The sequence below is a fragment of the Magnetospirillum sp. WYHS-4 genome (genome assembly GCA_039908345.1).
Classification (GTDB): Bacteria; Pseudomonadota; Alphaproteobacteria; order Rhodospirillales; family GLO-3; genus JAMOBD01.
Genome location: JAMOBD010000042.1, coordinates 1 through 50599 on the forward strand (window position 1 = coordinate 1; position 50599 = coordinate 50599).

Below are 50599 nucleotides of genomic sequence, written 5' to 3' on the forward strand. Positions count from 1 at the left end.
GGAGTATGTGTCATGAGTCTTTTCTGGAGCGACGACGTGGATAACAACGGGAACGGCGGCTTGGGCTTGGGAGAAGACGACGATGACGATACGTTCTTCAGCCGCGCCCGCCCCGCCAGTTGGAAGTCTTCGTTTTCTGGCAGTACCAACCGGCAGAGAGCAAGTTCAAGGCGGACACTACAGGCAAAAAACGTCTCCAAGGCGCACCTCGGCGTAACGGGATTGCCAATGCACCGGCTGGTCGTGATGGCGGGGTCCCAGGAAACCACATGCCACTTGTCCGGCGGGTCGGGCTTGAAATCCTTGGACGACGGCCCGGCAGCCCGCACTTGGCCTCCGGCCAGAAATCCGGAAAGAAGGAGAGAAACAAGAACCGCTCGCCGTAAATGCATGGGAGAATTATGCTTGCGTGCCTGGCGACGGGCAAGGGCTGTGCGCGGAAATCGGGGGACACAATACGTATTCGCCGCCTGCTCAGCGCGGGTTCCGTCCCGCCTAGAAGAAATCAGTATGATTTGTGACGTCAGGCATCAGTCCTCTCCCTTAGAGAACTGTCCCTTTTTTTACTGTCTCATTCCAGGGGGCATTCCAGCAGTATCAACCAGATTTTCAAGGAAGCGGGACATCCCTATCCCTACACTCCCAGCCGCGATTTCCCGGCGGCGGCCGAAGGGGGCAGGATTCCCTTCCGCGAGGTCAAGCCCGACGAGCGCCGGCCCGGCGACGTGGTCGTCTACGACAAGGCCGGCCACATGGCCGTGTACGCCGGCAACGGAGACGTGTATTCTGCGCGTAGGGAGGGACGGCCGTTCGGCAGATTGCCTGCGGATGAATTCGGAGGCCGTCCCCGCTACTACCGATATCAGGAACATGATACGGATGGTTGATTCGTCGCCGCGGAATGCGTCAGGGTGGGGCTGTGCGGAGAGGCGGAAGGCGTTTCATCCGGTCACCGATCCGCTGATCGTCGTTGCGCACTGGGCAATCCGGAAGCATGTCCAGGAAGAGCATGACAATATATGCGCAACTTTACGATAGCAATTCCAGCGGCCCCGGCGCGAACTTCCAGGGCAATCGGGCGGGTGTTTCATCGCTGGTCAAGTCCGCCAAAGTATGTTACGTACGGGCCGGAATTCGCGTGCGGCCTTTATGTGCCGAAGCCTAAGCCATTCTGTAGCAACGAAACTTCGAATCGAGGAAACCGACCATGAGCGACGTCGCCGAGCGCGTTAAGAAGATCGTCATCGAGCACCTGGGCGTCGACGAGGCCAAGGTCGTCGAGAACGCCAACTTCATCGACGATCTGGGCGCCGACAGCCTGGATACCGTGGAGCTGGTCATGGCCTTCGAGGAAGAGTTCGGTTGCGAGATCCCGGACGACGCCGCCGAAAAGATCCTGACCATCAAGGATGCGATCGACTACATCAGCAAGCACGCTTCCTGATCGCGTTCCGGTCGCTGGGATGAATTGGGGGACGGCGGCCGGGCGGCTGCCGTCCCCCCTGCGTTAAGCCACCTGGAAAAGATGCGCGAGGTATCATGCGGAGAGTTGTGGTCACCGGTCTCGGTCTCGTGACGCCCCTTGGCTGCGGCGTCGAACCCACATGGAAGCGGGTGCTGGAATCCCAGTCGGGCATCAGGCCGATCGCCCATTTCGACGTTTCCGACATCCCGGCCAAGATCGCCGGCACGGTGGCCGAAGGACCGACGGCGGAAGGCCTGTTCCATGCTGACGACTGGGTGTCGCCCAAGGACCGGCGCCGCATGGACCGCTTCATCGTCTACGGCTTGGCCGCCGCCCAGCAGGCGGTCGAGGATTCGGGCTGGAAGCCCACGGTCGACGAGGACCAGTGGCGCTCCGGCGTGCTGATCGGCTCCGGCATCGGCGGCCTGCCCGAGATCGAGAAGGGGTCGCTGACCGTCAACACCGAGGGCGTGCGGCGCCTCAGCCCCTTCTTCATCCCGGCCAGCCTGATTAACCTGGTGTCGGGCCATGTTTCCATCAAGTACGGCTTCAAGGGCCCCAACCACGCGGTGGTGACCGCCTGTTCGACCGGCGCGCATGCCATCGGCGACGCGGCCCGCATGATTATGCTGGACGATGCCGACGTGATGGTGGCGGGGGGAGCGGAGGCCGCCTGCTGCCGGGTCGGCATGGCGGGATTCGCCCAGGCCCGCGCCCTCAGCACCAACTTCAACGATACGCCCAGCAAGGGCTCGCGCCCCTGGGACAAGGATCGCGACGGCTTCGTCATGGGCGAGGGCGCCGGGGTGGTGGTGCTGGAGGAATACGAGCACGCCAAGAAGCGTGGCGCCAAGATCTACGCCGAGGTGGTGGGCTACGGCATGTCGGGCGATGCCTATCACATCACCGCGCCTTCCGAGACCGGCGACGGCGCCTTCCGTTGCATGACCATGGCGCTCAAGCGCGCCGGCATGAAGCCGGAAGACATCGACTACATCAACGCCCACGGCACTTCGACCCCGTTGGGCGACGAAATCGAGTTGGGGGCCATCAAGCGCCTGTTCGGTGACCATGCCTACAAGCTTTCCATGTCCTCCACCAAGTCCTCCATCGGCCATCTGCTGGGGGCGGCGGGCGCGGTGGAAGCCATCTTCTCCATCCTCGCCATCCGCGACCAGGTGGCGCCGCCGACCCTCAACCTGGACAATCCTTCCGACGGCTGCGACATCGACCTGGTGCCCCATGTGGCGAAGAAGCGGACCATCCGGGCCGCCCTGTCCAATTCGTTCGGCTTCGGCGGCACCAACGCCTCGCTGATCGTCAAGGCGGTCTGATCCGGTGGTCGGCGAGCAGGGCGTCGGCGCCGGGCGGCTGGCGCTCCGGTTTCTGTTCGTTCTGCTGGTTCTGGCCCTGGCGGGACTGGCGGCGGTCGGCTGGGTCTATTCCCGCTTCATCGCGCCCGGGCCCCTGGACATGCCACGCGTCGTGGTGGTTCCCAAGGGGGCCGGCCTGATCGGCGTCGGCGAGACCTTGATGCGCCACGGAGTCATCGACAATGCCGATATCTTCAAGCTGGGTGTGCGGGCCCTCAAGCTCGGCCATCGCCTGAAGGCGGGCGAGTACCAGTTTCCCGCCCGCATCAGCCCCCGCGACGCGGCATGGATACTGGAATCCGGCAAGACCGTGGTGCGCCGCCTGACGGTGGCCGAAGGACTCACCACCCATCAGGTTCTCGGCCACGTCAACGCGGCGGAAGGCCTGGAAGGAGCCCTCGCAGTCTCGCCGGGGGAAGGGACTTTGCTGCCCGAGACCTACCATTTCTCCTACGGCGACGAACGGGCCGAGATCCTGCGCCGCATGAAGGACGCCATGGACAAGACTCTGGCCGAACTTTGGGCCAACCGGGCATCGGACCTGCCCTTCAAGACCCCGCAGGAGGCCCTGATCCTGGCATCCATCGTGGAAAAGGAAACTGGCCTGGCGGCGGAGCGTCCGCGCATCGCGGGCGTTTTCGTCAACCGGCTGCGGAAAGGCATGAAGCTGCAATCGGACCCCACGGTGATCTACGGTGTGAACAACGGAGCGGGGCCCATGGACCGGCAGATAAGCCGCGCCGACCTGAAGCAGCCGACGCCGTACAATACCTACGCGATCGATGGGCTGCCGCCGGGGCCGATCTGCAATCCGGGGCGCGACGCCATTGCCGCGGTGCTCCGGCCGTCGGCCACCGAGGAATTGTACTTCGTCGCCGACGGGACGGGCGGGCACGTCTTCGCTCGCAGCCTGGACGAGCACAACCGCAACGTGGCCCGCTGGCGCAAGATCGAGAAGGAGCGCCAGGAATGAGCGGCCTCTTGATCGTCGGTGTCGGCAACCGATTCCGCAGCGACGACGGAGCGGGGCCCCGGGTGGTCGACCTGCTGCTTGCCCAAGGAATCGAGGCGATGGAACTGGCGGGCGAGGGAGCGGAACTAATCGAATCCTGGGCGGGGGCGAGCGATGTGGTGGTTATCGATGCCGCCAAATCGGGGGCGAAGCCCGGCACGGTGTACCGCTTCGAGGCGGCGAGGAAGCCTCTGCCGGCGGGCTTCTTTCATTATTCCACCCATCAGTTCGGCGTTGCGGAAGCCATCGAGACGGCCCGTGCCTTGGGCCGTCTGCCCGCTTCCATGACCGTCTACGGCATCGAGGGCAGGTGCTTTTCCTTCGGCGAGGACCTTTCGCCGTCCGTCGCCGCCGCTTGCGAAGCCGTGGCGGCGGAAATCATTGCAGGCAGTCGCCGATAGCCCCGGCCAAGCCTTCCATCAGCTTCGGATAAAGACCGGGACCCGCTTCGAGAGCGGCGCCCAAAGGATCGAGCTGGCCCAGGCGGGCACCGGTGCCTTCCGCCAGGACCTCGCCCAGCTTGGGATCGAACTGGGGTTCCGAGAACAGGCAAGCAGCCTTCAGGGTCTTGATCTTGTCCCGCAGGGTGCTCAGGCGCTTGGCGCCCGGCTTGCGCTCCGGCGACACGGTCACGGAACCAACCGCCTTCAGTCCGTAGCGGGATTCCAGGTACTGGTACGCATCGTGGTAGACCACGAAGGGCCTTCCCGCCACCGGGGCCAGGCGGGTCTTGAGGGACTCGTCCAGGGCGCGCAAACGCTCGATGGCCTTGGTCCGGTTGGCCTCGTAGGCGAAGGCATTGGCCGGATCGGCCTGGGCGAGCCCGGCTGCGACGGCATCGGTCATGGCGATGGCGTTGGCCGGGTCCAGCCAGACATGGGGATCGAAGGCGGCATGGACGTGCTCGTGTTCGTCGCCATCCCAGGAGCCGCCTTCGCGGGCATCGAGGCGGCGGACGCCGGGCGCCTTGGCAAGGCGCACCACCCGGGCCTTGCCGGCCAGAGCCTTCAGCGGCTTGCGGAGAAAGCTCTCCAGGCTCTCGTCGATCAGGAAGACCAATTTCGCCTTGTCCAGGGACGAGGCATCCGACGGCTTTAGATTATAGGTGTGGGGCGACCCGCTGCCGCGCACCAGTTGGATTGGCATCCCGACGCCTTCCATCACCGCCGCGACCAGGGAATGCACCGGCGCGATGGACGCCACCACCGTCGGGACATCGCCCGCCCAGGCCTCGGGTCCGCAAAGGATCAGTGCCATCGTCAGGTATGCCCGTCGCCGCATGTTGCACCCTCCTTGAACCTATTATGTTATAACATATCATTTCGTGGACGGGATGCAAGTCGACGTTCGGCCTCCGGATGCGCTACCATGCCGGCAAGCCGATCACGGAAGGACCAAGCCATGGACCGTCGCAAGTTCCTACAGACCGCGGGCATCGGGGCTGCCACCGCCACCATTGCCGGGCCGGCGCTTGCCCAGGGCCAGCCCGAAATCAAGTGGCGCATGCCGTCCAGCTATCCCAAGAGCCTCGATACCCTGTTCGGCTCCGGGACCCTGGTGGCGCGCCGGGTAGCCGAATTGACGGACGGCAAGTTCCAGATCCGCCATTTCGCCGCCGGGGAACTGGTGCCCGGCCTTCAGGTCTTCGATGCCGTGAGGGACGGCACCGTGGAATGCGGCCAGTCGGTTTCCTACTATTACGTGGGCATGGACGAGACCTTCGCTTTCGAGACCGCGCTGCCATTCGGTCTCAACGCCCGCCAGCAGAACGCCTGGCTCTACCACGGCGGCGGGTTGGAGCTGCTGCGTGACTTCTACAAGGGCTACAACGTCATCAACTTCCCGGCCGGGAATACCGGTGCCCAGATGGGCGGCTGGTTCCGCAAGGAGATCAAGACGCCCGAGGACCTGAAAGGCCTCAAGATGCGCATCGCCGGCATGGCCGGGCGGGTGTTGCAGGAAATGGGCGCGGTGCCGCAGCAACTGGCCGGCCCCGATATCTATCCGGCCCTGGAAAAGGGAGCGCTGGATGCCGCCGAGTGGGTCGGCCCCTACGACGATGAGAAGCTGGGATTCCACAAGGTGGCGAAATACTACTACTACCCCGGATTCTGGGAGGGCGGGCCCACGGTGTCGCTCTACGTCAACCTGGACCAGTGGAACGCCCTGCCGAAGCTTTACCAATCCGCCTTCGAGGTCGCCTGCGCCGAGGCCAACCTCGACATGCAGGCCAAGTACGACGTCCTCAATATCGCCTCCCTCAAGCGCCTGGTAGGGGCGGGGGCGGAATTGCGTGCCTTCCCGCGTCCGGTAATGCAGCAGGCCCAGGCCATCGCCTTCCGGCTGTATGACGAGATCGCCGCCCGCAATCCCCGGTTTGCCAAGGTCTACGGGCCCTGGCGGGCCTTCCGCGACGACGTGCATCTCTGGTTCAAGGCCGCCGAATTCAACTTCGACGACTTCGTATTGCGCAATCCCGTCAGGAAATAGTTCAACCACTTGATTACGGGCGGTGGGCGATCATGTAAAATAGGGGGTGTTCTTTTTCGGAACTTGACCAACAGGGAGAAAGGGATACCTCGATGAAACGTCGCGAATTCCTGAAGACGGCGGGGCTTGGCGTGGCGGCTTCGGCCGTGGCGGCTCCGGCCATCGCCCAGAGCATGCCCGAGGTCAAATGGCGTTGCGCCTCCAGCTTCCCCAAGAGCCTGGATACGATCTACGGCGGGGCCGACACCATCTCCAAGCGGGTGGCGGCCGCCACCGACGGCAAGTTCCAGATCCGCCTGTTCGCGGCGGGCGAGATCGTGCCCGGCCTGCAGGTGCTGGATGCCGTGCAGAACGGCACCGTGGAATGCGGCCACAGCGCCAGCTACTACTACTTCGGCAAGGACCCGACATTCGCCTTCGATGCCGCGGTGCCCTTCGGCCTGAACGCCCGCCAGCACAATGCCTGGTTCATCCATGGCGGCGGGATGGAGCTGCTGCGCGAGTTCTTCAAGGCCTACAACATCGTCAACTTCCCGGCGGGCAACACCGGCACCCAGATGGGCGGCTGGTTCCGCAAGGAAATCAAGGCGGTGGATGACCTCAAGGGGCTCAAGATGCGGATCGGCGGCTTTGCCGGCAAGGTGCTGGAACGCCTGGGGCTGGTACCCCAGCAGTTGGCAGGCGGCGACATTTATCCAGCCCTGGAAAAGGGCACCATCGACGCCGCCGAGTGGGTCGGCCCCTACGACGACGAGAAGCTCGCCTTCTACAAGGTGGCCAAATACTACTACTACCCCGGCTGGTGGGAAGGCAGCACGACCTTGTCCTTCTACGCCAACGAGGCGGCCTTCAATGCCTTGCCCAAGGCCTACCAGGCGATCCTGGAATCCGCCTGTGCGGAAGCCAACCAGGACATGCAGGCGCGCTACGACGTGCAGAACCCGCAGGCGGTGAAGCGCCTGATCGCGGCCGGCACGCAGTTCCGGCCCTTCTCCAAGGAGATCATGACGGCGGCCTACAACATGACCCAGGAGGTCTATGCCGAGACATCCAAGGCCAATCCGAAGTTCGCCAAGGTTTACGAGCAGTGGAAAGGCTTCCTGGACGAAGAGCGCCAGTGGTGGCGGGTGGCCGAGTCCACCTACGACCAGTTCACCCTCTACGGGCTGCCGAAGAAGTAGCTTCCTCGATCCGGAAGGGCCGCCGCGGGTTTCCCTGCGGCGGCCTTTTCGTTGTGCCGGCCGGTATTACTTGGCGGGAGAGGAAGGGGGCTCGGAAGCGAAGGGCTCGACCGGTCCATAGTCCTCGTGGGGGACTTCGATGCGGATCTGGCTGGGATCGACCCTGCGGTCGCCGTCCAGCCCGCCGGTCACCAGGTCGGGGAAGGCGATCACGATCACCACCATGATGACCTGGATGACGACGAAGGGTACCGCGCCCCAATAGATATCCCCCGTGGTGACCTTGGGCATCAGGCGGCCGGTCACCTTGTCCAGGTAGTCGCTGCGCGGTGCCACGCTTCGCAGGTAGAATAGGGCGAAGCCGAAGGGGGGGTGCAGGAACGACGTCTGCAGGTTGACGCCCAGCAGGACGCCGAACCAGATCAGGTCGATTCCCAGCTTCTCGGCCACCGGCCCCAGCAAGGGCACCAGGATGAAGGCCAACTCGAAGAAGTCGAGGAAGAAGGCCAGGATGAACATCAAGGCGTTGACGAAAACGAGGAAGCCGAGCGGACCGCCGGGCAGGGCGGTCAGCAGATGCTCGACCCACAGATCGCCGTCGACGCCGCGGAACACCAGGGTGAAGACCGTGGACCCCACCAGGATGAAGATGACGAAGGTCGACAGCTTGGCCGTGGCGTCCAGGGCTTGGCGCAACAGGGACAAGTTGAGCTTCCGCTTGGCCAGCGCCAGGATCAGCGCGCCGGTGGCGCCCATGGCGCCGCCCTCGGTCGGGGTGGCGACGCCGATGAAGATGGTGCCCAGTACCAGGAAGATCAGAACCAGGGGTGGCATCAGCGAAAACACCACCCGGGCCAGCAGCTTCATCCCGTGCAAGCTGCGGGCCTCGCGCGGCAGGGCGGGGGCGGCGTTCGGCCGCACCAGGCTGATGATCAGGACATAGCCGGCATAGAGACCGGCCAGGGTCAGGCCGGGAATCATGGCCCCCTTGTACATGTCGCCGACCGACTTGCCCAACTGGTCGGCCATGATGATGAGCACCAGGCTGGGCGGTATGATCTGGGCCAGCGTGCCCGATGCGGCGATCACCCCGGTGGCCAATCGGCGGTCGTAGCCGTAGCGGAGCATGATGGGCAGGGAGATCAGGCCCATGGAAATCACCGAGGCGGCGACCACACCCGTGGTGGCGGCCAGAAGGGCGCCGACGAAGACCGCGGCGAAGGCCAGGCCGCCGCGCACTGGGCCGAACAACTGCCCCACGGTGTCCAGCAAGTCTTCGGCCATGCCGCTGCGTTCCAGGATCAGGCCCATGAAGGTGAAGAACGGAATGGCCAGCAGGGTGTCGTTGCGCATGATGCCGAACACCCGCTGCGGCAGAGCCTGGAGCAGTTCCGGCTTGAACAGGCCCAACTCGATGCCCAAGACGGCGAAGCCGATGCCGATGGCCGAAAGGGCGAAAGCCACCGGATAGCCGAGCAGCAGAAACACCACCAAGGAGGAGAACATCAAGGGAGCCATGTTGGCGACGATCAGGTCCACCACCGGCTCATTCCTTCTCGGCCAGCAGGTTGCCGTGGCCGCCCTGGGTGCCCGGATCGGGCAGGCGGCCGGCCAGGATGGCGACTTTCTTGATCAATTCCGACAGGCCCTGCAGGAGAAGCAGGGAAAATCCGACCGGAATCAGCAGCTTCACCGGCCAGCGCACCAAGCCGCCGGCATCGCCCGACATTTCCGCCCCGGTGAAGGATTCCGTGAACATGGGCCAGGACAGCACGGCGATGATGGCCGCCATGGGGAAGAGAAACAGCAAGGTGCCCACCACGTCGATCCAGAGCTGGACCCGGCGGGGAAAGCGCCCGGCCACCACGTCGATGCGGATATGCTCGTTACGCAGCAGGGTATAGCCGGCACAAAGCAGGTAGACGGCGGCGAACAGGTACCACTGCACTTCCAGCCATGCATTGGAACTCATGTTCAGGGAATAGCGGATGGTGGCGTTGCCGGCGCTGATCAGAACCATGACCAACACGAGCCAGTAGGCTCCATGGCCGACCCGTTCGTTCAGAATATCGATCCAGCGGCTGACGGCGAGCAACGCTTTCACGAACCGGTCTCCATTCCTCCGCGAGCCTCGTCCTCAGAGGGACGGCGAATCGGGGCCCAGCAGGCGCCAGCCCTCGGGCGTCAGATGCTCGACGGGCCGGAAACGACTTTTATACGACATCTTGCGGCAGTCCTTGATCCAGAATCCCAGATAGACGTACGGCAGGCCAATGGATCGCGCCTGTTCCACCAGCCAAAGAATCATGTAGCTGCCCAGACTGTGCCGATCCAGGGCCGGATCGGGATCGAAGAAGCTGTAGACGGCGGAAAGGCCGTCTTCGAGAAGGTCGGTCAGGCAGGCGGCGATCAGGCGGCCGTCGGCATCGCGGAATTCGGCGACCCGGGTGTTGATCGGGGTGTCCTCGATCAGGGCCCGGTAGTCGGCCATGTCCATGCGGTTCATGTCACCGTCGCCGTGGCGGGTCTTCTGGTAGCTGGCGAACAGGGAAAACTGTTCGTCGGTGGCGGTCGCCGACATGAAGGCCGCCGTCACGTCCGCGTTGGCGTTGTGCACGCGCCGCCACGTCCGGGACATGGCGAACCGGTCCGCCACGATCCGCACCGGAATGCAGGCAGAACAACCAGGACAGGCGGGGACATAGGCCACCCCATGGCTGCGGCGGAATCCGGCAAGGGAGAGAAGATCGTGGAACCGCCCCGCTTCGCGCCCGGTCAACTCGGTGACCACCCGACGTTCGAGACGGTCGGGAAAATAGGGGCAGGGCAGGGGCGTCGTAACGAAAAAGAACCGAGTGCGCTGGAGCGGTTCGTGCTTCATGAATCCTATCTTGGCTCAGCGGCCCGCCGGTTTCAACGGAATGATGATCTGCTGGGTCGCGCCGCCCGCTCCGGAGTTGGAATCACCGGGAGAGAATGTGGCCGGCGGAAGGGCGGGGGCCGGCGGCTGGGGAAGGGGTGTCGAAGGCGGCGGCTGCGCCACGCCTCCCGTGGCTTCGCGGGCCTTTTGCAGGCCAGGCAGGACCTCGGGCTTCGGTTTTGCGGCAGCCCCTTGGGGGCCGGACCCTCGCATCAGTACGATGGACAAGCGCCGATTGCTGGGATGGCCAGGGTCTTCCGGACGCAGGGGATCGGACTCGGCCTTGCCGACCACCCGGCTCAGACGATCGTCCCCGATCCCCAGGTGAACCAGGTAGCGGCGGGCGGCATTGGCGCGGTCTGCCGAAAGCTCCCAGTTCGTATAGGCCGCGTCGGGGGCGTACTTCGTAGCGTCGGTATGGCCGGAAACGGCGATCTTTTGCGGCATGGCCTGGATCACCTTGGCGACCAGTTCAAGTACTTTCTTGGTGTGCAGATACAGTTCGGCGCCGCCACGAGGGAACATGGCCAAGCCTTCCTGATCGACGATCTGGATGCGCAGGCCCTCGGCGGTATTGTCGATCAGCAGGCTTTTGGCGAGTTGTTTGAGATTGGGCTGGCTGTCGATGGCGTCCCGTAGTGTCTTTTCGGCGTCCTGGAACTGCTCCTCCTCCTTCTTCTTCAGGATCTCCTCGGCCTGTTCCTTGGAGACGTTCTCAGGAGCTTGGTCGGTCTGTTCCGAAGAGCCTTGGCCGGCCTTCGGCGGGGGCAGATCCATGGTCACCTTGGGGCGCGAGGCGACGGTTTCCAATGCACCCTGTTCGCCGGCCACCTTGCCGCCGCCGATATCGCCGCTGCCGCTTTGGGATTTTGAGGGCGCCACCGGGGCAAAGTAGTTGGAGATGCCTTCCAGCTGTTCCTGGGTAACCGCGTTCAGCAGCCACAACAGCAGGAAGAAGGCCATCATGGCGGTGACGAAGTCGGCGTAGGCGATTTTCCAGGCACCACCATGGGCGGCCCCGTGGCCGCCCTTCTTCTTCTTGATGATGATCGTCGCGCCGCCGCCGCCGCCCTTATCCGCCATCAGGCCCTCGCCGTCACGACGCCGCAGGCAGGCTGGAGACCATCTCCTCGACCTCGGCGAAGGTCGGACGTACGTTCGAACTCAGGGTCTTGCGCGCGAATTCCACCGAGACCTGCGGCGCATAGCCCTGCATATGGGCGATCACCGCCGCCTTGATGCATTTCATGTAGTGGTGGTCGGCGTTGAACACGGCTTCCAGGTTGCGCCCGATGGGAGCCACGAATCCGTACGAGATCAGGATGCCGCTGAAAGTTCCGACCAGGGCGCCGCCGATCAAGTGGCCCAGCACTTCCGGGGGTTCGGTGATCGAGCCCATGGTATGGATGACGCCCAGCACGGCGGCAACGATACCCAGCGCGGGAAAGGCATCGGCAAGAGTCAGGACGGCGGCTCCAACGTCGCTGAGTTCCTTGTGGTGTATCTCCAGTTCCTCGTCCATGATCGCCTCGACCTCGTGGGGATTGTTCGTCCCCAGCGTCAGCAGGCGAAGATAGTCGCAAAGGAATTCCACCGAGTGATGGTCGGAGGAAAACTTCGGGTAGTTGCTGAACAGCGGACTCTCATCCGGCTTTTCCACATGGCTTTCCAGCGCCAGATCGCCCTTGGTCTTGGCCAGCTTGAACACCGCATAGAGGACCCCCAGCAGCTCCAGGTAGGCGTCCTTCTTGTACTTCGGTCCGCCGAGAACCTTGGAGAAGTTCTTGGCGATGCCGCTGAGTACTGTCGCCGGATTGCCGATGATCGTGGCGCCGATGCCGGCACCGAAGATGATGAGGAATTCGAAGGGCTGCCAAAGCACGGAAAGATGGCCACCGGAAGCCATATAGCCGCCGATCACGCTGCCAATAACCACCAACGCGCCAATAATGAAAAACATCCGGTACTCCCGAAGAGTCCTGCCCCAGCCTTTTGCTATCCGCCGGCTTCCGGTTCTTCCACTCCGCCTGGCGGCGCGGTATAAGGCCCTACTGCCTGCGGCATCCTACCCGGTGCCCTTGGCCGAAAGAAGACGACGAAAACCGATACCCATTGCCCGATCGGTTCACACTTCCCTATCTAATTCAATTACCGCCGTCATTCCAGGGATTCTCGACATGAGCATCGATGCCAAGGCATTTAGGCAGGCACTCGGACAGTTCGCTACAGGAATTGCCGTCGTTACGGGGCGGGATCGCGAGGGGCGGCCGATTGGCGTGACCGTCAATGCCTTTTCTTCGGTTTCTCTCGATCCGCCGCTGGTCTTGTTCTGCCTGGGGCGGGAGTCCGCAAGCCATCCGGCCCTCGTCGAGGGCGAACGATTCGCGGTCAATGTCCTGGCCAGAGACCAGCAAGGCCTGTCCGACCGGTTCGCCGGCAAGGCCGCGGACAAGTTCCTGGGATTGGACGTCGATGGGGGCTTGGGCGAGGTCCCGCTCTTGCGCGGTTGCCTGGCCCGGATCGAATGCCGTCGCGAGGCCACGCATCCCGGCGGCGATCACGACATTCTGGTCGGCCGGGTGGAACGGTTGGCGGTGAACGAGGGCGCCGGGGAGCCCCTCTTGTACTTCCGCGGAGACTACCGCCATCTTGGTCCAACACTCTGAACGACCGACGATTCCGCTGATCCGGGCCGTCCTGGCGCAGGCGGCCGGAGCGGCGGTTGCGTTCGGTGCGACGGCAATCCTGGGGATCGACGGTCCGTTGGCCGCCATCCTGGCGGGGCAGGGAGCGGTCGCGGCGCTCATCGGTACCCGGATCGGTTTGGCGCGGTGGTGGATTCCCCTCAATCTATCGCTGCCGCCGTTGATCCCTCTGGTTCAGTCCTTGGACCTGCCGCCCTGGCTGTTCGCCGGCGCCTTCGTGGGATTGCTGCTGGTCAACGGGAACAGCGTCGGCGAGCGGGTTCCCCTCTACCTGACCAACCGCCGGACCTGGGCAGCCCTTGCGGGCATTTTGCCCGACCATGCCGGCTTTTCGGTTCTCGACCTGGGCAGCGGTTTAGGCGGCACACTTCTTGATCTGGCCTCCCGGCGGCCCGGCGGGCACTACGTCGGCATCGAATCGGCGCCGGTTCCCTTCGGCTTGGCACACCTCCGCCGATGGCTCGCCGGGCGGCGCGATGTCGAGTTGCGCTGGGGGGATTTCTGGGGCGAGGATCTGTCGCGCTACGATCTGGTCTATTGCTTCCTGTCGCCGGAACCCATGCCTCGCCTGTTCGCCAAGGCCAAGGCGGAAATGCGGCCGGGCAGCCTTCTGGTCAGCAATTCCTTCGAGGTCCCCGGCCATCCCGCCGACCGCATCGTCGAGGTCGAAGACCGTCGGCGGACCCGGCTTCACATCTGGCGGATGTGATCGAAATCAACCGGCGATAGCCATAATGAAATCCTAATCTTTCTGGATTAGGAATCCGGCGCTAAATCTGCTAGTGAGAAAAAAACCGTTCGAGAGGGAGAGTGGCATGGGTGAACAGGACAACGGCTGCAGCGAGGAGCTCCTCGGAATTCTGGCGAGCGGCGACTATGGCAAGATCCGGGACGGTCAGGTCCAGGTTCCCGCCTCGATCCGCAAACTGGCGGAAGGCTTGGAGCGGCATGATCGCGACACGCTGAAGGGCAACGTTCAGGTTTCCATCGAATGCGGCGAGGCGATGATCTCCATCGCCGAGATGACCCGTGCGGTGGCGGAGGTCAACAACCGCGCCCAAGCCATCGCCGCCGCCGCCGAAGAAATGGTTGCCTCGGTCAAGGACATCGCCACTACATCGGATGCCGCTGCCCATGATGCCAACGGCGTCGAGGTCAGTGCCCGTCAGGGCATGCAGGCGGCCGAAAAGGCGGTTTCCACCATGCGCAACATCGCCCGCGCCGTCGAAGATGCCGCAGCCAAGGTCAATAGTTTGGCCGAGGCTTCGGCGCAGATCGGCGAAATCGTCGATTCCATCGAGGCCATCGCCAAGCAGACCAACCTTCTAGCCCTGAACGCCACCATCGAGGCGGCCCGGGCCGGCGAGGCCGGCAAAGGCTTTGCCGTGGTTGCGGGCGAGGTCAAGAATCTGGCCAACCAGACCGCCAAGGCCACCGACGACATCCGCAACCGCATCGAACGCCTGCGCACCGAGATGGCGACCATCGTCAAATCCATGGAACAGGGCGCCAAAGCCGTGGCGGAGGGCGAGGAGGTCATCGTCGCCACCGGAGACGGCATGCGCGCCATCGGCAACCAGATCACCGGCGTGACGTCGAAGATGCAGGACATCGCGTCCATCCTGTCGCAGCAAAGCGAGGCCTCCTCGGAGGTGGCCCAGGGCGTGTCGATGATCGCCGACATGGCGAACCACAACGCCAACGAGATCGTCCACGTGGCCGACGCGATGGATAAGGCCAGCAGCGTCATCGCCGAGCGCGTCAATGCCGTGGTCCAACGCGACATCCTCTACAAGGTGGTCCACGTGGCCAAGGCCGATCACGTCACCTTCAAGAAGAACATCATGGACGTGGTCATCGGCCGCAAGTCGTTGAGAGCCGACGACGTGGCCGATCACCACGGCTGTCGCCTGGGCAAGTGGTATTATTCGGTTACCGACTCCCGCATCAAGGACCAATCCGCCTTCCGCCGCATGGAGGACCCGCATGATCGCGTCCACCGCTATGGCAAGGAAGTTCTGCGGGCGATGGCCAAGGGCGACATGGACAAGGCCGTCGCGGATGTGGGGAAGATGAACAGCGCTTCCCACGAAGTCCTTGAATTGCTCGACGAACTGGCCAGAAGCCTGAACGCTTAAGGGGTCAGGGTCAGGCGCCCCTGGCCGTTACGTTCCAGGTCGCCCCAAGTCAATCCAAGGCGCAGGTAGCGGCCATCCCGCCATTCCGGCAGAAGATCGTCGAAATGGCGGGACAGCGGGTTTCCCGACTGGCCGGTGGCGATCATGAATCGTGCCCGGTCGAGATCGGCGAGATCGTAGATGGCTCTCAGTCCCGCGCCATGGACATGGTCGAAGGGGCGGGATTCCGTGGCGATGCGGCTGGTGCCGCGGTTGACCGTGTCGTCGCCTCCGTCGGTGGGTGTCTCCAACCTTCCAATTCCATAGGCGGCCAGAAGGGGATGGTGGAAGCGCGCCATGTGGGCGGCCCCCCAGCGCCATTGTGGATAGCCCCCGCCGTGGTGCCGGCCCAGGTTGTCCAGGGCCGTTCGCAAGGCCAGTTCCAGTCGGGATGGGCAGTCCTCGCGGATTTCCGCCGTTGTGACGTCGTCGCACCATTCATGGTGTCCGTTGAGCACCTCCGCCACGAACCCGGGACGCAGGCTCCAGACGTCGGGGAACAATTCCCCCGTCTCGTCAGCGTAGAGGGCGCGGTTCAGTTCTCTCAGCCAGGCGACGAAAATCAGGGGTTCAGGGCGGCGGGACGTCATTTCGCCGTTCCAATGGGCCAACAGCTTAACCACCTGCTGCTCGCGCGTTTCCGAAGGCCTGAAGGCGGTCATCAGCGGCAGAAGCTCCTGGGACATCGAAGAAAGGTGGTCGCGCTGCTGAGCCGACAGGGTATCGACGGAATGGGAGGGGCTGGCGTCCAGCATCTGGTGGATGCGCCGGGCTCGATAGCCAGGCGCCCAATCGTCGGAGATGAATGGCTCGTAACCTTCCGGTACGATCTTCTGGTTGGCGGCCACCAAGCGCCCGTCGGGGGGATTGACCGACTGGGGCAGATCGCGGAAGGGAATGAACCCCGTCCAGTCGGCCTCTCCGGTCCAGCCGGGTTGGGGCGTCCAGCCGCGGTCGCCACGCCGGACCGGGATCTTGCCCGTTACCTGCTGGGCGATTCCTTTGGTATCCGCATAGACGACCGTCAGCGGCGGTGCGTGGAAATCGGCCAAGTTGGCGCGGAAGGACTCCCAATCGCCCGCCTTGACGAAACCGTGCAAGGCTTGTGGCGTCAAATCGCCGTCGCGCAGCCAAGTCGCGGACAGGGACAGCAGGCTTCCCTGCCCGACGGCTTGGCGGGCCTTGTCCAGAATGTCCGATATCACCGGTCCGTGCCGGGTCTGGCGAACCTCCAGAACCGAGTCGGCGCTTCCCCGCACCTTGATGATTTCGCTACGCGTGACGAAAGGTTGGGGGCCGTCGGGGGTCAGGTAGCGGGTCTGGTCGGCAGGGTCCACCTGCTCGACAAACAAGTCGGAAACATCCGCCTCCGTGGAGGCGAATCCCCAGGCGGCCTTGCCGTTATGGCCCAGAATCAGGAAAGGAACTCCTGGAATGGTAGCTCCTGTCGCCGATAGGTCGGGAGCTTCCATCCTCGCCAAGTACCAGGGAATCGGGGCCTCGAAGCCCAAATGGGGATCGTTGGCCAGGAGCGGCTTGCCGGTGACGCTGTGGGCGCTGTCCAGGGCCCAGGCGTTGGAGGCTCCGCGTGGGGAAATCCTCCATTCCTTGGGCAGGGCTTCCGCCAGAGCCTCGTAAGGGAGGGCGGAAGCGGTGGTGCGGTGGTCCCGGGGCGGCCGCCCCCAGAGAAGGTCGATGGCCTCCGCAGGCAAGCGCTTGGCCAAGCGGGAACGTAGGATCTCGTCCTGCCAGTTGCGGCCCAGCTTCAAGGCCATGAGCTTGCCCCAGACCAAGCTGTCGGCAGGGCGCCAAGGCTCCGGCGACAGGCCCAGCAGCAAGAACTCCAGGGGCAGGGCGCCTTCATGCCCTTTGAGGTAGGCGTTGACCCCGGCCGCATAGACTTCCAGTACCCGGCGCGTCTCGGGGAACAGGCGTTCGATCTGCCGTTCGGCCAGGGCGTAGAGTCCCAGGGTGCGCATCAGGCGGTCGGTGTCCAGCGTTCGCTCGCCCAAGACCTCGGATAGGCGACCGGCACCGGTGCGCCGCATGGACTCCATCTGCCAGAGGCGATCCTGGGCGTGGGCGAACCCCAAGGCGAAATAGGCGTCGTCCGCCGACTTGGCGTTTATATGGGGGACGCCGTGGCCGTCACGGTAGATATCGACCGGCGCCACGAGTCCGGATTCGGCGCCGATCGTCACGTTGCCCGAAAGCGAGGGCAGGGACGAACGCAGAAAAATAAACGCAGCCAATCCCGCAGCCAGCATGACACAGGCCGCGCCAGCCGCACCCCATCCGAGTATCCGTCCAAGACCAAGTGGCATGTGACCAGTCTCTTCAGGGAACTACAGGTGTCTTCTTGCGTTTCGCCCCGAGATCATAGTGTCGTAGCGGATCATCCGCATGCTGGCTTCCCTCGGTTGTTCTTCCCTGCACTATGACATGCCGCGGCGTTCGCGGAAATCCCTCTATTCCGCCGACAATGCGTAGAAGAAAAAGAAAGGTGCCGAATTCCCCTATGGAGGGGAAGCCTTGGTATTTCCGGCGCTTCCCCAGGAACGGGCCGCGACATCAATAGGCGTCGGTGGCGTCCGCCGATTCCCCGTAGCTGCCGTGGTGCAGGAAGGCGCGGTGGGCTTCGGCGATCTGCTGTTCCTTGCCGACCATGGCCGGCGCATAGTTCTTGTCGTGGCCCATGATGTGCCGGACCAGCCATTGGGTGAGGAATGCCAGGACCTCATCGGTCAGCGCCTTGGCCGGTTCCCGCTTGAAATGCTCGGCGATGTTATGGACCTCGGTCCGCAGCTTCTCGTGCACCTTGCGGTGATCGTCCAGTCCGGCATAGCCGCAGGCCTCCATCATGGATTCCTCGCGGACGAAGTGGAAATCCACATATTCGTCCAGCGCCACCAGGACCTTGGCGATCTGGTCGTGGGGGCGCTTGGATTCCGCGGCGGCGACCACTTGGTTGATAAGGTCGATCAACATCTTGTGGTCGGCGTCGACGACGTGGACGCCGACGCTGAGATCGTCGGTCCAGGAGACGGCTGGCATGGTGGTCTAACTCCCCGGCAATGGTGAAATATCCAATCGAGGCCATACTAGCCCATCGTCAGGCAGTCTTGAAGAACCCGATCAGACGCGTGAGATGGCGGGCCTGTTCTTCCAGTGACCGGGCGGCGGCCGTGCTTTCCTCCACCAGGGCGGCGTTGCGCTGGGTCATCTCGTCCATGTTGTTGACCGCGGTGTCCACCTGGGCGATTCCGGAAGCCTGCTCGCGGCTGGCGGCGGCGATTTCCGCCACCAATTCCGCCACCTTCTTCACCGAGGCCACGATATCGCGCAGGGTGCCGCCGGCCTGCTTGACCAGGTCGGAGCCCACCTTGACCTCCTGGGTGCTGGCCAGGATCAGGCCCTTGATTTCCCGCGAGGCCGATGCCGAACGCTGCGCCAAGTCCCGGACTTCCTGGGCCACCACGGCGAAACCGCGGCCGGCGTCGCCGGCTCTGGCCGCCTCGACCGCGGCATTGAGGGCCAGCAGATTGGTTTGGAAGGCAATTTCGTCGATAAGGCTGACGATTTCCTCGATCTTGCGCGACGAGGACTCGATGCGCTCCATCGCCGCCACCGCCTGCAAGGCCACCTGGCCGCCGCCTTCCGCCGTCTGGCTGGCGGTGCTGGCGAGTTGGCTGGCGTGTTGGGCGTTGTCCGCATTGTGGCGAACGGTGGCCGAGATTTCCTCCATGGAAGCGGCCGTCTGTTCCAGGCTGGCGGCCTGTTGTTCGGTCCGTTCCGACAGATCCGAGCTGCCGGCGGCCACTTCGCCGGCCGCGTTGGCGATCTCGCCGGCCGAGCGCTCGATTTCGGTGACGGTACCGGACAAGGTGTCCGCCGTTCGGTTAAGGTCATCCTTCAGGCGTCCGAATAATCCGCCGTAGCTCTTTTCGATGCGGTGGGTGAGGTCGCCGCCGGCGACGGCGCCCAAGACGTCGGCCACGTCGCGGATGGCGGCTTCCGTCTGGCCGAGCAGTCCGTTGATGTCCTGGCAGAGCGTCAACAGGAAACCATCCTTGCCCGCCAGGTCGATGCGTTGTTGCAGATTGCCCTGGCTGGCCGCCTTGGCCACCCCGGCGACCTCGGCCACGATGGCGGTTTCCCGCGTCCTCTGTTCCTCCAGGGCCCTGCGGCGTTCTTCTTCGTGGCGGCGCTGCCTTTCCTCCAGGTCGCGCTTGGCGAGGGCATTGTCTTTGAAGACTTGCACGGCGGCTGCCATTTGGCCGATCTCGTCGCGGCGCTCCAGGCCCGGAATCTTCACAGAAACGTCGTCGGCGGCCAAGCCGGCCATGGAATCCTTGATGCTCGACAAAGCGCGGAACTGACGCCGCGCCAAAAGAATGCTTAGCGCGCCGACCGCCAGGATCACCACCGCGGCGTCGATGGCCAGGGTCCGGGTGAGACTGTCGAGAATCTGGAAGAATTCGCTCTGCTTGATGCCGACGAACAGGATGCCGACGATATTGCCGTCCGCGTCCAGGATCGGGTCGTAGCCCGTGTAGTACATATGGCCCAGGATGGCGTTCTTGCCGCGGTAGGGTTTCTTGTCGCGGAAAATGGCGTCGTGGGCGGGGCCGGCCGCCAGCTTGGTGCCGATGGCCCGCGAGCCGTCGTCCTTCTTGACGTTCGTGGTGACCCGGGTATCCCCCATGAAGATGGTGGCGACGCCGCCCATCAGGTCGCGGACCTTGTCCACCACTTCGTAGTCGCCGTTGATCTTGTGGTCGCCGACATAGAGGTTGCCGTCCTTGACGGCAAACCCGGTACCCTTGGCCTTCAGCATGGTCCAGGCGACTGCCATGCTGCTGTTCTGCTTTTCGATGGCTTGGCGTTCCATTTCGTCGCGCACGCCGATGAAGGCGAGGACCGTCAGCGACAGGCCGAGAACGAGAAGCCCGAGGATTGTTTGGATGCCGAACTTCGCGGCCAAGCCCATAACGGGAAGCCGCCGGGCATTGCGGGTAGGTCCCATACTTATTCTTCCCCATGTTCTCTTGTATCGAGCGGGGTAACCATATCCGCCGTATGGGCATCTGGCAACGTGGACCGGCCGACCCCTGAACAGGGGCTGTTCTCCGGGGCCGCGATGGGGTAGGGAAGGACGATGGACGACCGACTCGCCGCCCGGCTGGTGGACAGCCACTGCCATCTCGATTTTCCCGATTTCCAGGCCGACCTGGACGGGGTGATGGAACGCGCCCGCGCGGCCGGGGTCGGCTGCATGCTCACCATCGGCACTCATGTGACGCGGGCGTCTCAGGTGCTGGCCGTGGCCGAACGGTTTCCCAATATCTTCTGCACGCTGGGCATCCACCCCCACGAGGCGGCACGGGAGCCACGGGTGACGGTCGACGATCTGGCCCGGCTGGCGGATCATCCGCGGGTTGTCGGCCTGGGAGAGACGGGCCTCGACTATTACTACGATCATAGTCCGCGCGAGATCCAGCAGGAGCAGTTCCGCACCCACGTCCGGGCGGCCCGGACTTTGGGCCTGCCCCTGGCGATCCATACCCGTGACGCGGACGACGACATGGTCCGCATTCTGAGGGAGGAGGCGGAGCAGGGGGCCTTCGCCGGCCTGTTACACTGTTTCAGTTCCACGCGCGCGGTGGCCGAGACGGCCATCGAACTGGGGCTTTACGTCTCCCTTTCCGGGGTGGTGACTTTCAAGAATGCCGATGGTCTGCGCGCGATCGTCCGCGATTTGCCCCTGGACCGCCTACTTGTCGAAACGGATGCCCCTTACCTGGCGCCGGTGCCTCATCGCGGTAAGCGGAACGAACCGGCCTACGTGGCCCATACCGCCGCTCGGGTGGCGGAACTCAAGGGGATGGCTTACGAGGACTTCGTCCGGGCGACGACCGCCAACTTCTTTCGCCTGTTCCGCAAGGCCGCGGAGGCCCTGGCATGAGGGTCCGCGTCCTGGGCTGCGGCGGTTCGAGTGGTACGCCGGCCCTTGACTGGGGCTGGGGGCGGTGCGATCCGGATAATCCTCGGAACCGGAGGCTGCGGCCGTCGATCCTGGTGGAGGAGGGGGCAACCCGCATCCTGGTCGATACCTCGCCCGACCTGCGTCAGCAGCTTCTCGAGGCCCAGGTCGACGATCTGGATGCCGTGGTACTCACCCATTACCACGCCGACCATCTGCATGGCATCGACGACCTGCGGCCGATCAACCGGTTGAAGAACGGTCCGATCGACTTGTTCGGGGACCCGGCGACCCTGCAGCAGGTGCGGGAACGCTTCGGCTACGTTCTGGAGCCCTTGGCCGACGGGGCTGGGGTCTATTACAAGCCGACTTTGACCCCCCATGAAGTCCATGACCGGGAAGTTTTTCGGGTGGGGAGCATCGAGGTCTCGGCCTTCGTCCAGGACCATGGCTACTGTGAAAGCCTGGGGTTGCGCTTCGGGCCGGTCGCCTATTCGACCGACGTGGTCAACCTGCCGGACCATGCCTTCGCGATGCTGGATGGGATCAAGATTTGGATCGTCGGCGTGCTGGCCCGCGATCCTCATCCGACCCACGCACATCTTGCGAAGGCTCTCGACTGGATCGCCCGCGTGAAGCCGGAGCGGGCGTACCTGACTCATCTGAGCGGGTTGTTCGATTACGCCGCCTTGCTGGCCGAGTTGCCGTCGGGGGTGGAACCGGCCTTCGACGGCTTGATCATCGAATATCCATAACCAACTACCCATCAACGATGATCTTTGATTTTCCATAATATACATTCACCAAGCGCCTGCGTTCCGCCTCGCCGCTCCCGACCAAAATGCCGCGAGCCAAGATTTTTAGATTGATCTAAGTCAGGCCCGCTCGCGAGTCGTCAGGAAGCGGAGATCGGACCAGTCCTCGATGACACGCCGCAATTCCCAGATATTGCGGGCCAGGAACACCGGGGCGTCGTCGCGGTCTTCCGCCATGTTCCCGCCATGGCGCTCGATGAACCGCTTGACCAGCGCGGGGTCGTCACCGGATATCCAGCGCGCCGTCTCGAACGGGGCATCCTCGAAGCCGACGTCGATCTTGTATTCGGAGGCGATCCGCGACGTCAGCACGTCGAGCTGCAACGGACCGACGACGCCGACGATCCACTGCGCTCCCAACAGAGGCCGGAAAACCTGAGTGACCCCCTCCTCCGCCAGGTCCTCAAGGGCGCGCCGAAGCTGTTTCGCCTTGATGGGATCGTCCAGACGCACGCGGCGCAGGATCTCCGGGGCGAAGTTGGGAATCCCGGTAAAGCGGATGTTCTCGCCCTCGGTCAGCGTATCGCCCACGCGTAGGGTGCCATGGTTGGGGATGCCTATGATATCGCCTGGCAAGGCTTCCTCAGCCAGTTCCCGTTCCTGCGCAAAGAAGAAAATCGGATTCTGCACGGCGATCGTCTTGCCGGTTTGCGTCTGGCGCAGCTTCATGCCCCGGCGGAAACGGCCCGAACAAAGGCGGAAGAAAGCGACCCGGTCGCGATGGTTAGGGTCCATGTTGGCCTGGACCTTGAAAACGAACCCGGTGACATTGTTCTCGTCCGGCTCGACGTGGCGCGGTTCCGCGGGTTGAGGCTGGGGCGACGGCGCGACGGCGGCCAAGGTTCCCAGAAGTTCCCGGACGGCGTAGTCCTTGAGAGCGCTGCCGAAAAAGACCGGAGTCATGTGGCCGGCCCGATAAGACTCGGGATCGAGTTGCCCATAGGCGGACGACGCGAGCGCCGCGTTCTCGCGGAAGGTCGACAGGATGTAATCCGGCACTAGCCGGTCCAGCGCCGGGTCGTCGAGCCCCCGGCATCGGACATCTTGCCGGAACGCTCCTCCCCGACCGTCGTCCGAAGTCAGGAAAAGGTCTTCGCGCAGATCGAAGCAGCCGTGAAAATCGACACCCATGCCGACCGGCCAAGTCATTGGAATGGCATCGAGAGCCAGAGAGCTTTCGATCTCGTCCAGGATGGCGAAAGGGTCCCGGCTTTCCCGGTCGATCTTGTTGACGAAGGTGATGATCGGAATGTCGCGCAGACGGCAGACTTCGAAAAGCTTGCGCGTCTGGCTTTCGATTCCCTTGGCGGCATCGATAACCATGATCGCCGAATCGACGGCGGTCAGCGTGCGATAGGTATCCTCGCTGAAATCCTCGTGGCCCGGCGTATCCAGCAGATTGAAGACGATTCCGTCGCGCTCGAACGTCATTACGGAACTGGTTATCGAGATGCCCCGAGCGCGCTCGATCTCCATCCAGTCGGACTGGGTGCGGCGTCGTTCCCCGCGCGCCTTGACATGGCCCGCCATGCGGATCGCGCCGCCGAACAGCAGCAGCTTCTCCGTCAGGGTCGTCTTGCCCGCGTCCGGATGGGAAATGATGGCGAAGGTGCGCCGCCGACGCCAGGGCTGGGCTTCGTTCCGAAAATCAAGCGGCGCCTTCGAAAGGTTTGACGACACGTCGTCCCGTTCCTGGTTGGAGATTGTCATGCCCGGTCCGACACCTGGGCCGGCCATGGTTTCCACCGGGAATCGTCCGGGCGCAAGCCTTTTTGCTCCGGGATCGCTTTTTCATGACAGGAAGAGGTATAATTCCGGCGGCATCGGGGAACGTACATGGGGCGGGACACTGCGACGCAACACCAGGGGCGGCCCGGAAGCGGGATGCTGCCGGTTCTGGCGCTTGCCGGCTTTTTCTGGGGGGCGCCCCTGGCTGCCGGGACGCTTCCGGAAATCGAATACGCCTACCCCGACCAGTCCGTCTGGACCACCAAGGTCACTCCCCAGGGCGAGCCGGACAATCCCCTGCTTCGCTTGGCCGAGTCGTTGTTCGCCCAGGCCGGCATTCCCTGGCGCGGCCGCGCCTACCCGGCCGCCCGCATGTTCAACGCCCTGCAGGATGGAACGGCCCAGTTTTCCTTGCTGGTCAAGGCCCCTCGCCTTCAGGAATGCTGCCTGCTTAGCCGCGCCCCGGTGGTGGGTACGGAACTGAGGGCCTATCGCCGGGCCTCCGTACCTCCCATCGCGACCGAAGCCGATCTTGCCGGCAAGCGGATCATCGTCATCCGCGGCTACAGCTACGCCGGGTTGCGGGACTTCATCGCCGATTCCCGGAACGGCGTGGAGAGCCACGCCGCCGGCACCCACGAGGAAGCCTTCGCCATGCTGGAGCGCGGGCGGGCCGATTATCTGCTGGACTACGCGGGACCGGCCACCGAGGTCCTGGCCGCCCATCCGGTCGGGGATTTGCGGTATACGGTGTTGTCGCGTCTGGACGTCCATCTGGTTTTGGTCAAGACCTACCCCGACGCCCAAAAGGTGCTGGATCGCTTGGAAGCCATCGCCGCGGCCCTGGACAAGCGGGAGATCATCGGCCTTTCCCCCCGCCCTTAGGCGGCGGAAACGGAGGGCGATTCCGCCGCCGGGACGGTGAAATGGAAGACCGATCCCTTGTCCGGCTCCGATTCCACCCAGATTCGTCCGCCGTGGCGCTCGGCGATACGCTTGCAGATGGCCAATCCGATGCCGGTGCCCTCGTAGACGTCCTGGGTGTGAAGGCGCTTGAAGATCAGGAAGATGCGCTCGAAATACTCGGGCGCGATGCCGATGCCGTTGTCGGCCACCGATATCCGCCAATCCGCTCCTTGCCGTCGTGCCGAAAGGCGGACCTCCGGCACCCGATCGGGCGCCCGGTACTTGATCGCGTTGCCGATCAGGTTCTGCAGGAGCTGGGCGAATTGCCGCGGGGCAACCTGTACCCAGGGGAGACTTTGCTCGACGATCAGTCTGGCCCCCGACTCGCGGATGGCCGCATCCATGTCGAGGAGTACCGTCTCCAGTACCCCCATCCCATCGGTCGCCATGATCTCGCCGCCCTGGGAGGCGACGCGGGAAAACAGCAACAGATCGTGGATGAGCGCCGAGGCCCGCTTGGCGCTGCCGGTGGCGATTTCCAGGAATTCCCTGCCCTCCTCGTCAAGTCGGTCGCGGTACCGCCGGTCGATCAGTTGGACATAGTTGCTGACGTTGCGCAGCGGTTCCTGCAGATCGTGGGAGGCGATGTAGGCGAATTGCTCCAGTTCGGCGTTGGAACGGGTCAGGGACTCCTCGAGTGCCTTGCGGGCCGAGATGTCCTGGAGCACGGCGACGAAAAAGTCGGGACTGCCGTCCGCCTTGCGTTGGACCTGCACCGACATGATGGTATGGACCACTTGCCCGTCCTTGCGCAGGAACCGCTTTTCCATCGAATAGCCATCGATCTCGCCGGCCAGGATGCGCGCGAACTGGGCAACATCGGCGGCCAGATCGTCCGGATGGGTCAATTGGGCCCAGGTCAGTTCGGTCAGTTCGCTGCGCTCGTATCCCAGCATCCGGCACAGGTTCTCGTTGACCCGTACCCATCCCTTTTCCAGGGATGTCTCGGCCAGGCCCACCAGGCCGATCTCGAAATAGCTGCGGAAGCGTGCCTCGCTTTCCGCCCGATGCCGTTCGGCCCACTTCGCTTCCTCCGCCGATGCCTGTGCTTTCCGCAAGGCCGAAATGGCGAAAGCCAGGACCGTCGCCATGATGAGGCCGAACAGAAGGACGAGATCGTCGGCCGGAAGGGCCAGCGATGTCCCCCAGGCCCCGGTCCCCATCACGTGCAGCGCTTGCCAGAGCGCCAGGGCCAGGGTGGCTGCTCCGGACCAGACGACGGACGGCAGCCATGTCGGCGGTAGTTGGGAATTCCGGCACTCTTCCCGCCAGGCTGCTGCGGTCAGCCCGATCCCCAGAAGGATGAATCCGACGGAGGTATGCAAGGCCATCTGGGTAAGTCTTCCCCAGCCATAGGCGGTCGGCAGGCTCAAGGCATAGCCGGAAAGGGCGACCAAGCCGAGCCCCGACACGATGGCTCCTATGATGCCGAGGACTCCCCATCGTATGCCCAGGTGGCGGATGTTGCCGGCGATCAAGGCCAGTCCGGAGAGTGCGAAGCACAAGGCCGTATTGGGTGCCATGCGTCCGGGATGGGATGTCGCGACCGTGATGTCGTGGGTCATGAATATCTGGTCGATGCCGATTTCGGCGCCGGTTCCGTATTCGACGAGCGTCAGCAGGCCGAGGAGCCCACCACCCGCCCCGCCGCCGAGGGCAGCCCAGCCGTGGCGCCCCATGACCAGGGCCAGAAGCCCCGCCCCGCACAGCAGAAAGGCAAGCGCAGTGTTATACTGCATGGGAACCAGGGCGGGCGCCACCTGGACCAGAACCGGGATGCCGGCATGCCAGCCCACAAGCACGACAGCCCCCAGGGCAACGGCCGCCAGTCCGCCTCCGAGCGCCAAGAACTTCAATTTTCGACCCTGCATCATCAAGGTTCAGGTTAGCGCGTTTGAGCTTCAGTGACCATGGCATTCAAGTCCCATACGGGTTATTGATCGCCGCCGGAGGTATCCACCTTGAGCCGCAATATCGACCGTCTGATCGAGATCATGGCCCTGCTGCGCGATCCCGTCGGGGGCTGCCCTTGGGACGTGGAGCAGACTTTCGCCACCATCGCTCCCCATACCATCGAGGAAGCCTACGAGGTCGCCGACGCCATCGAGAAGGATGACATGGCGGCGCTGGAGGACGAGTTGGGCGATCTCCTTCTCCAGGTCGTCTTCCATGCCCGTATGGCCGAAGAGCGAGGCTTGTTCGGTTTCGATGTCGTGGCCGGGCGCATCGTCGACAAGCTGGTCCGCCGCCATCCCCACGTGTTCGGCGACGCGGTCGTGGAAAACTCGGCGGCTCAGACCGCGGCCTGGGAAGCCCTCAAGGCCCGCGAGAGGAAGGAAAAATCCACCCATGGCGCCCTGGAGGGAGTGGCGGCCGGGCTCCCTGCCCTCACCCGCGCCCTCAAACTGCAAAAGCGGGCGGCCAGAGTCGGCTTCGACTGGAACGACGCCACAGGAGTCATCGCCAAGCTGCGCGAGGAAATCGCGGAGGTCGAGGAGGAGATTCAGGGCGGCGGGTCCCCTGCCCGCCTGGATTCGGAAGTTGGCGACCTGTTGTTTTCCTGCGTTAACTTGGCCCGCAAGCTGGAAGTCGATCCGGAAGGTGCGCTCCGGCGAGCCAACCTGAAGTTCGAGACCCGGTTCGGACGCATGGAATCTCTGCTGGCCGAGGACGGCCTGGCCCTCGAAAGCGCGTCCCTGGACGACATGGATGCCCGCTGGGAACGGGCCAAGACCCAGGAAAAGGGTCCGGAATAGTCTACTAGTAGATAAAATCCGGCAGTGGGGGCTTGAACCTGCCCGCGCGGGCGGTAAGGATGGCGCGTCATGAAAAAGACACTGGCACGCCTGGGGATGATGGTCGTCGCGGTTCTCGCCTTGGGGAGCTGCTACTTCCCGGTCTATTTCGACGCCGAGATCGAACTCAGCCGGCAGGGGTACTACCGGATGATCTTCGACGGCTACTTGGCCGACATCTCGCTCTACCACGAACTCAAGGAAAAGAAGATCACGCCCGACGAGGAAAAGCGGAAGATCAAGCAGATCCGCACCGACTTCGAACGTGATCGGTCGACCAAGGAATTCAAGTATCACAAGGAAGGCGTCTTCAAAGTTCAGTGGGAAAAATCGGGTGACCTGCTGAAGGTCAAGGCGGTGACCTTCTTTCGGCGCAACGAGCCGGTCCTCATCCTCCGCTATTCCAAGGAAGACCGTGCCGTTTACTTGCAAACCACCCCCATTTCCAAGATCCAGCAGGAACAGTTGAAGAAGATGGGCCTGGGGATGGAAGGCGAAATCCGGGTCAAGACCGACGCCAAGGTCCTGGCCCACGACGCCAGCCAAGTGCGCAAGACGGACAATCCGGCCGAAAGGATGTACGTCTGGAAGATCCGCGACCTCGCCGACCGCGCCCACATGACCGTGGAAATGCGCTGACCGCCCCCCTCCCCCTCAGCGCAGGAGGCGAATCAGGCTGGAGGTGTCCAGGCGTCCGCCGCCCCAGGCCTGGACTTCCGCGTAGAACTGATCCACCAGGGCGGTGACCGGCAGGCGGGCGCCGTTGCGCCGGGCTTCCGCCAGGCAGATGCCCAGATCCTTCCGTATCCAGTCCACCGCGAACCCGAAGTCGAAGCGGTCCTCCAGCATGGTCGCCGCCCGGTTGTCCATCTGCCACGACTGGGCCGCCCCCTTGCCGATGGCATCGACGACCTTCGGTCCATCCAACCCCGCCTTTTCCGCGAAGGCCAAGGCCTCGGCCAGGGCCTGGACCAGGCCGGCGATGGCGATCTGATTGACCATCTTGGTCAACTGTCCGGCGCCCGGCCCGCCCATGTGGGCGACGGCGCGAGCGTAGGCGCGCATCACCGGTTCCGCCCCCGCGAAGGCCGCCTCGCCGCCGCCGGCCATCACCGTGAGGGTGCCCCTTTCCGCCCCCGTTTGGCCGCCCGAGACCGGAGCGTCCAGGAATGCCAGCCCTCGGCTGACGGCTTCGTCGCCCATCTCGCGGGCCAGATCGGCCGAGGTGGTGGTGTGGTCGACGAACACCGCCCCCGGCTTCATGCCGGCGAAGGCGCCGTCGGGGCCCAGGGCCACGGCGCGGACGTCGTCGTCGTTGCCGACGCAGGCGAAGACCAAGTCGGCTTCCGCCGCAGCTTGGCGGGGACTCGGGGCCCAAGCACCCGAATGGCGGCCTCGCCAGGATTCCACCTTTGCCGGACTGCGGTTGAACACGGTCACCCGATGGCCCGCCGTCGCCAAATGGCCGGCCATCGGAAAGCCCATCGTCCCCAGCCCGAGAAAGGCCACGTCAGCCATAGAAGTCTCCGTCCTATTCAGCCGGTTGTCAGGATTTCCTCACAAATCGCATTCCAGCATTCCCGGTCCGGGGCGCCCAACAGGGCGGCTTCCTGGATGCCGGCGCCGGGGTGGTAGGGACGGCCGTCGGCCACCAGGGCGGCATGGCCGCCGGCCTCCCGGTGCATGAGCACACCGGCCGCATGGTCCCAGGGCTTCAGCTTGCGGTCGTAATGGGCGAAATGAAGGGCGCCCCGCGCCATGTCCATCCAGTCGAGCCCTGTGCAGCCGACGCGCAGGATCTTGGCCGGCAGACGGGCACCGGAACGCTTGCGCAAGGCCTTGACCGCGCGAAACCCGAGGGAGCCAACCATTTCGCCCCAAGGGGCCGACGGGGCGGCGCGCAGGCGTTGGCCGTCGATCCAGGCCCCCTCGCCCGCCGCCGCCCAGGCCAGGCGGCCCACCACGGGTTCCAGAATCCAGCCCATCAGGGTCTCGCCGCCCCGGCAGAAGGCGACGATCACCGCGAAGCGCGGATCGGCGTGGGCGAAATTCAGGGTGCCGTCCACCGGATCGACCAGCCAGCAAGGCGCGTCGCCCGCCAATGCCGCCACCAGGGCGGGGGATTTCTCGCAGGCTTCCTCCCCCACCACGACGCTGCCCGGCACCAGGGCGCCCAGGGCTTCCGCGAGCCGGCGTTCGGCGATCACGTCGGCGGTGGTCACCAGGTCGTGGGGATGGCTTTTGATCGTCACTTCGTCGGGCCGCAGATGGCCGAAGCGGGGTAATATCTCCTCCGCCGCCACGGCCCGAACGATGTCGGCCACCAGGAAAGGATCGGGAATCATGGCGCCCTTATGCCACGATTCCCTCTTGTCCGTCAGGCGTAAATGTCGCGGTCCGCGTGGTAGGTAGTCCGGAAGATATCCAACAGTTCGGCAATCTCTGGATCGAAGGTGGCGCGCTGGACCAAGGCCTTGGTGGCGAAGGCGGCAAAAGCGACGGCTTCCGCCTTGCCGCGCAGTTCGAAGTCGCGGGCGATGTCGTCCAGGTAGCCGTGCACCAGCTTGCGGGCCGTCACGTTGAGCTGGGTCTTCACATAGCGGTGCTTGTCGCGCCATTTGCGCTGGCTGGCCGTTGTCGCCATGGATTCCCCTATCTACTAGTAGACCAATTCGTTAATCCATGGGCGAGCGAGGGTCAAGCATTTCGGTATCTGCGAATTATTCGTATTGAAAGATATGGGCTCCGTTCCAATATGCCGTTTGCCACCCAATGATAGCCAAGTCCAAGGAGCAGACGCCATGAACCTGAACGTGAGCATCGACAACGACGGTTTCCTCAGCAATCCCTCAGACTGGTCGGAGATCATCGCGCGCGAAATGGCGGCGGACGACGGTTTCGACATCAACGACGAACACTTGCGGCTCATCCATGAGGCGCGCGCCATGTACGAGCGCGACGGCGTCGTACCGCCGCTTCGGCGCTTCTGCAAGGACCTGGGCGTGACCAAGGACGCCCTCTATGGCCTATTCCTCACCGGCCCCATGAAGCTGATCTGCAAGTATGGCGGCCTGCCCAAGCCCACAGGCTGCACCTGACCCGGCCATTTGGCCTCGCCGTCCTCTTGTGGGAATTTGTCACAAAGAGCTAGAATGGCTTTGGGACAATTCCAAAGGCACGGAAAGGCGGGGTCTCATGTCCAGGGTGGCTGTGGCAGCAGGGGCCGTGGTGGCGCTGCTCGCCCTGGCGGGAAGCGGCATGGCGGAAACGCTCCCTTCGCGGACTTGCCTTTACGTTTCCTCCTATCACCCCGGCTACCATTGGAACGACGGGATCGAGCGGGGCCTGGAAAAGTCCCTGGCCGGCGTCTGCCGGCTGGAACGCTTCTACATGGACACCAACCGCAATCCGGCCCCCGAATTCTCCCAGGCCAAGGGAGCCGAGGCCAAGGCCCTGATCGAGGCGGCGAAGCCCGATCTGGTTGTCGCCTGCGACGACAACGCCTCCAAGGACCTGGTCAAGCCCTTCCTCAAGGACGCCCCGATTCCGGTGGTCTTTTGCGGCGTCAACTGGACGGTCGCCGAGTACGGCTACCCTTATGCCAATACCACCGGCATGATCGAGGTCGCCCCCAACAAGGAAGTCGTCCAGGAAGCGAAAGCCCTGCTCAAGGGGGCCAGTTCCTTCGCCTTCCTGGCCGCCGACGTGCCGACCCAGCATAAGGAAGTCGCCCGCCTGGACGTCATCGCCAAGCGCGAGTCCCTGGAAATGCAGGCCCTTCTGGTCAAGAGCTTCGCCGACTGGCAGGCCGCCTTCCGCCAGGCCCAGGAACGGGATTTCGTCGTCCTCGGCAATCCCGTCGGCATTCCCGACTGGAACGGCCCTCTGGCAAAGACCTTCGTGGCTGCGGAATCCCGCAAGCTGACCACCTCCTTCGGGATCTTCATGCGGCCCTATTCCGTCTTTTCCATGGTCAACGTTCCCGACGAGCAGGGCGAGTGGGCGGGCGAGGCGGCCAAGCTGATCCTGGACGGCCGCAAGCCCGCCGACATTCCCATCGTCGCCAACCGGCGCTGGGACCTGTTCTTCAATCCGGCCCTGGCGGCCAAGGCCGGCATCCACCTTCCCGACCATATCCTGCAGCGGGCGGTGAAGATTGACTGAAGAAAGAAAGACCGGTTTCTGGTATGCCGCAGCCGCCACCGCCGTGGCGGGCTTGGTGACGGCCGGTTTCCTCTTCGCCGCCCTGGCCTTCGTCCTCCAGGAAAGGCAAGCCGCCTTCCGCGCCGATGCCGGACACCACGAACGCACCATGGAAGGCCAGCTATTGCGCCTGCTGGACGCCATGGGCCAGGCGATGACCTTCCACCAGACGATCCCCCGCGGCGGCTCCGACGATTTTCGTCTCTTTTCCCGGCAGATCATGCGCCGCTTTCCGTTCGTCGGCGGGATGGCCTTCGCGGTTGCGCTCGAGGGGGCGGACCGGGCCGCCTACGAGGAAGGCCGTCGCGAGGAAGGCATGCCGACCTTCGCCATCCGCGATCGATCGGGCGAACGGTTTGCCGTCGCTTCCGGCCGGGAAAGCTACATGCCGCTCCAGTTCGCCGAACCCTTCGGACCCGATGTCGCGGTGCTGCTGGGCCTGGATCTTGCCCAAACCGAAGGTTTTCGCGAGGCCTTGCGGCTGGCGGCCACGGCGGGCAAGCCCATGCTGGTCCGCCTGCCCGGCCTCTTTTCCGAGTGGCACGAGTTCTGGATGATGCAGGCCGTCTACCGCGGCCGCGACCTGCCGGAGGCGGAAGCGGAACGGCTGGCCCGCTTGGGCGGGGTCCTGATGGTCCGGGTCGAGCCGGAAAAGGCCATCGCCCGCGAACTGGAACGCCTCGGCAACATCGAATTCACCCTGCTCGCCTTGTCGTCCGACGGCAAGCCGATGTCCATCGTCGCCCACCGCGACGCCCGCAAGGCCCATGAACGCGCGTCGCCCATGCGCATGCTGACCCAGGAGGATACGGTGGCCGTGGGCGGCGTCGACCTGCAGTTCCGCTTCCGGCGCGACCTGCGCTATGCCGACCTGATGGGACCGCCGGTCTGGCTGGCGCTGGGGGCGGCGGGGGTGGTATCCTTGTTTCTCGCCCTGCTGACCCGGGAACACCTGCGCCGCCGTCGGGCCTTTGCCGCCCTGGACGAGCATCGGGCCCAATTGGAAATCCTGGTCGAGCAGCGGACGGCGGAACTGAAGCGCCAGAACGAGCGCTTGGAAGAATCCGCCCGCTTCGACCGCGAGGCGCGCTCCCAGGTCGAGGCCGCGCAGAAGGAGTTGCAGGAAAGCAACCAGGAACTGCAGCAGTTCGCTTACGCGGTTTCCCACGATTTGCAGGAGCCCCTGCGCACCGTTACGAACTACATGCAGATGCTGGAACGTCGCTTTTCCGACACGTTGGGCGACGACGGCCGCGAATTCATCGGCTTCGCTGCGGACGCCAGCCGGCGCATGCAGTCCATGATCCGCGATCTGTTGGAATATTCGCGCATCCAGACCCGTGCCGGCGACCTGAGGCCCGTCGACCTGGACAAGGTCCTGGCGGAGGTGGAACGGAACCTGGGGATGTCCATCGACGAGGCCGGGGCCAAACTGACCGTCAACCGCCCTCTGCCCATCCTGGTGGCCGACGAGACCCAGTTGGTTCGCCTGTTCCAAAATCTGATCGGCAACGCCATCAAGTACCGGCCGACCGACCGGACGCCCGAGATCGAGGTTCGGGCCGAGCAGATGGGCCACGAGTGGCGGTTCTCGCTATCCGACAATGGTATCGGGATCGATCCCAAGTACTTCGGGCGCATTTTTGGCGTTTTCACTCGGTTGCATACTCGCGAGGAGTATCCGGGGACCGGGATCGGGCTCGCCCTGTGCAAGCGCATCGTCGAACGGCATGGCGGGAAAATTTCCGTGACATCGGAACCCGGCCGGGGGAGCACCTTCACCTTCACCTTGCAGTCAAATGCGTGAAGGCACCTCGCTCGAAACAGGCAAGAAGGCTATGATGGGCCGATGATACGGAGGTACTTGGCGTCGGCGCGGGAGAAACCCAGCGCAGCCGCGCTGTTGGCGGCTGTGCTCGGGCTTTCTTGGCCGGCACTTGGGGCCGAATCGCGCATGAGCCCCGACCAGTACCTGTTCGAGGCGGTGCGCCGGAACGATCTGGCGGCCGCCCAGGCGGCGATAAGGGCGGGAGCCCGCGTCGATACTTTGGACGAGTGGGGCCTGACGGCGGCCGATGTCGCCCTCGACAAGGGCTATTTCCCCATCGCCCGCTACCTGATGGACATGAAGGGAGACAGTGCGCCCGCCCGTCCGGTTCCACCACCGCCAGTTCCGGCGGTCGCAGCCGCTCCCCGCCCGTCGCCGTTTCCACCGACGCCTCCCGTATCCCCTCCTCCGATCGCCGTGGTGGAGCCGCCGCCGGTTCCCCTCCCGGCTGAAGCCGCCGTGACGGCGCCGTCTCCGCCGGTTCCTGTTCCGGTGGCACCTGGCGTCACGTTCCTGGACCGCCTGCAAGGCGAACTGCGGCGTGTTCTGAGCCTGGAGACATCAATTCCTCCCCCCTCTCCGGAATCGGCCGACGGGCCGCCGCGTCTCCCGCCCGCCAAGACAGAGATAGCTCGACACGATCATCCGCAACCGGAACCGGCGCCTGTGGCGAGGGAAGGCTGGGCGCCCAAGGAGCTTAAGATCGCCACCCCGTCCGTTCCGCCCCCGCCGCCAGATACTTCGACCAAGGCCGAGGAGGCGCCAAAAAGGGAGGAGCCGGAATCCGCCGTCGTCGCCGAGTCCCCCGCTCCGGAGGCGCGTCGAGACGGGTTCTTGGCGCGGCTGTCGTCGGAATTGCGGCGGGTGATGAAAATCGATCCGTCGGCCAGCGTGGCCTCTATCGATTTACCCGAAGCGAAGGAATCCTGGGCCCCTAAGGCCGTGATCGTGCCCCCCGCTCCGGTTATCGAGACGCCGGTTCAGGTGACGGCCCCTCCCCCTGTCCCGCCTTCCCCTTCTCCGCCGTCGCCCACTACGGGAGAAGAGCCGGCGGTAACAAGGCAGGAGCCGGCTCCGGGACTTTTGTCGCGCCTGTTCTCCGGGCTCAAGGAGTCCCGGGGTGGGGACAAGGCTCCGCCACCAGACTCCGAGGCCAAGGACGCATGGGCGCCTAGGACTGTGACGACTGAGCTCCCTTCCGAGCCTCCTCCCCAGCAGGTGGCCGCCCTCCCTCCCCCCACTTCCCCGTCTCCCGTGCCTACTCCGGCGGCGGAAGAGCCGGCGGCCAAGCCGGAACCGGGCCCCGGTCTGCTGTCGCGCCTGTTCAGCGGTCTCAAGGAGACTTTCGGCGGCGAAAAGGCGAAGCCTGCGACCGTTCCTGAATCCAAGCCTGCCCCGAAGCCGAAAAAGCGTTGGCTGCCCGTGGCCGAAGACCCCATCGCCACCGTCCCGCCGGAAGGGGGCGGGACGACGGGCTCTGGAAAGGTCCCGTCGGCTCTGACCAAGCTGGGCATTCCGGATATCGAGCAATACCTATCCGACGAGCCTTACCATCCGGGCGGGGTCGCCCAGACCGGGAGAGGGAAGCTTCCTCCCGCCTCCCAGGTGCCGCGTGACCCCTTCAGTCCCGGCATGCCGGTGGCGGGCGGTGTCCCCGGCCAACCCCCGGCCAGTGGCTTCGATCCACGTTTCGAACGGGGAGAGTCCCGGCGCGCCCCAGGGAACGGCGGCGGGTTAGCCGATGCCTTGGCTCCTTTGGAAGCGGGCGGCGGGACCGAGGCCGCCCCCCCCCAGGGTAGCGGCATCTTCGATCGCCTGAGCGAGTTCCTGAAGCCGCCCAGCCGCGAGCCTAACCGGAAAGCAGCCCCGCCTTCCGGCCTGTTCGAGGAAGCAGCCAAGGATTCGCCTTCCGAAAAGCCGGTTCAACTCGCCAAAGCCGCGTCCAAGGACAGGGAACCTGTCCCTCCTCCAGCCTTGCCGGCGGCTTCGGGAAGCATTATCGGATTGCCCTTCGTCCTTGCCGGGTCCTATAGCCTGGGCAAGGCTCTGCCGGACGGCATCCAGGTTTCGACCACGGCCTACGGTCAGGCCTGCCTGTCGAAGGAACGGGGAACCGTCGTCTTCTGCCTGGAGCCTCTGGCTTGGCCCACCGGCATGCAGGTCCATTTCGACGTCAACACAGTTCTTTACCAGGGATTCCAGACCATCGTCCGCTACGACGCGGGCAAGGCAACCGCCTTCCATACCCTGTTCCAGGCTGGTTCCTTCGAGGCGGTGGTGGCCCATTTCACCGAGCTTTACGGCCCGCCGACCGATGCCTGGATGCGCCGGATCGCACCCCTGGGGTCCCCCGGCCAGGATAACCCCTCCGTCTCCTGGCGCAGTCACGACGTGACCACGGGGCGGGTGTCATCCCTTGAAATCCGTGCTTTCGACGACTCTCGGGGCGGTTTTCCCGATATGAACCACGGCGTCGTGTTGTTGCGCGATTCCCAGGGCAAGCCGATCTTCCCGCGCCTGTCCAACCTGGACTTGATGGTGATGAAGCCGGCTCCTGCCAAGCCGGGACCGGCGATCAGTAGCGCCCCCGCAATCCCCGTGCAAAAAGGCGAATGAGACCAAGCGTTCCCCGTTGGGTCCGGTCCGGACGGGCCAGATAGGTCTCGGCCAAGGTGGCCGGCAGCAAAGCCGGCAAAGCGGCTTTCGGCGGACGTGGCGCCAGTCGGCGCGCCTCGGCGAGATGGCCTAGGGCGAGCGTCGTCTCCCAAGGAATTCGCCCCCGCCGCGCCAAGTCCACCAATCCCCAGGCGATGCCCACCCGATGGCCGGCCTCGGCCACCGGGCCGTCGCGGACCCCCAGGACTTGAAGGGCCAACAGCGTCAGTGTACCGGCCGTCGCCTGGGCCAAGCCTTCCGAATCGTCCGGCGGCCCGTCGGCCAAGTCGGCTTGATGACCATCCAGCAGGCGGTCGAACAGAGACCGCTCCAGGCCGTGGCGGGCGATGGTCTCGGCCAAGGCCTCTGCGGTCGGCTGGCGGGGCGGATGGCCGGCGAAGACGGATTCCACGGAATCCCGCCACCATTGCAACCGGATCTGCCGTAGCAGCGGTTCCCGCGCCCGGTGGCGGATCTGGAACAATTCGGCCCCCAGAGCCAGAAGGGCGAAGAGGCCTTCCCGCTCCACCGCCGGGGCGGCCAGGGCACAAAGAAAGCGGTCGTTGTCGAGGCGGCGGGCCAGGGCGCCGCAAGGGGACAGGGAAGCCATGGGCGAAAAGTGGGACGAGACCCTTTAAAACGCAAGCCGGAGGCCATACCTTTGGGGCGAGTTTATCGCATTCTTTTTTGCCAGGGAGAGCACATTATGGCTTTTGAACTTCCGCCCCTGCCCTATGCGGCCAATGCGCTGGAGCCGCACATCACGGCCAACACGCTGGGCTTCCATCACGGCAAGCATCACAACGCCTACGTCACCAACTTGAACAACCTGGCTAAGGACGGCCCGCTGGCCACCCAGAGCCTGGAAGACGTCTGCAAGGCGGTGGCCGGCGATGCCGCCAAGGCCGGAATCTTCAACAACGCCGCCCAGGTCTGGAACCATACCTTCTATTGGAACAGCATGAAGCCGAACGGCGGCGGCAAACCCTCGGGCGACTTGGCGGCGGCTATCGACCGCGACTTCGGCTCGCTCGACAAGTTCAAGGAGGAATTCAAGGCGGCCGCCGTCGGCCAGTTCGGCAGCGGATGGGCCTGGCTGGTCAAGGAAGGCGGCAAGCTCAAGGTGACCAAGACCGGCAACGCCGATACCCCTATCGTGCACGGCCAGACGCCCCTGCTCACCTGCGACGTCTGGGAACACGCCTATTACCTGGACTTCCAGAACCGCCGCCCCGACTACGTCCAGACCTTCCTGGACCATCTGGTCAACTGGGATTTCGCCGCGGCCAACTTCGCCAAGGGCTGAGTATCCGAGGACCGCAAAGGGAATGGAAGGCCCGGCCGTCGTGCCGGGCCTTCGTCTTTCAGGGGAACAGCGGCGCCTGTTCCAGGGCGGTGGTTTCGGCGAAGCCGCAGGCCAGGTTCATGTTCTGAACCGCCTGGCCCGACGCGCCCTTGACCAGGTTGTCGATGGCCGAAATGACGATGGCCCGGCCGGGCAGGCGGTCGTCGAAAACGCCCATGACGCAGTGATTGGACCCCCGCACGTGCCGGGTGGCCGGTAGCGCGCCTTCCGGCACCACGCGCACGAAGGGCTCGCCCGCGTAACGCGCCTGAAGTTCCGCCCGTAGCGTGGCTGCCGACGCGCCCTTGGCGAGTTTCACGTACATGGTCGACAGGATGCCCCGGTTCATCGGCATCAGATGCGGCGTGAAGGTGACCAGCACCGGCTTGCCGGCGGCGCGGCTGAGGCCCTGCTCGATCTCGGGGGCATGGCGGTGGCTGGCCACGCCGTAGGCATGGATGCCTTCTCCCACCTCGGCGTAGAGCGAGCCTTCCTTGGCCGCCCGGCCGGCGCCGCTGACCCCCGACTTGGAATCGATGACGATGTCGCGGGTCTCGATCAGCCCGGCCTCGATCAGGGGCACCAGGGGCAATTGGGCCGAAGTCGGATAGCAGCCAGGGCAGGCGATCAGGCGCGACTTGCGGATGGCATCCCGGTACAGCTCGCTTAGGCCGTAGACCGCCTGCTTCTGCAGCTTGGGCGCCCGGTGTTCGTGGCCGTACCATTCGGCATAGACCTTGACGTCGTCGAGCCGGAAATCGGCCGACAGGTCGATCACCGTCAGGTGTTCGGGCAGCTTGGAGATCACCTCTTGCGTCGTGCCGTGCGGCAGGCAGCAGAAGGCCACGTCGTGGGCGGCCCAGTCCACCTGCTCCAGGTTCACCAGGTCGGGAAGGCGGGCGCCCGCCAGATGCGGGAACACGGCGCCCATGCTCTGGCCGGCCTTGCGGTCGCCAGTCAGGGTCGTCATCTCCACGCCGGGATGGCCGAGCAGCAGGCGCACCAACTCGGCGCCCGTGTAGCCGCTGGCTCCAATGATGGCGACGCGCCGCCGGGTGCTGTTCCGCTTGGCCATGGTCCGCTCCTGGAAATAAGGGTGGTGCCCTTGTAGCAGAAAGTTCCCCCGGTTCGGAAGTCTCTACCCCCCGCGGCCCAACAGGCGGAAAGCAATGCGGAAGCCCTCCAGGTAGGTGGCGTTCTGCACCACCAAGTCCGCATAGGAGCGATCGACGTCTGCGGTGAAGTGCATGAACCAGCAGTTCGACCATCCCGCATTCACCGCCATGGCGACCAGCAGCGGATTACGGCGAGATTCTTCCAACATCAGGAAGGGATAGTGTTCCACCATGAGGTGATACCAAGCCGTGTTGAAGCGGCTGTCCAGGCCTTGGGCCAGGCCGCTATTGAAGATGGCATGGCTGAGGCAGGCCTCTTCCTTGGCGGTGAAGGGATTTTCCTCGTAGCTGTCATAGACGTGGCGCAGCAGCGCCGCATGGCGTTCCGGTTTCAGCACCAGGACTCCGGTATTGGCGTAATCGTCCACCTCCCCCGACAGGCCGGCCTTCAGGTAGCGTTCGCGGCAGTCCTTGGGTAGGTCCGGCCGTCTCGACTCGGGAACCAAGTCGGTGCGCCGCGCCAGCAGGTTGTCGCGGATGGCGGGCGAGCCATAGTCCTGTTCGCGGCTGCTCACCAACCCGATCCGCCCCGGTTCGGTGGCCGAGACGATGCAGGGCGCCGTATGGTGGTTGATCATGATGTCGGCATCCAGCCATACGACATCGTCGTAGCGTCGGACCCGCTCGTCTTCCAGGATCAGGCATTTTTGCCAATGGGGGGTGCGTTCGCGGCCGCGCGGGCCCTTGTCGATGTAGTCGTCGACCGTCACGACGTCGTAGCCATGGCGAGCGGCGTAGGCTTGCCAAGAAGGCGCCATGCGCCGCTTCCACAGGGCCTGGAAGTCTTCTCCGATGAGGATGGTGGCCAGTGCCTTCGACATGCCGGCGAGGCTACTACAGCAGGAACAAGGTCGCCAGTCCCAGGAAGGCGAAGAAGCCGATGGAATCGGTCAGCATGGTCAGGAAGACGCTGGAGGCCACGGCGGGGTCGATCTTGAATCGGTTGAGCAGAAGGGGAACGGTCGAGCCGGCCAAGCCGGCGACCACCAGATTGACCACCATTGCGGCGCCGATCACCGCGCCGATCTGCGGCTTGCCGTAGACCGCCCAGGCGAAAGAGCCGACCAATACGGCGAAGGCCAGTCCGTTGATGCAGCCAACCAGGAATTCCTTGCCGATCACGCGCCGGGCGTTGGTCGGCGTCAGTTCCTTGGTGGCGAGCGCGCGCACCGCCACGGTCAAGGTCTGGGTTCCGGCGTTGCCGCCGATGGAAGCCACGATGGGCATCAGGGCTGCCAGGGCGACGATCTTCTCGATGGTGCCCTCGAACAGGCCGATGATGGTCGAGGAAAAGAAGGCCGTGCCCAGGTTGACCAGCAGCCATGTGGACCGGGCCTTGGTGGTGTCGAGCACGGCGCTGTAGAGGTCGGTCTCGCGCACGCCGGCCAGCAGCATGAGGTCTTCCTCGTTCTCTTCGTCGATGACGTCCACCACGTCGTCGATGGTGACCACACCCACCAGGCGGCCGGCGTCATCCACCACCGGCGCGGATACCAAGTCGCGTTGACGGAACAGGAAGGCCACTTCCTCCTGGTCGGTGGTGGCCGGGATGGCTTCGAGGCCGGTTTGCATGATCTCGGTCAGGGACTTGTCGCCGGCTGTCCGCACCAACAGGGCCAGGGGTACGGTGCCCAACGGCCGGTGCGCCGGATCGACCACGTAGATGTCGTAGAAGGTCTCGGGCAGCGGATCGCCGTCGTAGTCCACGCCGCCGCGCACGAACCCGATGGTCTGATCGGATGTCCAGAAGCTGGGCACGGCCACGAAGTCGTGCTGCATCAGGCGGCCGGCGCTATCTTCCGGGTAGGACAGGCTTTCCTCGATGAGGGTGCGTTCCTCGGTCGGGATGGCGTCCAGGATCTCCTTCTGGTCCGCCTCGTCCAGTTCCTCGATGACCGCCACGGCATCGTCGGTGTCCAACTGGGTGAGGGCGAGGGCCAGTTGTTCGGGGCGGAAATAGGTGAAGATTTCCTCGCGGACCGTATCGTCCAATTCGGCCAGGATGTCCGGATCGAAGTCGTCGGAGATGTAGCGGACCAAGGTCCGCCGGTCTTCCGGGCGCAGGCGTTCCAGCAGGTCCGCCATGTCGGAGTAGTGCAGCGGCGCGACCAGTTCCTTGACGCGTTCGGGTTCGGCTTCCGCCAAGGCGTCGACCACATCCTGTTCGACGGTCGGCGCCAAAGCGAACGTCTCCTCGTCCGGGACGGATTCCGCCCCGGCCGGCAAGGCCCGAGTCTGATCGTCGGGTTCGGTCGCCATGGCGCGCCCTCCCGCGGAAACCAAAAAGGCCCGGCGCTGACGGCGGGCCTTCAAGGGATGAATGGTGCGGTCGGGGAGACTCGAACTCCCACGTCTTGCGACACACGCACCTCAAGCGTGCGCGTCTACCAATTCCGCCACGACCGCGAAACTCCTTGCAACGGCTCCCTCGATTGCCGTTTGATGCGGGGGGAATAGCAAATCCCGGCATGGGGATCAAGCGCGGTATGGAAATCCTTCCCGTCGAATGGCGGACCAGCCCCCATCCGGTCTCTTATCCCGAGGCCATGGCGTTCATGGAAGCCAGGGTGGAAGCCATTCGCGCCGGCCACGCCGCCGAGTGCGTCTGGCTGCTGGAGCATCCTCCCCTTTACACCGCCGGCACCAGCGCCGATCCTTCGGAACTGCTGGAGGCGCATCGATTCCCGGTTTTCTCGGCCGGACGCGGCGGGCGCTACACCTACCACGGGCCGGGACAGCGGGTAGCCTACCTGATGCTCGACCTGACTCCGCGGGGCCGCGACGTCCGCGCTTTCGTGCAAACGGTGGAAGAATGGACCATCCGCAGCTTGGCCCGCCTGGGCGTTGTCGGTGAGCGGCGGGAGGGACGAGTGGGCATCTGGGTGGCACGGGGCGGCGGACGCGAGGACAAGGTGGCCGCCATCGGCATCCGCGTGCGCCGCTGGGTGTCCTTCCATGGGCTGTCGATCAACGTGAATCCCGATCTGTCCCACTTCAACGGCATCGTGCCATGCGGTCTCGCCGGGTATGGAGTGACTTCCCTGGCCGATCTCGGAGTCGCGGCCGGCATGCCCGAGGTCGACGCGGCGCTCCGCGCCACCTTCGCCGAAACCCTCGGTTTCGGTGAAACGATTGCCTCCGGCCTCGAGTGATGCCAGGGTTTCCGACATGCCGCACCGTCGCCCCGTCCTGCCTCCCCCCGTCACCACCCAGGATATCCTGGAGGAATTGGATCGTGCGGTGAACGATCACTTGGCTTGGCTGGGGCAGTGGCACCGGTCCCTGCTCTGCCCCGGCGAGCCCTCGCCCCACGATCTGGCCTACGATCCCCATCATCTTTGCCGTTTCGGCAGTTGGTACGTGAAGCACCAGCACCAGGGCTTGGTCAATCAGCCGGCCATCCGCAATCTGGCACGCCTGCACCGGGAGATGCACGACCGGGCGGCCGGGTTGGCCGCCACCGCCGGGCGAGGCCAAACCCTGGCGCGGGTCGACTACGACGCCTTCATGGACCAGACCCGGACCTTCGTCGCCCAGACCCGGCGGCTGGAAAAGGCTTTCGCCCACGCCTCGTCGGACCTGGACCCCTTGACCGGCTTGAACAACCGCCAGGCCATGTTGCGCGACCTGGACCGGGAACGCGAGCGAGCCTTGCGCACCGGCCAGCCCTGTTGCATCGGCTTGGCCGACCTGGACCGCTTCAAGAGCGTCAACGATACCTTCGGCCATACGGCGGGCGATGCGGTACTGCTGTTCGCCGCCGAGTGCTTCCTGGCCCACGTGCGGCCTTACGACTCGGTCTACCGCTACGGCGGCGAGGAGTTCCTGTTCTGCCTTCCCGACACCGACCTGAAGGCGGCGCGGGTGGTGCTGGAACGCGTCCGCCACGAACTGGAAAAACGCCCGGCCCCCTTACCCTCCGGCGAGGACCTACCGGTGACGTCTTCCTTCGGAGTGGCGGAAGTCCATCCTTCCTGCAGCCTCCAGCGCACCATCGAACTGGCCGATCAGGCGCTCTACGAGGCGAAGGAAACCGGCCGCAACAAGGTCGTGGGCTGGGATGGGGCCCCCGAACCGGACGCATTGGCGGAATAGCGCGGAAAGCGAGGCCGGCATCCGATCTGGATGGCGCTAAACAGCGCATGGTGCTATATATCGCTCATGATTACGTCCGAACAGGTCCGCGCCGCCAGAGCGCTTCTCCGCATCGGGCAGGATGATCTGGCTCGTCGCGCCCATATTTCCGCCGCCACCATTCGTCGGCTGGAGGCGTTCAACGGCGTTCAGCGGGTCTCTCCCGGCACGGTGAAAGAGGTTCAGCGGGCGCTGGAGGAGGCGGGGGCGGAATTCATCGACGACGGTGTTCGCCGCCGCCCGGCACGGGACCGCGCCAGGGCGGATGAACTGTTTGCCGACATCATGGCGATTGCCCGTCACGGAGCGGCCCGTCCAGTGATCGATCCCGGCTTTTCCGAGGCGGATCTCTACGGCGACGACGGCCTGCCATCGTGATCGTTCTCGACACCTCCGCCGTGGTGGCGTTGCTTCGGGGCGAGGACGACGCACCGCGGATTGCGCGGGCCATCGCCGATGCCGATGGCTGTATGCTGTCGGCGGTCAGCCACCTGGAAGCCGCCATGGTGCTGATCGGTCGGTCGGGAGCCGGCGCCGCCGATGACCTCGACACCCTGATCGAGCGGGTCGGAATCGAGGTGATGCCGTTTGATCGTCGTCAGTCCGAGCTTGCCCGCGACGCCTTCCTGCGGTTCGGCAAGGGGCGTCACCCTGCCGCCCTCAACTTCGGCGACTGTGCCGCCTACGCCCTTGCTGCCGGGCGTGGGTTGCCGCTGCTGTTCAAGGGCAACGATTTCTCCCAGAGCGATATTCAGGCCGTCCTGGCATAGCAAGAGCGATCAGGGCTCGGTGGTGGCGGTGACGGGGGGCATGGGAGGTTCGGCGGGAATCAGCTTGAGCCCCGGAGGAATGCCGGCATGGGAGTCATGGTCGACATGACTGCGGTGCCAAGCCTCGAAGCTTGCCTGGTCAACCCAATGAGTGACCAGCCAGAGTTCTTGCGGCCGATCCTTGGGGTCGAGAACATCCATACGGACGAATCCGGCCGCCATTTCCGCCAAATTGGGCCGGTTGCGGAAGGCTTCCTTGATAGAATCCTCCATGCCGTCGGCTATCGAGAAACGGGTCAAGGCCACGAATTCGCGCTGTTCCGGGTCTTGCCGTCCCATCGCCGGGAAACTCCGCTTGCCCATGCCTGCAAGCAGACTAGTCCACCCGCTCCTCAATGGAAACCGCCAAGCATGCCGCTCTCTCGGTCTTGAAGTCGTCTCCGGCCGGACATACCATTCCGGGCCCCTTGGTTCCCGATAAGGAATACCTTCATGATCGCCCTGCTGGCCGCCCTCCATGCCCTGGCCGCCGTGGTCTGGGTGGGCGGCATGTCCTTCGCCCACTTCGCCCTGCGCCCGTCGCTTCCGGTGCTGGAATCCCCCCAGCCGCTGCGCCTGTGGCAGCAGGTCTTTCCACGCTTCTTCCGCCTTGTCTGGACGGCCATCGTCACTCTTCTGGCAACGGGTTACGGACTTATTTTCACAATGTACGGCAGCTTCGCCGCCGCCCCCCTCGCCGTCCATCTGATGCAGGGAACGGGGTTGGCCATGATGGGGCTGTTCGTCTTTTTGTTCACCCGACCCTACGCCCGCTTCCGGGCGGCGGCCGTTGCCGGGAACTGGCCGGAAGCGGCGAAGCACCAGGCGCAGGTCCGCGGCATCGTCCACATCAATCTGTATCTGGGACTGGCGACCGTCGCCCTGGGGGCCTCCGGCCGTTTCTGGTGAGGGCTACAAGAGGCCCTTCAGCCGCGCCCGGAGAAAGGCGATCAGGGTGAAGGAGTCGGTGATGCGGCCATCGGACGCCATCGCCTCGAACTCGGGTACCGAGACCGTTAGAATATCGCGGATGGCTTCCGCCTTCTCGGGCAGGCCGACGGATTCCAACCGCGCCAGAAAGAAGGCTGCGACCTCGTCCGACAGGCCCGAACTCAGATAAGCCTGGCCAAGATCGATCATCTCCGTGATCTTGGCGCCGATTTCTTCCTCCAACTCCAAGCGGGCCCCCTCCTCCGGGCTCAGGCCGGGCGTACCGAAACCGCGCGGCGTTTCCAACAGGAAAGCCCGCAACGGGTGGCGGAAGATGCGGATCAGGACGATTTTGTCGCCCAGCAGCGGCAGGGCGGAGACCGCCGGCAGGTATTCCGGACGCACCACTACCCGGTGGTAAGTCCCGACGTGTCCATCGGGAAAGCGCACCGGATCGCGGATCACCCGCCAGAACTGGTTTTCCTCGCGCAATCCCAGGGCGGCGTAATCGGCAGGATGGCCGGCTGCCACCAAGCGGGCGGCGCTGGCTTGGCGGGCCACCTCGGCTTCTCCGGGGTCGGTGAGAATCTCGATGATGCCGTCGTTGTCGGTCATCGCACCGGTCGGCCGCGGAAGCGGGCCGCGTTGTCGCTGTCGAGGCGTACGGTCAGGTGAAGGGCTCCATCCTCGCCGGATTCCCGCGATACCACTTCGCCATGGCGGTAGAGCCATGCCAGGGTTGCACCATCCTCGGGAGGAAGGACCACTTCCAGGGTTTCGGCTGCGGCCGCCAAGCGGGCGTCGATGGCCGCCAGCAGGTCGGCGCAGCCCTCACCGGTATGGGCGGAAACCAGGGCGACGGCAGGCTCCTCCCGCCGCGCCTTGTTGCCGAGAACCTCGCGTTCCTCGGGGGGCAGCAAGTCGATCTTGTTCAGGACCTCGATCAGGCGGCCCGGCAGGGATGGCTCCAGCCCCAGTTCCTTCAGCACGTCTTCCACGTCCTGGCGCTGTGCCTCGGCATCGGGGTGGGAGGCATCGCGGACGTGCAGGACGATGTCCGCCTCCTGGACCTCCTCCAAGGTCGCGTGGAAGGCATTGACCAGTTCGTGGGGCAGATCGGAGATGAACCCCACGGTATCCGACAAGATCGCCATGCGGCCGGAAGGCAGCGCCAAGCCCCGCATGGTGGGATCAAGGGTGGCGAAAAGCTGATCCTTGGCAAAGACTTCCGACAAGGTCAGTCGATTGAACAGAGTCGATTTGCCGGCGTTGGTGTAACCCACCAGCGCGACGACGGGATAGGGGACCCGACGACGCGCCTTGCGGTGGAGGCCGCGGGTGCGCGCCACCTCCTCCAACTCCTTCTTGAGGCGGACGATGCGTTCGCCGATCAGGCGGCGGTCGGTCTCGATCTGGGTTTCACCGGGACCGCCCAGGAACCCGAATCCGCCCCTCTGGCGTTCCAGGTGGGTCCAGGATCGCACCAGGCGGGACCGCTGGAAGGTCAGGGAAGCCAACTCGACCTGCAGCCGCCCTTCACGGGTGCGGGCCCGAGCGCCGAAGATTTCCAGGATCAGGCCGGTGCGGTCGATGACCTTGCACTTCCAGGCCCGCTCCAGGTTGCGTTGCTGGACCGGCGACAGCGGCCCATCGACCACCGCGACCGCAACCTCGAAATCCGCGATCAGCCCGCCCAGACGCTCCACCGCCCCGCTACCCAGGAGGGTGGCGGGCCGGATATCGGAGACGTTGACGACCTCGGAATGGACGATCTCCAACCCGATGGCCTCGGCCAGTCGCATGGCCTCTTCCAGCCGCGCGGCTGGCGCACGACGCGCTTCGCCGGCATCGTAACGGCCGGCCTTGACGTGCGGATGCACGACCACACAACGCTCACCCATGGGGCGGCGTATCCTGTCGTGCCGGGAAAACCCCGCCGGTCAGGTGGAACTGCCCGCCACTTCGGCTTCCGGCTCGAAGAGCTGAACCGGGGTCGAAGGCATCACGGTCGAGATGGCGTGCTTGTAGACCAGTTGGGTATGCCCATCTCGCCGCAACAGGACCGAGAAATTATCGAACCAGGTGACCACGCCCTGCAGCTTCACGCCGTTGACCAGGAAGATGGTGACGGGTGTCTTTTGCTTCCGGATGTAGTTCAAAAAGACGTCTTGTACGTTTTGCGAACGCTCGGAGGACATTGGTTTGTTCTCCCCCCCTTTTTTTCGGTTATCCCACCGGAACCTGACGGAAAACCGAAAATTGCTCCCCCCGATTTCCCGCCGATGGTCGGCGCACCTTACAGGCTTCTGACCAGAATGGAAAGGGCTTCGCAGCTACCCACGTGAATTGCGGGGGGAAAGGCTGAGAACTCCTCATCGATAGGCGGGGTTTCCCGGACCAGGACCGGGATACAACCGGCATTGAGGCCGCATTCCATGTCGACCCCGGTGTCGCCGACGAACCAGACGTCCGGGCCGGCCTGCACGCCGCTGCCTTCCAGGGCGAGGTAGACGGGTTCGGGAGCCGGCTTGTCGCGGTCGGCGTCGAAGGCTCCGACGATGCGCCCGAAGAAGCCGTCCCAGCCCAGGTGGCGGGCCTCGTCGCGCAGGTAGTCGCCCTTCTTGTTGCTTACCACCCCCAGGTAGAACCCGGCGGCCCGCAGGGCGGCCAGCATGGCCTCGGCCCCCGGCAGGGGCGTCACTGTCACCAGGTGGCGGGCGGCGAAGCGTTCGTAGAATACCCTTCCGGCCTCCTCCCACCGGTCTCCGAACAGTTCCGGATAGCTGTCGCGCATGGACTTGCGCACCCGGGCCTTGGTTTCCTCGAACGTCCAGGGCGGCAGGCCAAAGGATTCCAGGGTATGGTTGTTGGCGTCGTGGATGGCCGGCCAGGAATCGATCAGGGTATTGTCCCAATCGAAGACCAGGGCGCGCGGACGCTGCCGGGAAGAGGTCACGGGAGGCGCCCCTCCATATGCTCGACGTAGAGGTCGAGCAGCCGAAGGGCCACCGGGCCCGGCTTCCCGTCGCCGACCTTCTTGCCATCCAGGGAGACGATGGGCTTCACCAGGGTAGTGGACCCGGTGGCGAAGGCTTCGCGGGCTACCTTGGCCTCGGCCATGGTGAACGGACGCTCGGCGAAACGGATGCCTTCCTCCTTCATCAGGCGCAACAGCACGGCGCGGGTGATGCCGCCCAAGATACCTTCATCCAGATGCCTGGTGACCAGATCCCCGCCCTTGGTGACGATCCAGGCGTTGGAGGACGACCCCTCGGTGACGCGGCCTTCGGCGTCCACCAGCCAAGCCTCATAGGCCCCCTTCTCTTTGGCCGCCTGCTTGGCCATCACATTGGCAATCAGCGATATCGTCTTGATGTCGCAGCGCTTCCAGCGAATATCCGGGACGGTGACCACGGCGACGCCTTTGGCTTGGACAGCCTTGTCGAAAGGTGGACGCCGACGCACCGTGACCACCAAGCTGCTTCCGGCATGGGCGGGAAAGGCGTGATCGCGGGGCGCCACGCCGCGCGTCACCTGAAGGTAGAGCGTGGCGTCGCGAAAGCCGTTGCGCCGCACCACCTCGGACAACACCACGCCCAAGGCCCGGCGTCCCAGAGGCCAAGCCATGCGCATCTCCCGAAGGGAACGGTCGAGGCGGTCCAGATGGCCGTCGGTGTCCACCAGCCGGCCGCCGTGCACGGCGATAACCTCGTAGACTCCGTCGGCAAACTGATAGCCGCGATCCTCGATATGGACCACGGCCTCCCCATGGGGCACGTAGCGCCCGTTGACGTATGCGGTTCTCGGCATCGGCTCAGAAGAACTCCAACTGGACGGCGAACATCTTTTCCACCTTGCGCACCGCGGCGGCGGCGGCGAACATCACGACCCGGTCCTTGTCCTCGATCACCGTGTTGCCCCGCGGGCTGATCACCTCGGTGCCGCGCACTACCGCGCCCACCAGGACGCCATCGGGCAGCTTGACGTCACGCAAGGGCTGCCCGACCAGGCTGGATGTCTCCATGGCCTCGGCCTCGATCACCTCGCCGAAATTGTCGCGAAGGGAGTGGACCGCATGGATGCGGCCGCGGCGGACATGTTGCAGTACGGTGGAAACCGTGATGTTTCTGGGGCTTACCACGACATCCACACCCAACGACGAAATCAGCGGCTCGTAGGCACCCTTGTTGATCAGAGTGATGACGCGCGGACATCCGTAGCGCTTGACCAGCAACGAGGAAAGAATGTTGGTCTCGTCATCGTTGGTCACCGCCACCACGGTTTCCACGGCATGGACGTTGGCCTCTTCCAGGATTTCCGGGTCAAGGACATCTCCGTGGATTACCGCCGCATTCCGTAGAAGGGGCGCGATTTCTTCGGCGCGCTTGGCGCTCTGTTCGACGATCTTGATATTGACGCCCGGATGCTCGCGCTCGATCTCCTGGGCCAGGAACAGGCCGATGTTGCCGCCGCCGAAGATCAGGACGCGGCGGGCTTCGGATTCCTCGTGGCCGAAGGCGGCCATGGCGCGCGGCAGTTGCTTGGCGTCGACAACGAAATAGACTTCGTCGCCGGCCAGCATCAGGTCGTCGCCGGACGGCACGATGGTCTTGCCGTCGCGCAAGATGCCGATCACCACCATGTTGAGATCGGGGAAAAGCTGGGAAAGTTGGCGCAAGGGGGTGCGGAGCACCGGACAGGCCGGGCCGCAACGCACGCCGACCAGCTTCACCTTGTCCTCGACCAGCGAGATCATCTCGAAGGCGCCCGGCACCCGCAGACGCCGCACGACGGCGCGCGCCACCTCGATTTCGGGCGAGATGATGACGTCGATGGGTAGGTGCTCACGGGTGAAGAGGTTGGCCCACATGGGGTCCAGGTAGCTCTGGTGGCGGATGCGGGCGATCTTGGTCGGAACCTCGAACAGCGAATGGGCGACCTGGCAGGCGACCATGTTGACTTCATCGGCATAGGTCACCGCGATGATCATGTCGGCATCGGTCGCCCCTGCCCTCTCCAGCACGTCCGGATGGGAGGCATGGCCGATGATTCCCTGGGCATCGACGGTATCGCCGATGCGCCGGATCAATTCGGGGGACTGGTCGATGACGGTGACGTCGTTGCCTTCCAGGGCCAACTGGCGGGCGATATTGAATCCGACCTGGCCGGCGCCGCAGACGATGACCTTCATAATTCCTCCCCAGGACCGGGGCCGGTCTGTACGCCCAAACCCTTGAGCTTGCGATGCAGGGCCGACCGTTCCATGCCGACGAAGGCGGCGGTGCGCGAGATGTTGCCGCCGAAGCGATCCATCTGGGCGAGCAGGTATTCGCGTTCGAAGATTTCGCGGGCTTCGCGCAGGGGCAAAGCCATGATCTCGGCGCTACGCCCGAAATCGGCGTTCACCGGCGCCGATCCCGCGATCTCGGACGGCAGCATGTCGGCGGTGATGACGGCGTCGGCTCCGCCTTCCGGGGCGGTAATCAACACGCGCTCGACCACATTGCGCAATTCTCGGGCATTGCCGGGCCATTCGTAGCTTTGCAGCAGGACCATGGCCTCCTCGCTCACCGGGCGCGGCGGGCGTCCGTTGGCCTCGGCGATCTTCTGCATGAAATGACTGACCAGTAGCGGAATATCCTCGCGCCGTTCCTTAAGAGAAGGAACCAACAGTGGGACGACATTCAGGCGGTAGAAAAGGTCTTCGCGAAAGCGCCCGGCGGCGATCTCGTTGGCCAGATTGCGCGAGGTGGCTGCCACCACCCGCACGTCCACCTGGACCTTGGTCGATCCGCCGATGCGGTGGAAGACCTGTTCCTGCAGGACGCGGACGATACGGCCCTGGGTCTCGAGGGGCATGTCGGCGACTTCGTCGAGGAACAGGGTGCCCATATGGGCCGTCTCGAAGGT

50 protein-coding genes, 1 tRNA gene and 2 pseudogenes are annotated in these 50599 nt (G+C 64.6%); 24 read left to right on the forward strand and 29 right to left on the reverse strand.

Annotated elements, in window-relative coordinates; genetic code table 11:
- The coding region (locus H7841_12235; protein ID MEO5337646.1) for a hypothetical protein at positions 1–392 on the reverse strand (392 nt) is incomplete at its 3' end.
- Between the two features lie 815 nt (positions 393–1207).
- On the opposite strand from H7841_12235, the gene H7841_12240 reads away from it, so the two are divergent.
- The 4 genes from H7841_12240 (at position 1208) to H7841_12255 (ending at position 4251) form a co-directional block, all read left to right on the forward strand.
- A complete protein-coding gene (locus tag H7841_12240; protein ID MEO5337647.1) occupies positions 1208–1444 on the forward strand; it encodes an acyl carrier protein in 237 nt (78 codons plus the stop codon).
- Positions 1445–1539: 95 nt separating this feature from the next.
- The gene (fabF, locus tag H7841_12245) at positions 1540–2799 is read left to right on the forward strand and encodes a beta-ketoacyl-ACP synthase II (GenBank protein ID MEO5337648.1); all 1260 of its coding nucleotides are present in this window, start codon (positions 1540–1542) and stop codon (positions 2797–2799) included.
- Positions 2800–2803: 4 nt separating this feature from the next.
- Positions 2804–3811 (forward strand): endolytic transglycosylase MltG, encoded by a 1008-nt coding sequence (mltG, locus tag H7841_12250; protein ID MEO5337649.1) that lies wholly within the window; start codon positions 2804–2806, stop codon positions 3809–3811.
- Entirely contained in the window at positions 3808–4251 is a 444-nt protein-coding gene (locus H7841_12255) for a hydrogenase maturation protease (GenBank protein MEO5337650.1), read from the forward strand. The genes mltG and H7841_12255 overlap by 4 nt, the downstream gene beginning before the upstream one ends.
- Here H7841_12255 and H7841_12260 read toward each other — a convergent pair.
- Positions 4229–5131, reverse strand: coding sequence for a zinc ABC transporter substrate-binding protein (locus H7841_12260; GenBank protein ID MEO5337651.1), 903 nt, complete (start codon positions 5129–5131; stop codon positions 4229–4231). The genes H7841_12255 and H7841_12260 overlap by 23 nt on opposite strands.
- Positions 5132–5251: 120 nt before the next feature.
- Here H7841_12260 and H7841_12265 point away from each other — a divergent pair, with 120 nt between their 5' ends.
- Together H7841_12265 and H7841_12270 are read left to right on the forward strand one after the other, a co-directional pair.
- The gene (locus H7841_12265; protein ID MEO5337652.1) at positions 5252–6340 is read left to right on the forward strand and encodes a TRAP transporter substrate-binding protein; all 1089 of its coding nucleotides are present in this window, start codon (positions 5252–5254) and stop codon (positions 6338–6340) included.
- A gap of 92 nt (positions 6341–6432) precedes the next feature.
- Positions 6433–7521: a TRAP transporter substrate-binding protein gene (locus H7841_12270; protein MEO5337653.1), complete on the forward strand. Its 1089-nt coding sequence runs from the start codon at positions 6433–6435 to the stop codon at positions 7519–7521.
- 66 nt (positions 7522–7587) lie between these two features.
- On the opposite strand, the gene H7841_12275 is transcribed toward H7841_12270, so the two are convergent.
- The 5 genes from H7841_12275 to motA are packed head-to-tail and all read right to left on the reverse strand — an operon-like array spanning position 7588 to position 12401.
- The gene (locus tag H7841_12275) at positions 7588–9063 is read right to left on the reverse strand and encodes a TRAP transporter large permease subunit (GenBank protein MEO5337654.1); all 1476 of its coding nucleotides are present in this window, start codon (positions 9061–9063) and stop codon (positions 7588–7590) included.
- A 4-nt stretch (positions 9064–9067) separates the two neighbouring features.
- Positions 9068–9625, reverse strand: a complete 558-nt coding sequence (locus H7841_12280) for a TRAP transporter small permease subunit (GenBank protein MEO5337655.1) — start codon at positions 9623–9625, stop codon at positions 9068–9070.
- A gap of 33 nt (positions 9626–9658) precedes the next feature.
- Positions 9659–10402 carry an arginyltransferase gene (locus H7841_12285; GenBank protein MEO5337656.1) on the reverse strand — a complete coding sequence of 248 codons (744 nt, stop codon included), beginning with the start codon at positions 10400–10402 and terminating at the stop codon, positions 9659–9661.
- 15 nt (positions 10403–10417) lie between these two features.
- Positions 10418–11524 carry a flagellar motor protein MotB gene (gene motB / locus H7841_12290; protein MEO5337657.1) on the reverse strand — a complete coding sequence of 369 codons (1107 nt, stop codon included), beginning with the start codon at positions 11522–11524 and terminating at the stop codon, positions 10418–10420.
- A 13-nt stretch (positions 11525–11537) separates the two neighbouring features.
- Positions 11538–12401 (reverse strand): flagellar motor stator protein MotA, encoded by an 864-nt coding sequence (motA, locus tag H7841_12295; GenBank protein ID MEO5337658.1) that lies wholly within the window; start codon positions 12399–12401, stop codon positions 11538–11540.
- A gap of 217 nt (positions 12402–12618) precedes the next feature.
- Here motA and H7841_12300 point away from each other — a divergent pair, with 217 nt between their 5' ends.
- From H7841_12300 to H7841_12310, 3 genes are all read left to right on the forward strand, one after another.
- Entirely contained in the window at positions 12619–13107 is a 489-nt protein-coding gene (locus tag H7841_12300) for a flavin reductase family protein (GenBank protein MEO5337659.1), read from the forward strand.
- The gene (locus tag H7841_12305; protein MEO5337660.1) at positions 13091–13855 is read left to right on the forward strand and encodes a hypothetical protein; all 765 of its coding nucleotides are present in this window, start codon (positions 13091–13093) and stop codon (positions 13853–13855) included. The genes H7841_12300 and H7841_12305 overlap by 17 nt, the downstream gene beginning before the upstream one ends.
- Positions 13856–13961: 106 nt before the next feature.
- Positions 13962–15284: a methyl-accepting chemotaxis protein gene (locus H7841_12310; GenBank protein ID MEO5337661.1), complete on the forward strand. Its 1323-nt coding sequence runs from the start codon at positions 13962–13964 to the stop codon at positions 15282–15284.
- Here the strand turns inward: H7841_12310 and H7841_12315 are convergent.
- The 4 genes and pseudogenes from H7841_12315 to H7841_12330 form a co-directional block, all read right to left on the reverse strand.
- Positions 15281–17647 (reverse strand): penicillin acylase family protein, encoded by a 2367-nt coding sequence (locus tag H7841_12315; GenBank protein ID MEO5337662.1) that lies wholly within the window; start codon positions 17645–17647, stop codon positions 15281–15283. The genes H7841_12310 and H7841_12315 overlap by 4 nt on opposite strands.
- A 247-nt stretch (positions 17648–17894) precedes the next feature.
- Positions 17895–18377, reverse strand: coding sequence for a bacteriohemerythrin (locus H7841_12320; protein ID MEO5337663.1), 483 nt, complete (start codon positions 18375–18377; stop codon positions 17895–17897).
- Between the two features lie 100 nt (positions 18378–18477).
- Positions 18478–19152, reverse strand: a pseudogene (locus H7841_12325) (methyl-accepting chemotaxis protein).
- Between the two features lie 111 nt (positions 19153–19263).
- Positions 19264–20160 (reverse strand): annotated as a pseudogene (locus tag H7841_12330) (cache domain-containing protein).
- Positions 20161–20481: 321 nt separating this feature from the next.
- Here H7841_12330 and H7841_12335 point away from each other — a divergent pair.
- Positions 20482–21288: a TatD family hydrolase gene (locus tag H7841_12335; GenBank protein ID MEO5337664.1), complete on the forward strand. Its 807-nt coding sequence runs from the start codon at positions 20482–20484 to the stop codon at positions 21286–21288.
- Entirely contained in the window at positions 21285–22061 is a 777-nt protein-coding gene (locus H7841_12340; GenBank protein MEO5337665.1) for an MBL fold metallo-hydrolase, read from the forward strand. Before H7841_12335 ends, H7841_12340 begins: the two co-directional genes overlap by 4 nt.
- Before the next feature lie 120 nt (positions 22062–22181).
- Here the strand turns inward: H7841_12340 and H7841_12345 are convergent, their stop codons facing one another.
- Positions 22182–23831, reverse strand: a complete 1650-nt coding sequence (locus H7841_12345) for a peptide chain release factor 3 (GenBank protein ID MEO5337666.1) — start codon at positions 23829–23831, stop codon at positions 22182–22184.
- Between the two features lie 174 nt (positions 23832–24005).
- Between H7841_12345 and H7841_12350 the strand changes: the two genes are divergently transcribed.
- Complete coding sequence (locus tag H7841_12350) at positions 24006–24734, forward strand: transporter substrate-binding domain-containing protein (protein MEO5337667.1); 729 nt, start codon at positions 24006–24008, stop codon at positions 24732–24734.
- On the opposite strand, the gene H7841_12355 is transcribed toward H7841_12350, so the two are convergent.
- Positions 24731–26671 carry an ATP-binding protein gene (locus H7841_12355; GenBank protein ID MEO5337668.1) on the reverse strand — a complete coding sequence of 647 codons (1941 nt, stop codon included), beginning with the start codon at positions 26669–26671 and terminating at the stop codon, positions 24731–24733. The genes H7841_12350 and H7841_12355 overlap by 4 nt on opposite strands.
- A 105-nt stretch (positions 26672–26776) precedes the next feature.
- On the opposite strand from H7841_12355, the gene mazG reads away from it, so the two are divergent.
- Complete coding sequence (gene mazG / locus H7841_12360) at positions 26777–27571, forward strand: nucleoside triphosphate pyrophosphohydrolase (GenBank protein ID MEO5337669.1); 795 nt, start codon at positions 26777–26779, stop codon at positions 27569–27571.
- 69 nt (positions 27572–27640) lie between these two features.
- Complete coding sequence (locus tag H7841_12365) at positions 27641–28249, forward strand: hypothetical protein (GenBank protein MEO5337670.1); 609 nt, start codon at positions 27641–27643, stop codon at positions 28247–28249.
- A 15-nt stretch (positions 28250–28264) separates the two neighbouring features.
- On the opposite strand, the gene H7841_12370 is transcribed toward H7841_12365, so the two are convergent.
- The 3 genes from H7841_12370 to H7841_12380 are packed head-to-tail and all read right to left on the reverse strand — an operon-like array spanning position 28265 to position 30254.
- Positions 28265–29128, reverse strand: coding sequence for an NAD(P)-dependent oxidoreductase (locus tag H7841_12370; GenBank protein MEO5337671.1), 864 nt, complete (start codon positions 29126–29128; stop codon positions 28265–28267).
- A gap of 17 nt (positions 29129–29145) precedes the next feature.
- Entirely contained in the window at positions 29146–29955 is an 810-nt protein-coding gene (locus H7841_12375; GenBank protein ID MEO5337672.1) for an inositol monophosphatase, read from the reverse strand.
- A gap of 32 nt (positions 29956–29987) precedes the next feature.
- Entirely contained in the window at positions 29988–30254 is a 267-nt protein-coding gene (locus H7841_12380) for a hypothetical protein (protein ID MEO5337673.1), read from the reverse strand.
- Between the two features lie 157 nt (positions 30255–30411).
- Between H7841_12380 and H7841_12385 the strand changes: the two genes are divergently transcribed.
- The 4 genes from H7841_12385 (at position 30412) to H7841_12400 (ending at position 36257) form a co-directional block, all read left to right on the forward strand.
- Complete coding sequence (locus H7841_12385) at positions 30412–30708, forward strand: TusE/DsrC/DsvC family sulfur relay protein (GenBank protein MEO5337674.1); 297 nt, start codon at positions 30412–30414, stop codon at positions 30706–30708.
- A gap of 97 nt (positions 30709–30805) precedes the next feature.
- Positions 30806–31774: a hypothetical protein gene (locus H7841_12390; GenBank protein MEO5337675.1), complete on the forward strand. Its 969-nt coding sequence runs from the start codon at positions 30806–30808 to the stop codon at positions 31772–31774.
- Positions 31767–33620 (forward strand): ATP-binding protein, encoded by a 1854-nt coding sequence (locus tag H7841_12395; GenBank protein ID MEO5337676.1) that lies wholly within the window; start codon positions 31767–31769, stop codon positions 33618–33620. The genes H7841_12390 and H7841_12395 overlap by 8 nt, the downstream gene beginning before the upstream one ends.
- A 147-nt stretch (positions 33621–33767) precedes the next feature.
- A complete protein-coding gene (locus H7841_12400) occupies positions 33768–36257 on the forward strand; it encodes a hypothetical protein (protein MEO5337677.1) in 2490 nt (829 codons plus the stop codon).
- Here H7841_12400 and H7841_12405 read toward each other — a convergent pair.
- The gene (locus tag H7841_12405) at positions 36217–36906 is read right to left on the reverse strand and encodes a squalene/phytoene synthase family protein (protein ID MEO5337678.1); all 690 of its coding nucleotides are present in this window, start codon (positions 36904–36906) and stop codon (positions 36217–36219) included. The two genes, H7841_12400 and H7841_12405, sit on opposite strands and share 41 nt — an antisense overlap.
- Before the next feature lie 96 nt (positions 36907–37002).
- Between H7841_12405 and H7841_12410 the strand changes: the two genes are divergently transcribed.
- Positions 37003–37602: a superoxide dismutase gene (locus H7841_12410; protein MEO5337679.1), complete on the forward strand. Its 600-nt coding sequence runs from the start codon at positions 37003–37005 to the stop codon at positions 37600–37602.
- A gap of 58 nt (positions 37603–37660) precedes the next feature.
- Here H7841_12410 and argC read toward each other — a convergent pair whose 3' ends face one another.
- The 4 genes from argC to H7841_12430 form a co-directional block, all read right to left on the reverse strand.
- Complete coding sequence (argC, locus tag H7841_12415; protein ID MEO5337680.1) at positions 37661–38716, reverse strand: N-acetyl-gamma-glutamyl-phosphate reductase; 1056 nt, start codon at positions 38714–38716, stop codon at positions 37661–37663.
- Between the two features lie 63 nt (positions 38717–38779).
- Complete coding sequence (locus H7841_12420; protein ID MEO5337681.1) at positions 38780–39637, reverse strand: hypothetical protein; 858 nt, start codon at positions 39635–39637, stop codon at positions 38780–38782.
- 13 nt (positions 39638–39650) lie between these two features.
- The gene (mgtE, locus tag H7841_12425) at positions 39651–41075 is read right to left on the reverse strand and encodes a magnesium transporter (protein MEO5337682.1); all 1425 of its coding nucleotides are present in this window, start codon (positions 41073–41075) and stop codon (positions 39651–39653) included.
- Positions 41076–41137: 62 nt separating this feature from the next.
- Positions 41138–41222, reverse strand: a tRNA-Leu gene (locus H7841_12430).
- Between the two features lie 62 nt (positions 41223–41284).
- On the opposite strand from H7841_12430, the gene lipB reads away from it, so the two are divergent.
- The 4 genes from lipB (at position 41285) to H7841_12450 (ending at position 43720) form a co-directional block, all read left to right on the forward strand.
- Positions 41285–41968, forward strand: a complete 684-nt coding sequence (gene lipB / locus H7841_12435) for a lipoyl(octanoyl) transferase LipB (protein ID MEO5337683.1) — start codon at positions 41285–41287, stop codon at positions 41966–41968.
- A 16-nt stretch (positions 41969–41984) separates the two neighbouring features.
- Positions 41985–42911 (forward strand): diguanylate cyclase, encoded by a 927-nt coding sequence (locus H7841_12440; GenBank protein MEO5337684.1) that lies wholly within the window; start codon positions 41985–41987, stop codon positions 42909–42911.
- Positions 42912–42977: 66 nt separating this feature from the next.
- Positions 42978–43328 carry a helix-turn-helix domain-containing protein gene (locus H7841_12445; GenBank protein MEO5337685.1) on the forward strand — a complete coding sequence of 117 codons (351 nt, stop codon included), beginning with the start codon at positions 42978–42980 and terminating at the stop codon, positions 43326–43328.
- A complete protein-coding gene (locus H7841_12450; GenBank protein ID MEO5337686.1) occupies positions 43325–43720 on the forward strand; it encodes a type II toxin-antitoxin system VapC family toxin in 396 nt (131 codons plus the stop codon). The genes H7841_12445 and H7841_12450 overlap by 4 nt, the downstream gene beginning before the upstream one ends.
- Before the next feature lie 9 nt (positions 43721–43729).
- On the opposite strand, the gene H7841_12455 is transcribed toward H7841_12450, so the two are convergent.
- On the reverse strand, positions 43730–44059 hold the full coding sequence (locus tag H7841_12455) for an antibiotic biosynthesis monooxygenase (protein MEO5337687.1): 330 nt from the start codon (positions 44057–44059) through the stop codon (positions 43730–43732).
- Positions 44060–44212: 153 nt separating this feature from the next.
- On the opposite strand from H7841_12455, the gene H7841_12460 reads away from it, so the two are divergent.
- On the forward strand, positions 44213–44668 hold the full coding sequence (locus H7841_12460) for a CopD family protein (GenBank protein ID MEO5337688.1): 456 nt from the start codon (positions 44213–44215) through the stop codon (positions 44666–44668).
- 3 nt (positions 44669–44671) lie between these two features.
- Here the strand turns inward: H7841_12460 and H7841_12465 are convergent, their stop codons facing one another.
- The 7 genes from H7841_12465 to H7841_12495 form a co-directional block, all read right to left on the reverse strand.
- Entirely contained in the window at positions 44672–45304 is a 633-nt protein-coding gene (locus H7841_12465; protein MEO5337689.1) for an NUDIX hydrolase, read from the reverse strand.
- A complete protein-coding gene (gene hflX / locus H7841_12470) occupies positions 45301–46590 on the reverse strand; it encodes a GTPase HflX (GenBank protein ID MEO5337690.1) in 1290 nt (429 codons plus the stop codon). The genes H7841_12465 and hflX overlap by 4 nt, the downstream gene beginning before the upstream one ends.
- Before the next feature lie 39 nt (positions 46591–46629).
- Positions 46630–46887 (reverse strand): RNA chaperone Hfq, encoded by a 258-nt coding sequence (gene hfq / locus H7841_12475; GenBank protein MEO5337691.1) that lies wholly within the window; start codon positions 46885–46887, stop codon positions 46630–46632.
- Positions 46888–46985: 98 nt separating this feature from the next.
- Complete coding sequence (locus H7841_12480) at positions 46986–47645, reverse strand: HAD family hydrolase (protein MEO5337692.1); 660 nt, start codon at positions 47643–47645, stop codon at positions 46986–46988.
- Positions 47642–48499: a D-amino-acid transaminase gene (locus H7841_12485; GenBank protein ID MEO5337693.1), complete on the reverse strand. Its 858-nt coding sequence runs from the start codon at positions 48497–48499 to the stop codon at positions 47642–47644. The genes H7841_12480 and H7841_12485 overlap by 4 nt, the downstream gene beginning before the upstream one ends.
- A 4-nt stretch (positions 48500–48503) precedes the next feature.
- Positions 48504–49880 (reverse strand): Trk system potassium transporter TrkA, encoded by a 1377-nt coding sequence (gene trkA / locus H7841_12490; protein MEO5337694.1) that lies wholly within the window; start codon positions 49878–49880, stop codon positions 48504–48506.
- Positions 49877–50599, reverse strand: a 723-nt coding sequence (locus H7841_12495) for a sigma 54-interacting transcriptional regulator (GenBank protein ID MEO5337695.1), incomplete at its 5' end; no start/stop codon positions are given. The genes trkA and H7841_12495, both read right to left, overlap by 4 nt.

Excerpts from the sequence above, each read along its gene's own strand:
- H7841_12240 (MEO5337647.1), top strand. The coding sequence starts at position 1,208 with ATGAGCGACGTCGCCGAGCGCGTTAAGAAGATCGTCATCGAGCACCTG.
- fabF (MEO5337648.1), top strand. The coding sequence starts at position 1,540 with ATGCGGAGAGTTGTGGTCACCGGTCTCGGTCTCGTGACGCCCCTTGGC.
- H7841_12255 (MEO5337650.1), top strand. The coding sequence starts at position 3,808 with ATGAGCGGCCTCTTGATCGTCGGTGTCGGCAACCGATTCCGCAGCGAC.
- H7841_12260 (MEO5337651.1), bottom strand. The coding sequence starts at position 5,131 with ATGCGGCGACGGGCATACCTGACGATGGCACTGATCCTTTGCGGACCC.
- H7841_12265 (MEO5337652.1), top strand. The coding sequence starts at position 5,252 with ATGGACCGTCGCAAGTTCCTACAGACCGCGGGCATCGGGGCTGCCACC.
- H7841_12270 (MEO5337653.1), top strand. The coding sequence starts at position 6,433 with ATGAAACGTCGCGAATTCCTGAAGACGGCGGGGCTTGGCGTGGCGGCT.
- H7841_12285 (MEO5337656.1), bottom strand. The coding sequence starts at position 10,402 with ATGAAGCACGAACCGCTCCAGCGCACTCGGTTCTTTTTCGTTACGACG.
- motB (MEO5337657.1), bottom strand. The coding sequence starts at position 11,524 with ATGGCGGATAAGGGCGGCGGCGGCGGCGCGACGATCATCATCAAGAAG.
- motA (MEO5337658.1), bottom strand. The coding sequence starts at position 12,401 with ATGTTTTTCATTATTGGCGCGTTGGTGGTTATTGGCAGCGTGATCGGC.
- H7841_12300 (MEO5337659.1), top strand. The coding sequence starts at position 12,619 with ATGAGCATCGATGCCAAGGCATTTAGGCAGGCACTCGGACAGTTCGCT.
- H7841_12310 (MEO5337661.1), top strand. The coding sequence starts at position 13,962 with ATGGGTGAACAGGACAACGGCTGCAGCGAGGAGCTCCTCGGAATTCTG.
- H7841_12315 (MEO5337662.1), bottom strand. The coding sequence starts at position 17,647 with ATGCCACTTGGTCTTGGACGGATACTCGGATGGGGTGCGGCTGGCGCG.
- H7841_12320 (MEO5337663.1), bottom strand. The coding sequence starts at position 18,377 with ATGCCAGCCGTCTCCTGGACCGACGATCTCAGCGTCGGCGTCCACGTC.
- H7841_12335 (MEO5337664.1), top strand. The coding sequence starts at position 20,482 with ATGGACGACCGACTCGCCGCCCGGCTGGTGGACAGCCACTGCCATCTC.
- H7841_12340 (MEO5337665.1), top strand. The coding sequence starts at position 21,285 with ATGAGGGTCCGCGTCCTGGGCTGCGGCGGTTCGAGTGGTACGCCGGCC.
- H7841_12345 (MEO5337666.1), bottom strand. The coding sequence starts at position 23,831 with ATGACAATCTCCAACCAGGAACGGGACGACGTGTCGTCAAACCTTTCG.
- H7841_12350 (MEO5337667.1), top strand. The coding sequence starts at position 24,006 with ATGCTGCCGGTTCTGGCGCTTGCCGGCTTTTTCTGGGGGGCGCCCCTG.
- H7841_12365 (MEO5337670.1), top strand. The coding sequence starts at position 27,641 with ATGAAAAAGACACTGGCACGCCTGGGGATGATGGTCGTCGCGGTTCTC.
- H7841_12370 (MEO5337671.1), bottom strand. The coding sequence starts at position 29,128 with ATGGCTGACGTGGCCTTTCTCGGGCTGGGGACGATGGGCTTTCCGATG.
- H7841_12375 (MEO5337672.1), bottom strand. The coding sequence starts at position 29,955 with ATGATTCCCGATCCTTTCCTGGTGGCCGACATCGTTCGGGCCGTGGCG.
- H7841_12380 (MEO5337673.1), bottom strand. The coding sequence starts at position 30,254 with ATGGCGACAACGGCCAGCCAGCGCAAATGGCGCGACAAGCACCGCTAT.
- H7841_12385 (MEO5337674.1), top strand. The coding sequence starts at position 30,412 with ATGAACCTGAACGTGAGCATCGACAACGACGGTTTCCTCAGCAATCCC.
- H7841_12390 (MEO5337675.1), top strand. The coding sequence starts at position 30,806 with ATGTCCAGGGTGGCTGTGGCAGCAGGGGCCGTGGTGGCGCTGCTCGCC.
- H7841_12400 (MEO5337677.1), top strand. The coding sequence starts at position 33,768 with ATGAGCCCCGACCAGTACCTGTTCGAGGCGGTGCGCCGGAACGATCTG.
- H7841_12405 (MEO5337678.1), bottom strand. The coding sequence starts at position 36,906 with ATGGCTTCCCTGTCCCCTTGCGGCGCCCTGGCCCGCCGCCTCGACAAC.
- H7841_12410 (MEO5337679.1), top strand. The coding sequence starts at position 37,003 with ATGGCTTTTGAACTTCCGCCCCTGCCCTATGCGGCCAATGCGCTGGAG.
- argC (MEO5337680.1), bottom strand. The coding sequence starts at position 38,716 with ATGGCCAAGCGGAACAGCACCCGGCGGCGCGTCGCCATCATTGGAGCC.
- H7841_12420 (MEO5337681.1), bottom strand. The coding sequence starts at position 39,637 with ATGTCGAAGGCACTGGCCACCATCCTCATCGGAGAAGACTTCCAGGCC.
- mgtE (MEO5337682.1), bottom strand. The coding sequence starts at position 41,075 with ATGGCGACCGAACCCGACGATCAGACTCGGGCCTTGCCGGCCGGGGCG.
- lipB (MEO5337683.1), top strand. The coding sequence starts at position 41,285 with ATGGGGATCAAGCGCGGTATGGAAATCCTTCCCGTCGAATGGCGGACC.
- H7841_12440 (MEO5337684.1), top strand. The coding sequence starts at position 41,985 with ATGCCGCACCGTCGCCCCGTCCTGCCTCCCCCCGTCACCACCCAGGAT.
- H7841_12445 (MEO5337685.1), top strand. The coding sequence starts at position 42,978 with ATGATTACGTCCGAACAGGTCCGCGCCGCCAGAGCGCTTCTCCGCATC.
- H7841_12455 (MEO5337687.1), bottom strand. The coding sequence starts at position 44,059 with ATGGGACGGCAAGACCCGGAACAGCGCGAATTCGTGGCCTTGACCCGT.
- H7841_12460 (MEO5337688.1), top strand. The coding sequence starts at position 44,213 with ATGATCGCCCTGCTGGCCGCCCTCCATGCCCTGGCCGCCGTGGTCTGG.
- H7841_12465 (MEO5337689.1), bottom strand. The coding sequence starts at position 45,304 with ATGACCGACAACGACGGCATCATCGAGATTCTCACCGACCCCGGAGAA.
- hflX (MEO5337690.1), bottom strand. The coding sequence starts at position 46,590 with ATGGGTGAGCGTTGTGTGGTCGTGCATCCGCACGTCAAGGCCGGCCGT.
- hfq (MEO5337691.1), bottom strand. The coding sequence starts at position 46,887 with ATGTCCTCCGAGCGTTCGCAAAACGTACAAGACGTCTTTTTGAACTAC.
- H7841_12485 (MEO5337693.1), bottom strand. The coding sequence starts at position 48,499 with ATGCCGAGAACCGCATACGTCAACGGGCGCTACGTGCCCCATGGGGAG.
- trkA (MEO5337694.1), bottom strand. The coding sequence starts at position 49,880 with ATGAAGGTCATCGTCTGCGGCGCCGGCCAGGTCGGATTCAATATCGCC.